At 63.5% G+C, this 52982-nt stretch carries 72 protein-coding genes, 1 tRNA gene and 1 pseudogene (1 of these 74 running past the window's edge); 14 read left to right on the top strand and 60 right to left on the bottom strand.

Features of this window, described 5'->3' with window-relative positions:
• The 4 genes in view from JWN03_RS37070 to JWN03_RS37055 are tightly spaced (at most 18 nt apart) and all read right to left on the bottom strand, a layout consistent with a single transcriptional unit that may run on beyond the window.
• Nucleotides 1-1029, bottom strand: the 5' portion of a protein-coding gene (locus JWN03_RS37070; RefSeq protein ID WP_297625342.1) for a phage minor capsid protein. 753 nt of this gene lie to the left of the window's left edge; 1029 of the gene's 1782 nt are visible here — the first part of the coding sequence; it begins with the start codon at nucleotides 1027-1029; the stop codon falls past the left edge of the window.
• Nucleotides 1030-1047: 18 nt separating this feature from the next.
• Nucleotides 1048-2694, bottom strand: coding sequence for a hypothetical protein (locus JWN03_RS37065; RefSeq protein WP_297625339.1), 1647 nt, complete (start codon nucleotides 2692-2694; stop codon nucleotides 1048-1050).
• Between the two features lie 2 nt (nucleotides 2695-2696).
• Complete coding sequence (locus JWN03_RS37060) at nucleotides 2697-4004, bottom strand: PBSX family phage terminase large subunit (protein ID WP_297625336.1); 1308 nt, start codon at nucleotides 4002-4004, stop codon at nucleotides 2697-2699.
• Entirely contained in the window at nucleotides 4001-4441 is a 441-nt protein-coding gene (locus JWN03_RS37055; RefSeq protein ID WP_297625333.1) for a helix-turn-helix domain-containing protein, read from the bottom strand. The genes JWN03_RS37060 and JWN03_RS37055 overlap by 4 nt, the downstream gene beginning before the upstream one ends.
• 431 nt (nucleotides 4442-4872) lie before the next feature.
• On the opposite strand from JWN03_RS37055, the gene JWN03_RS37050 reads away from it, so the two are divergent.
• From JWN03_RS37050 to JWN03_RS37020, 7 genes are all read left to right on the top strand, one after another.
• Nucleotides 4873-5172: a type VII secretion target gene (locus JWN03_RS37050; RefSeq protein WP_297625330.1), complete on the top strand. Its 300-nt coding sequence runs from the start codon at nucleotides 4873-4875 to the stop codon at nucleotides 5170-5172.
• A 38-nt stretch (nucleotides 5173-5210) separates the two neighbouring features.
• On the top strand, nucleotides 5211-6872 hold the full coding sequence (locus JWN03_RS37045; protein ID WP_297625327.1) for an alpha/beta hydrolase: 1662 nt from the start codon (nucleotides 5211-5213) through the stop codon (nucleotides 6870-6872).
• An 80-nt stretch (nucleotides 6873-6952) separates the two neighbouring features.
• A complete protein-coding gene (locus tag JWN03_RS37040) occupies nucleotides 6953-7486 on the top strand; it encodes an LppA family lipoprotein (RefSeq protein WP_297625324.1) in 534 nt (177 codons plus the stop codon).
• Nucleotides 7487-7566: 80 nt separating this feature from the next.
• The gene (locus JWN03_RS37035) at nucleotides 7567-9231 is read left to right on the top strand and encodes an alpha/beta hydrolase (RefSeq protein ID WP_297625321.1); all 1665 of its coding nucleotides are present in this window, start codon (nucleotides 7567-7569) and stop codon (nucleotides 9229-9231) included.
• Between the two features lie 26 nt (nucleotides 9232-9257).
• Nucleotides 9258-9839, top strand: a complete 582-nt coding sequence (locus tag JWN03_RS37030) for a hypothetical protein (protein ID WP_297625319.1) — start codon at nucleotides 9258-9260, stop codon at nucleotides 9837-9839.
• A 10-nt stretch (nucleotides 9840-9849) separates the two neighbouring features.
• Nucleotides 9850-10233, top strand: coding sequence for a YbaB/EbfC family nucleoid-associated protein (locus JWN03_RS37025; protein ID WP_297625316.1), 384 nt, complete (start codon nucleotides 9850-9852; stop codon nucleotides 10231-10233).
• A 119-nt stretch (nucleotides 10234-10352) separates the two neighbouring features.
• Nucleotides 10353-10751 carry a hypothetical protein gene (locus JWN03_RS37020; protein ID WP_297625314.1) on the top strand — a complete coding sequence of 133 codons (399 nt, stop codon included), beginning with the start codon at nucleotides 10353-10355 and terminating at the stop codon, nucleotides 10749-10751.
• A 592-nt stretch (nucleotides 10752-11343) separates the two neighbouring features.
• On the opposite strand, the gene JWN03_RS37015 is transcribed toward JWN03_RS37020, so the two are convergent.
• The 10 genes from JWN03_RS37015 to JWN03_RS36970 are packed head-to-tail and all read right to left on the bottom strand — an operon-like array spanning nucleotide 11344 to nucleotide 16858.
• Complete coding sequence (locus JWN03_RS37015) at nucleotides 11344-12114, bottom strand: hypothetical protein (RefSeq protein ID WP_297625311.1); 771 nt, start codon at nucleotides 12112-12114, stop codon at nucleotides 11344-11346.
• A 21-nt stretch (nucleotides 12115-12135) separates the two neighbouring features.
• The gene (locus JWN03_RS37010) at nucleotides 12136-12588 is read right to left on the bottom strand and encodes a hypothetical protein (RefSeq protein ID WP_297625308.1); all 453 of its coding nucleotides are present in this window, start codon (nucleotides 12586-12588) and stop codon (nucleotides 12136-12138) included.
• A 5-nt stretch (nucleotides 12589-12593) separates the two neighbouring features.
• Nucleotides 12594-13163 carry a hypothetical protein gene (locus JWN03_RS37005; protein ID WP_297625305.1) on the bottom strand — a complete coding sequence of 190 codons (570 nt, stop codon included), beginning with the start codon at nucleotides 13161-13163 and terminating at the stop codon, nucleotides 12594-12596.
• Complete coding sequence (locus JWN03_RS37000; RefSeq protein WP_297625302.1) at nucleotides 13160-13714, bottom strand: ParB N-terminal domain-containing protein; 555 nt, start codon at nucleotides 13712-13714, stop codon at nucleotides 13160-13162. The genes JWN03_RS37005 and JWN03_RS37000 overlap by 4 nt, the downstream gene beginning before the upstream one ends.
• The gene (locus JWN03_RS36995; RefSeq protein WP_297625300.1) at nucleotides 13711-14790 is read right to left on the bottom strand and encodes a phosphoadenosine phosphosulfate reductase domain-containing protein; all 1080 of its coding nucleotides are present in this window, start codon (nucleotides 14788-14790) and stop codon (nucleotides 13711-13713) included. The genes JWN03_RS37000 and JWN03_RS36995 overlap by 4 nt, the downstream gene beginning before the upstream one ends.
• Entirely contained in the window at nucleotides 14790-15368 is a 579-nt protein-coding gene (locus JWN03_RS36990; protein WP_297625297.1) for a ParB N-terminal domain-containing protein, read from the bottom strand. The genes JWN03_RS36995 and JWN03_RS36990 overlap by 1 nt, the downstream gene beginning before the upstream one ends.
• The gene (locus tag JWN03_RS36985; RefSeq protein WP_297625294.1) at nucleotides 15365-15949 is read right to left on the bottom strand and encodes a DUF6378 domain-containing protein; all 585 of its coding nucleotides are present in this window, start codon (nucleotides 15947-15949) and stop codon (nucleotides 15365-15367) included. The genes JWN03_RS36990 and JWN03_RS36985 overlap by 4 nt, the downstream gene beginning before the upstream one ends.
• Nucleotides 15950-15975: 26 nt before the next feature.
• The gene (locus JWN03_RS36980) at nucleotides 15976-16152 is read right to left on the bottom strand and encodes a hypothetical protein (RefSeq protein WP_297625291.1); all 177 of its coding nucleotides are present in this window, start codon (nucleotides 16150-16152) and stop codon (nucleotides 15976-15978) included.
• Complete coding sequence (locus JWN03_RS36975) at nucleotides 16149-16616, bottom strand: hypothetical protein (protein ID WP_297625288.1); 468 nt, start codon at nucleotides 16614-16616, stop codon at nucleotides 16149-16151. Before JWN03_RS36975 ends, JWN03_RS36980 begins: the two co-directional genes overlap by 4 nt.
• 41 nt (nucleotides 16617-16657) lie before the next feature.
• Entirely contained in the window at nucleotides 16658-16858 is a 201-nt protein-coding gene (locus JWN03_RS36970; protein WP_297625285.1) for a hypothetical protein, read from the bottom strand.
• Nucleotides 16859-16881: 23 nt separating this feature from the next.
• Here JWN03_RS36970 and JWN03_RS36965 point away from each other — a divergent pair, with 23 nt between their 5' ends.
• Entirely contained in the window at nucleotides 16882-17337 is a 456-nt protein-coding gene (locus tag JWN03_RS36965; RefSeq protein WP_297625283.1) for a hypothetical protein, read from the top strand.
• A gap of 317 nt (nucleotides 17338-17654) precedes the next feature.
• On the opposite strand, the gene JWN03_RS36960 is transcribed toward JWN03_RS36965, so the two are convergent.
• The 32 genes from JWN03_RS36960 to JWN03_RS36805 form a co-directional block, all read right to left on the bottom strand.
• Entirely contained in the window at nucleotides 17655-18314 is a 660-nt protein-coding gene (locus tag JWN03_RS36960; protein WP_297625280.1) for a hypothetical protein, read from the bottom strand.
• A 55-nt stretch (nucleotides 18315-18369) separates the two neighbouring features.
• The gene (locus JWN03_RS45630; RefSeq protein WP_366914526.1) at nucleotides 18370-18771 is read right to left on the bottom strand and encodes a tetratricopeptide repeat protein; all 402 of its coding nucleotides are present in this window, start codon (nucleotides 18769-18771) and stop codon (nucleotides 18370-18372) included.
• A gap of 347 nt (nucleotides 18772-19118) precedes the next feature.
• Nucleotides 19119-19283, bottom strand: a complete 165-nt coding sequence (locus JWN03_RS36950) for a hypothetical protein (protein WP_297625275.1) — start codon at nucleotides 19281-19283, stop codon at nucleotides 19119-19121.
• A 246-nt stretch (nucleotides 19284-19529) separates the two neighbouring features.
• Entirely contained in the window at nucleotides 19530-20666 is a 1137-nt protein-coding gene (locus tag JWN03_RS36945; protein WP_297625272.1) for a hypothetical protein, read from the bottom strand.
• 5 nt (nucleotides 20667-20671) lie between these two features.
• Entirely contained in the window at nucleotides 20672-20908 is a 237-nt protein-coding gene (locus tag JWN03_RS36940; RefSeq protein ID WP_297625269.1) for a hypothetical protein, read from the bottom strand.
• 7 nt (nucleotides 20909-20915) lie between these two features.
• On the bottom strand, nucleotides 20916-21326 hold the full coding sequence (locus tag JWN03_RS36935; RefSeq protein WP_297625266.1) for a hypothetical protein: 411 nt from the start codon (nucleotides 21324-21326) through the stop codon (nucleotides 20916-20918).
• Nucleotides 21327-21383: 57 nt separating this feature from the next.
• On the bottom strand, nucleotides 21384-21704 hold the full coding sequence (locus JWN03_RS36930) for a hypothetical protein (RefSeq protein ID WP_297625263.1): 321 nt from the start codon (nucleotides 21702-21704) through the stop codon (nucleotides 21384-21386).
• A complete protein-coding gene (locus JWN03_RS36925; RefSeq protein WP_297625260.1) occupies nucleotides 21704-22021 on the bottom strand; it encodes a hypothetical protein in 318 nt (105 codons plus the stop codon). The genes JWN03_RS36930 and JWN03_RS36925 overlap by 1 nt, the downstream gene beginning before the upstream one ends.
• Nucleotides 22022-22182: 161 nt before the next feature.
• A complete protein-coding gene (locus JWN03_RS36920) occupies nucleotides 22183-22629 on the bottom strand; it encodes a hypothetical protein (RefSeq protein WP_297625258.1) in 447 nt (148 codons plus the stop codon).
• Between the two features lie 71 nt (nucleotides 22630-22700).
• A complete protein-coding gene (locus JWN03_RS36915) occupies nucleotides 22701-22919 on the bottom strand; it encodes a hypothetical protein (RefSeq protein WP_297625255.1) in 219 nt (72 codons plus the stop codon).
• Entirely contained in the window at nucleotides 22916-23284 is a 369-nt protein-coding gene (locus JWN03_RS36910) for a hypothetical protein (RefSeq protein ID WP_297625252.1), read from the bottom strand. The genes JWN03_RS36915 and JWN03_RS36910 overlap by 4 nt, the downstream gene beginning before the upstream one ends.
• A complete protein-coding gene (locus tag JWN03_RS36905; RefSeq protein WP_297625250.1) occupies nucleotides 23285-23740 on the bottom strand; it encodes a hypothetical protein in 456 nt (151 codons plus the stop codon).
• 101 nt (nucleotides 23741-23841) lie between these two features.
• Nucleotides 23842-24291, bottom strand: coding sequence for a single-stranded DNA-binding protein (locus JWN03_RS36900; RefSeq protein WP_297625247.1), 450 nt, complete (start codon nucleotides 24289-24291; stop codon nucleotides 23842-23844).
• A gap of 58 nt (nucleotides 24292-24349) precedes the next feature.
• Nucleotides 24350-24649, bottom strand: a complete 300-nt coding sequence (locus tag JWN03_RS36895) for a hypothetical protein (RefSeq protein WP_297625245.1) — start codon at nucleotides 24647-24649, stop codon at nucleotides 24350-24352.
• Nucleotides 24646-24954, bottom strand: coding sequence for a hypothetical protein (locus tag JWN03_RS36890; protein ID WP_297625242.1), 309 nt, complete (start codon nucleotides 24952-24954; stop codon nucleotides 24646-24648). Before JWN03_RS36890 ends, JWN03_RS36895 begins: the two co-directional genes overlap by 4 nt.
• Complete coding sequence (locus JWN03_RS36885) at nucleotides 24951-25238, bottom strand: hypothetical protein (RefSeq protein ID WP_297625240.1); 288 nt, start codon at nucleotides 25236-25238, stop codon at nucleotides 24951-24953. The genes JWN03_RS36890 and JWN03_RS36885 overlap by 4 nt, the downstream gene beginning before the upstream one ends.
• 65 nt (nucleotides 25239-25303) lie before the next feature.
• On the bottom strand, nucleotides 25304-25819 hold the full coding sequence (locus JWN03_RS36880) for a hypothetical protein (protein WP_297625237.1): 516 nt from the start codon (nucleotides 25817-25819) through the stop codon (nucleotides 25304-25306).
• A gap of 61 nt (nucleotides 25820-25880) precedes the next feature.
• Nucleotides 25881-26177, bottom strand: a complete 297-nt coding sequence (locus tag JWN03_RS36875) for a hypothetical protein (protein WP_297625234.1) — start codon at nucleotides 26175-26177, stop codon at nucleotides 25881-25883.
• A 214-nt stretch (nucleotides 26178-26391) separates the two neighbouring features.
• The gene (locus JWN03_RS36870) at nucleotides 26392-26544 is read right to left on the bottom strand and encodes a hypothetical protein (protein ID WP_297625232.1); all 153 of its coding nucleotides are present in this window, start codon (nucleotides 26542-26544) and stop codon (nucleotides 26392-26394) included.
• A complete protein-coding gene (locus JWN03_RS36865) occupies nucleotides 26541-26849 on the bottom strand; it encodes a hypothetical protein (protein ID WP_297625229.1) in 309 nt (102 codons plus the stop codon). The genes JWN03_RS36870 and JWN03_RS36865 overlap by 4 nt, the downstream gene beginning before the upstream one ends.
• A 731-nt stretch (nucleotides 26850-27580) precedes the next feature.
• Nucleotides 27581-28150 carry a hypothetical protein gene (locus JWN03_RS36860; RefSeq protein WP_297625227.1) on the bottom strand — a complete coding sequence of 190 codons (570 nt, stop codon included), beginning with the start codon at nucleotides 28148-28150 and terminating at the stop codon, nucleotides 27581-27583.
• A gap of 25 nt (nucleotides 28151-28175) precedes the next feature.
• Nucleotides 28176-28652, bottom strand: a complete 477-nt coding sequence (locus JWN03_RS36855) for a hypothetical protein (protein ID WP_297625224.1) — start codon at nucleotides 28650-28652, stop codon at nucleotides 28176-28178.
• Nucleotides 28653-28668: 16 nt separating this feature from the next.
• A complete protein-coding gene (locus JWN03_RS36850) occupies nucleotides 28669-29682 on the bottom strand; it encodes a hypothetical protein (RefSeq protein ID WP_297625221.1) in 1014 nt (337 codons plus the stop codon).
• Entirely contained in the window at nucleotides 29675-29977 is a 303-nt protein-coding gene (locus JWN03_RS36845; protein WP_297625218.1) for a hypothetical protein, read from the bottom strand. Before JWN03_RS36845 ends, JWN03_RS36850 begins: the two co-directional genes overlap by 8 nt.
• A complete protein-coding gene (locus JWN03_RS36840; RefSeq protein WP_297625216.1) occupies nucleotides 29977-30222 on the bottom strand; it encodes a hypothetical protein in 246 nt (81 codons plus the stop codon). Before JWN03_RS36840 ends, JWN03_RS36845 begins: the two co-directional genes overlap by 1 nt.
• A 91-nt stretch (nucleotides 30223-30313) precedes the next feature.
• Entirely contained in the window at nucleotides 30314-30538 is a 225-nt protein-coding gene (locus tag JWN03_RS36835) for a hypothetical protein (protein WP_297625213.1), read from the bottom strand.
• Nucleotides 30535-30846 (bottom strand): hypothetical protein, encoded by a 312-nt coding sequence (locus JWN03_RS36830; RefSeq protein WP_297625210.1) that lies wholly within the window; start codon nucleotides 30844-30846, stop codon nucleotides 30535-30537. Before JWN03_RS36830 ends, JWN03_RS36835 begins: the two co-directional genes overlap by 4 nt.
• On the bottom strand, nucleotides 30843-31925 hold the full coding sequence (locus JWN03_RS36825; protein ID WP_297625207.1) for an AAA family ATPase: 1083 nt from the start codon (nucleotides 31923-31925) through the stop codon (nucleotides 30843-30845). Before JWN03_RS36825 ends, JWN03_RS36830 begins: the two co-directional genes overlap by 4 nt.
• A complete protein-coding gene (locus tag JWN03_RS36820; RefSeq protein ID WP_297625204.1) occupies nucleotides 31925-32857 on the bottom strand; it encodes a YqaJ viral recombinase family protein in 933 nt (310 codons plus the stop codon). The genes JWN03_RS36825 and JWN03_RS36820 overlap by 1 nt, the downstream gene beginning before the upstream one ends.
• Nucleotides 32854-32982 carry a hypothetical protein gene (locus tag JWN03_RS36815; RefSeq protein ID WP_297625201.1) on the bottom strand — a complete coding sequence of 43 codons (129 nt, stop codon included), beginning with the start codon at nucleotides 32980-32982 and terminating at the stop codon, nucleotides 32854-32856. The genes JWN03_RS36820 and JWN03_RS36815 overlap by 4 nt, the downstream gene beginning before the upstream one ends.
• Nucleotides 32979-33257: a hypothetical protein gene (locus JWN03_RS36810; RefSeq protein WP_297625198.1), complete on the bottom strand. Its 279-nt coding sequence runs from the start codon at nucleotides 33255-33257 to the stop codon at nucleotides 32979-32981. The genes JWN03_RS36815 and JWN03_RS36810 overlap by 4 nt, the downstream gene beginning before the upstream one ends.
• A gap of 103 nt (nucleotides 33258-33360) precedes the next feature.
• The gene (locus JWN03_RS36805; RefSeq protein WP_297625195.1) at nucleotides 33361-33591 is read right to left on the bottom strand and encodes a helix-turn-helix domain-containing protein; all 231 of its coding nucleotides are present in this window, start codon (nucleotides 33589-33591) and stop codon (nucleotides 33361-33363) included.
• 254 nt (nucleotides 33592-33845) lie between these two features.
• Between JWN03_RS36805 and JWN03_RS36800 the strand changes: the two genes are divergently transcribed.
• Nucleotides 33846-34223, top strand: coding sequence for a helix-turn-helix domain-containing protein (locus JWN03_RS36800; RefSeq protein WP_297625192.1), 378 nt, complete (start codon nucleotides 33846-33848; stop codon nucleotides 34221-34223).
• A gap of 55 nt (nucleotides 34224-34278) precedes the next feature.
• Here JWN03_RS36800 and JWN03_RS36795 read toward each other — a convergent pair whose 3' ends face one another.
• A complete protein-coding gene (locus JWN03_RS36795) occupies nucleotides 34279-35043 on the bottom strand; it encodes a helix-turn-helix domain-containing protein (protein WP_297625189.1) in 765 nt (254 codons plus the stop codon).
• A gap of 212 nt (nucleotides 35044-35255) precedes the next feature.
• On the opposite strand from JWN03_RS36795, the gene JWN03_RS45625 reads away from it, so the two are divergent.
• A complete protein-coding gene (locus tag JWN03_RS45625) occupies nucleotides 35256-36008 on the top strand; it encodes an ImmA/IrrE family metallo-endopeptidase (RefSeq protein ID WP_366914525.1) in 753 nt (250 codons plus the stop codon).
• Here the strand turns inward: JWN03_RS45625 and JWN03_RS36790 are convergent.
• Complete coding sequence (locus tag JWN03_RS36790; RefSeq protein WP_297625186.1) at nucleotides 35938-37407, bottom strand: tyrosine-type recombinase/integrase; 1470 nt, start codon at nucleotides 37405-37407, stop codon at nucleotides 35938-35940. The genes JWN03_RS45625 and JWN03_RS36790 overlap by 71 nt on opposite strands.
• Nucleotides 37408-37664: 257 nt before the next feature.
• Between JWN03_RS36790 and JWN03_RS36785 the strand changes: the two genes are divergently transcribed.
• Nucleotides 37665-37741 (top strand) — tRNA-Pro (locus JWN03_RS36785).
• 257 nt (nucleotides 37742-37998) lie between these two features.
• Here JWN03_RS36785 and JWN03_RS36780 read toward each other — a convergent pair.
• Together JWN03_RS36780 and JWN03_RS36775 are read right to left on the bottom strand one after the other, a co-directional pair.
• Nucleotides 37999-38310 (bottom strand): type II toxin-antitoxin system prevent-host-death family antitoxin, encoded by a 312-nt coding sequence (locus JWN03_RS36780; RefSeq protein WP_297625183.1) that lies wholly within the window; start codon nucleotides 38308-38310, stop codon nucleotides 37999-38001.
• A gap of 59 nt (nucleotides 38311-38369) precedes the next feature.
• Nucleotides 38370-38648, bottom strand: a complete 279-nt coding sequence (locus JWN03_RS36775; RefSeq protein WP_297625181.1) for a type II toxin-antitoxin system RelE family toxin — start codon at nucleotides 38646-38648, stop codon at nucleotides 38370-38372.
• A 166-nt stretch (nucleotides 38649-38814) separates the two neighbouring features.
• On the opposite strand from JWN03_RS36775, the gene JWN03_RS36770 reads away from it, so the two are divergent.
• A complete protein-coding gene (locus tag JWN03_RS36770) occupies nucleotides 38815-39603 on the top strand; it encodes an AsnC family protein (RefSeq protein WP_297625177.1) in 789 nt (262 codons plus the stop codon).
• Nucleotides 39604-40092: 489 nt separating this feature from the next.
• Nucleotides 40093-41289, top strand: coding sequence for a pentapeptide repeat-containing protein (locus JWN03_RS36765; protein ID WP_297625174.1), 1197 nt, complete (start codon nucleotides 40093-40095; stop codon nucleotides 41287-41289).
• Between the two features lie 99 nt (nucleotides 41290-41388).
• Here JWN03_RS36765 and JWN03_RS36760 read toward each other — a convergent pair whose 3' ends face one another.
• Entirely contained in the window at nucleotides 41389-41946 is a 558-nt protein-coding gene (locus JWN03_RS36760) for a flavoprotein (RefSeq protein WP_297625171.1), read from the bottom strand.
• 64 nt (nucleotides 41947-42010) lie between these two features.
• On the opposite strand from JWN03_RS36760, the gene JWN03_RS36755 reads away from it, so the two are divergent.
• Nucleotides 42011-43204 (top strand): helix-turn-helix domain-containing protein, encoded by a 1194-nt coding sequence (locus JWN03_RS36755; protein ID WP_297625376.1) that lies wholly within the window; start codon nucleotides 42011-42013, stop codon nucleotides 43202-43204.
• Nucleotides 43205-43685: 481 nt separating this feature from the next.
• On the opposite strand, the gene JWN03_RS36750 is transcribed toward JWN03_RS36755, so the two are convergent.
• The 9 genes and pseudogenes from JWN03_RS36750 to JWN03_RS36710 all read right to left on the bottom strand — a co-directional run.
• Nucleotides 43686-44435, bottom strand: a complete 750-nt coding sequence (locus JWN03_RS36750) for a hypothetical protein (RefSeq protein ID WP_297625168.1) — start codon at nucleotides 44433-44435, stop codon at nucleotides 43686-43688.
• A 3-nt stretch (nucleotides 44436-44438) separates the two neighbouring features.
• Nucleotides 44439-45869 (bottom strand): hypothetical protein, encoded by a 1431-nt coding sequence (locus tag JWN03_RS36745; RefSeq protein ID WP_297625165.1) that lies wholly within the window; start codon nucleotides 45867-45869, stop codon nucleotides 44439-44441.
• Between the two features lie 49 nt (nucleotides 45870-45918).
• The gene (locus tag JWN03_RS36740; RefSeq protein WP_297625163.1) at nucleotides 45919-47370 is read right to left on the bottom strand and encodes a hypothetical protein; all 1452 of its coding nucleotides are present in this window, start codon (nucleotides 47368-47370) and stop codon (nucleotides 45919-45921) included.
• Between the two features lie 3 nt (nucleotides 47371-47373).
• Nucleotides 47374-47769 (bottom strand): hypothetical protein, encoded by a 396-nt coding sequence (locus JWN03_RS36735; RefSeq protein ID WP_297625160.1) that lies wholly within the window; start codon nucleotides 47767-47769, stop codon nucleotides 47374-47376.
• An 85-nt stretch (nucleotides 47770-47854) separates the two neighbouring features.
• Nucleotides 47855-48112 (bottom strand): hypothetical protein, encoded by a 258-nt coding sequence (locus tag JWN03_RS36730; protein WP_297625154.1) that lies wholly within the window; start codon nucleotides 48110-48112, stop codon nucleotides 47855-47857.
• A 27-nt stretch (nucleotides 48113-48139) separates the two neighbouring features.
• Nucleotides 48140-48964: a peptidoglycan recognition protein family protein gene (locus JWN03_RS36725; RefSeq protein ID WP_297625151.1), complete on the bottom strand. Its 825-nt coding sequence runs from the start codon at nucleotides 48962-48964 to the stop codon at nucleotides 48140-48142.
• A gap of 29 nt (nucleotides 48965-48993) precedes the next feature.
• Entirely contained in the window at nucleotides 48994-50607 is a 1614-nt protein-coding gene (locus JWN03_RS36720; RefSeq protein WP_297625148.1) for a Gp37-like protein, read from the bottom strand.
• On the bottom strand, nucleotides 50571-51401 hold the full coding sequence (locus JWN03_RS36715) for a hypothetical protein (protein WP_297625145.1): 831 nt from the start codon (nucleotides 51399-51401) through the stop codon (nucleotides 50571-50573). Before JWN03_RS36715 ends, JWN03_RS36720 begins: the two co-directional genes overlap by 37 nt.
• Nucleotides 51402-51434: 33 nt before the next feature.
• A pseudogene (locus JWN03_RS36710) lies at nucleotides 51435-52982 on the bottom strand (hypothetical protein); the annotation flags it as partial.

Raw genomic sequence — 52982 nt, 5'->3', positions numbered from 1 at the left:
GGCGGTCTGGCGCGCACGGACCTTCGCCGTGGCGGCCTTCTTCGCATCCGGGGTGATAGCGGCGGCCTGCTGCCGTTTCGCCTCACGCACTTGGCGTTCCATGCGGCGAAGCTGCTGCTCGTCGGCGTAACCCTGCTCGTCGTACGGTTCGACCTTCGGGCGAGGTGCGCCCGGAACCCACAGGGTGTGAGTGTGTTTGCAGTTCGGGTGATGCAGGCCGGCGCTCTCCGCTTCCCGCATGGACGCGACCACCGTTTCGGTGACAGCGGCGCCAGTGAGCGGAGAGGTCGCGTCGACCTTGCCGTTGGGGGTGCGGCCGGTCAACGACACGATGCGGCCCTCGAACCGTCTGCACTGCGGGGCGGGGCGCGGGTGCGAGGAGATGACGACCAGGTCATAGCCGCGCTGCAACAACCGGTCCGTATGGCCCTGTTTCAGGGCGCGCAGAGCCGCTGTGCGGACAGCCATTTCGGCGTAGGTGTCGATGCGCCAGTTCCGTCCGGCCTTGTCGCGGAAGCTGCTGATCCCGCGAGCCGCGAACTGGTCGAGGGCGGCCTGGGTCGCTTCGCGCCGGGTGCCGACGCCTGTCACGACGCGGCCCGCCACATCGGCAACGACCTGCCGGTAGCTGTCCACTGTCGATCGCAAGATCTGCGAATGCGTCGATACGACAGCCGCGGTGGCTTCCGCCGCGAGGGCCGCGACCGCCTCTTGCGAGATAACTGGAGCGGGGCCGCTGGAGGGCGGACCCGGAATGTCGCTGTCGGCGGCGGCTACTCCCGTTGCGTGCGCAGCGAGTAGCGCGGCCTCGATCTGCTGTGCGACAAGCGGATCGAGGGACAACAGGAATCCGCGCGACTCCTTCGACAGGCGGGCCATCTCGCCGAGCTGCACGCTCACCCACTGCGGGGTGTCGATGCCCTTCTCGATCGCCTTGGCGACGCGGGCGAGCAGCTGCACTTCGGCATCGGCGTAGATCTGGGCGACTCCGTCTTGCAGTCCTGCAACGGCGGCGGGCTCGAATGCCATGCGCTGGCCCGCCTTCCGTTATGCAGCGGACGGCAGCTCGTCGCCGTCGTCTCCGATGTCGTCTGCCTGGTCCTCGGTATTGGGGTCAGGGTCCGGGAACGGCTGGTCCGCGCCCAGCGTCAATGGGTCGGCGACCGCGCCTTCGTCGAGGATGCGAGCAACCTCTTCGGCGACCTGGATGTCGTCGTACTCCGGATTCAGGTACCGGACCTTCCACTCGGTCGATGCCGCCTTCGCGGATTCGAGCGCTTGGAGGGTCTGGCCCTTGGACTGGACCGACTCGCGGGCGGAGGGCGGCCAGTGCACTTCGAGTTCCTGGCTCAGGACCGCGCCGGTCTCGAACACAGCGGCGTCCACCTCGATCAGCGTGCGGGCGGCCCGCGCGAGAACTGACTTCCAGATACCGGAGCGCGCTTTGAACGTCGCTGTGCTGGCGTCCTTCTTCGCGTCGACTTCGGTCGCGGTCATGGCAGCGGCTGAATCGTCGGCGAGCCCGAACGTGTACGGGGAGAACCCGACTCGACGCAGGATCGCGCGCAGGAATCCTTCACCGGTACGGAGGTGGTCGTCGACTCGAATCGCGAACTGGTGCGCCTCGATGACGGGGGTGCCGTTGGGGACGCCGCCGACCTTCTCGTACACCTCCTGCTCGACGTTGAAAGTCGAACCCTTGCCCGGCCCCTTCACCTCTAGCAGGTGCTCGGAGACCATGAGCCGGGCCTTGGCCAGGCGCACGTCCCGCGCCAGCGACGAATAGGTTTCGTCGATCTGGTCCATGAGTCCGATGACGGCAGGGTCGCCGATATCGGAGCGGCCGAAGTGCTGGAGGGTGCCCTTCCCTCGAAACATCGGGTTAGGCAGTGCGTTCGGGAAGTAGAAGGCGGTCAGGTCGGCGCTGCCGGTGTCGACGAAGCCCTCTTCGTTGACCGGAATGCCCTTGGTCTCAGGGTGTTCGGTCAAGTCGATCTGGCGGCCGAGCGTAATGGCGGTGCCTTCGTAGAGGCCGTGATAGATGCGGCCGTACACCTGCGTCTGGGTGCCGTCGGAGTAGAACTCGACGTATGCAGGCTCGTGCCGTTCCAGGTGGCGAAGCACGCGGTCTTCGGCTTCGTTCTGGTCGACGACCTCCCAGAAGGTCACTGCGGATAGTTCGCCGTAAATGAACTCGGGCACAGCCTGATCTGCGTCGACGAAATCGAGCCAGGCGTGATCCTTGAAAGACGCGTTCCAGACGATTCGCGCATAGACGCCACCGAGAGCCGAGCCGGCCTCGGCTCCCTGCAGCATCGCTGAATGCATCTGCGGCGAGTTGAGGATCTTGTCGACCCGTTCGCGGGCCTCGTCGTTGGCGTGTTCGTCGTCGGAGGCGATGCGGAAAGCGACCGGGTCGGGCAGCAGCAGCGACGCAGCGGTCTGCACGATGTCGGCGGCAACCGGGATATGGATCTGCCGAATTTGGTTCGACACATCGGGTTTGGTGCCCCAGAACAGGCGCTTGATCCGATCACGGAGGGTGCTGCTCAATCCCGTGCGGGCGGGCTCGCCATGGCTGGCGGACAGCTTCTCGGCGTCGCCCTCCCACCACACCTGACAGGTGGCGAACATCTGGAATGCGGGCGCGAGGTGGCGGGGCGGCCACGGTGTGTTGGCGTTAGGCAACGGCATGTCTACGCTGCCTCCTTGGCTGCGGGGATCGAGGTCCGTAGTTGTGAGAACCAGGCGAATTGCGAGGACGCGACCGAGTAGCGCAGCGCGTCGCAGAAGTGGTCGTCGAGCTTGACCGGCTTGTCGAGGCCCTTCTCCGATTGCCTGGAATCCCAGACGTAGCCGTGGATTTCGGTCAGCAACCGTTCGCAGCGCTCGGAGATGAGCAGCTGCCCGGTGGAGAACAGGGCGGCGACGGTGCGGATACCGTCGAGCACTTCGTTGGTGGCATCGGCGACGCGGGCTGTGTCGTCGCGGTACAGCTGGAGTTTGAAGCTCGCGGCTGCCGGGTCGACGAACACCCACTCGGGGTCGTGTTTGGTGTCGCGCAGCCATTCCGCCAGCGCCGCAGACAGTTCCGCGTCGGTGCCGCGCGGCGGTACCCATTCGTCGATGGCATAAAGCCGACCGTCCACACCGAGCCCGAGCAGGATTCCGGCGGTCGGGTTCGTCGTGCCGTAGTCGACGCCCATCGCCAGCACCCGCGACATCGGCGGAAGTTCCTTGTGCGGTAGGCGGTGCTTCGCTTCGTCGAACGCGGAGTAGATCGCGCCGTCGGCAACGACCCACTTGCCCAACACGAATCGGAGGTACCAGACGCCGGTGTAGCTGGACTTCAGGGATGCGACGAAGTCGGGGTCGAGGTTCGGGTTGTCGTCCAGGATGAACGTGAACCGGTGCAAGTCCAGCGGCCGGTCCGGGTCGCCGGGCTGGAGTCGCGCGTAGGCATCGCGCCGGTCGATGATGCTGCCGTTGTCCTGAATCCAGAACTTCGCGCGGTCGAGCCATTGGGTCTTGAACCAGTGGCGCGGGGACTCCGGGTTGCCGGTCGCGAACATTTGCGCGCCCGGTACCGATAGCCGCGAGAACAGCATGTTCCAGTACGACTCCGGCAAGGTCGGAGCCTCATCGACGTATGCCCCGGCCAGAGTGAGGCCCTGGATCTTCGTGCGGGCGGCTTCGTTGTTCGCGCCGACGAGAATCACGTTGCGACCGCAGATGTTGACCGTGCCGTTGCCTCGGTTGATCGAGACGCGGCCCGGTCCGAGCATGTCCTGAATAGGCAGGATCAGGTTGTTGATGATCGTGCGCTCGGTGCGCCCGGTCATGAGCAGCGTGCCCGGCGGGCCCTTGCGGCAGTAGCGGATCCAGTCGAGTAGCGAGCAGATCGTTTTCGACGAACGGACGCTGCCCTCGTACACATTCAGGCGGGCGGTCGAGTTCGCCACGGCGAGGCGCTGTTTGCCGACGAGCGGCCGGATCGCGCTCACGCCGCCTGCCCCAGCTCGTCGAGGTCGCTGGCGCCGCTGTCGAGCATCGCATCGAGCCAGGCGTCCACGGCGGGCAGATCCTTGCCGTCCTGCGCCATCTTCAGCGCGGCTAGTTGGTCGAGGCCGGTGTACTTGGTGCGCCGCTCCATGATCTTCAGCGCGCGGTCGATGGATTGCAGGTCGCCGCGTGATGCCTTCTTCCAGATGCCGAGCAGCATGGCGTCCAGGCGGGTCAGTTCCAGGGTGAGCAGGGACTCCGCGGGCTCGCGTGTGAGTTCCTTTATCGCCTCATCGACGTAGGCGTGGGCGGTAGATGTCGAGATGTCGAGCGCTTGGGCGATCTGCCGGTAATTGGCTCCGGTCTCGCGGAGCTGGAGTGCTTGTGCCATGCGCCTGCGCTTGTCGATGGATCCGGGGCTGGTTCGGTTGGCTGGCACCTGGGTGCCTCCTTGCGGTGCGCCGGGCGCACCTGGCGGCCGGATGGGGGAGGCCGGCCGTCTGGGCGGACCGTCCTCGCCCCTCCCACGGGAGGCCGGACCTCATCCGCGAATGAGCGCTGTGATGTGCGCGGGGGTGGGCTTGCCGGGGGAGAGGCGAGGAAAGCGAGACGCCCCCGCTGCGACCAGCGTGGGGCTGGGAGCGGGGGCGTCTGCGGAGGGCGCGCGGCTCGAACTGGCCGGACGGACGCCCTCGGATCTATCGGGCGTTTCGTGGAAAGGAATGCACTCGACGCCGACGGCTGGAGCTTATCGGAGGCGCTGCGACACTGCGGATTTGGAGTCGAATGGGCGCTCTCTAGCCCCTAGGGAATCTCGATCAACATGTTAAAGTTCGGGAAGTTTGTACCGCGCACTAACCAGGGGGTCCGGTGGCCGACATACTCGACGTTGACCTAGCAACGCTGCACAGTCTCGCGACTGAGCTGACCGGGCAGGCGGATGCTATCGGCAAAATCGCCCCCACCAAGGCCGTGTATATGCCGGGGTCACCGGTTGCAACGGTGTCTACACAGGTCAGTGACGCGGTGGTGAAGGCGTATGGCGTGATCGGCGGTCAGATTCAAACCCTGGGAGACCGCGCTAAATCCGCAGGTGGAACCTACGAAGGTGTAGACAAGGCCAACGCCGACCAACTCGACAAGTACGGGCGCGGTGAGGGTGTCAATTGACGACGATCAGTCACGTGCGAGGATGCGATCCGCAATCGATGATCGATTACGCCGCAGACCTGGTGATTCAGAACGATAAGTTCGTCACGCAGGTCGACGCTATGGAGCGGTCCGTCGATAACGCCATGACCAAATGGAAGGGCGAAGGAGCGGCGGCGGCCTCCGAGCGCGCCCTGGCACACAAACTGCAGGGCAACCACCTCGGGACTACCGTCGTCGGGATCGCCGACCACTACAACACCTATGGCGTTCAACTCGGCGATACGCGCACCGCACTGCTGAAGATTGTGAATCAGGAGGTCCCGGGCGCGGGGATGACCGTCGATGACGATGGCAACGTCACCGCCCCAAAAGTACCGTCTGGCACCGATCGGTCGAACTCCGCATCCGCTGCTTTGGCCCAGCAGGTGCTCGACGGTCAGGCGTCGGGATTGCAGACTCGGATCAAGGCCCTGCTGTTCCAGTTCGGCCTGTCGGAAGTCTCAGCATCCACAGCGCTCACCACCGATCTGCAGGAACTCGGCCTCTACGAGAAGAAGCCTGACGGCGCTCCTGTCAGCTCAGGGGTGCAAGCCATTCTGGACGGCAAATCGCAGTTGCCGACCGACCCGAAGCAGCTACACGACTATTGGGAGTCATTAACCCCAGCCGAGAAGGACGCGCTCTACGACCACGACAATTACATCGGCAACCGTGACGGTCTTCCAAGTGTCGATCGCGATCACTACAACCGGGAGAAGCTCGATGACGAGCTGACCCGCGCCCAGAACGGCGACAAAGCGGTAGCCGAGAAGCTGGGCGATCTGCAGGCTGTCCAGAAAACGCTAGGCGATCACCCGGATGCGATGCTCTTGCTGATGGACACCCAATCTGGGAAACAGGCTCACGCCGCTGTCTCACTCGGCAATCCCGATACTGCCTACAATGTGTCGGTGTCGGCAGCGGGGTTGAACGGCAACGTCCATGGCTCGCTCTCGGGCATGGTCAACGAAGGGAAGAACGTAAAGGACACGGCTCAAAGTCGATTGGGCGTTCTACCGGATGGTGATCCTCGCAAGAATCAGTCCGTGGTGCCGATTGCGTGGATTGGTTCGGATTTGCCACAAGCTGACTACAAGGACGTTCCTGCTGACCTGGACGGCAGGACCTGGGCTGGTTACAAGGAGGTCGTCTCCGACACCTTGGCGAAAGATGGTGCGCCGAAATTGGCATCGTTCTACGACGGTGTGCGAGCGTCTCACGACAGCGGATCTATGCATCTAACGGCGGTCGGGCACTCCTACGGATCGCTCATGACCGGACTTGCACTCCAGGAGCCCGGACACAAACCTGTCGACGATGTCCTCGTATACGGTTCCCCCGGACTGGATTTGCCCCAGAAACATTGGTGGCTGCCGGAGAAGGCGAACGATGTGGACGTGTCGAAGCTGAATGTTCCGGACGACCATCGGTACGAGATGACGGGCGGCAAGGATACGATCGCGAAACTTCCTGGGTACGGGCCTAATCCACAAGCGTTGCCCGGATTCACACATCTGGAGACCGGCCCTACCACCACCCAAGATGGGGTGAGTCGCGATGGGGCGTACTCGCACGCTGACTATCCACGCAACGGCAGCAACAACGAGTTGCGCACGTCCGGATGGAATATCGCCATGATCGTCGCAGGCCTCCCAGAAGAAGCGGTGGGTAAGCACTGATGACACTCGGCATATATCGGATGGGTATCGCAGCAGCTTTGGCCGCGGCTGTGATCGCGACAACAACAGGATGTGACGTCATGGACTCCGAGCCCCAGAATACCGGCCCTGCCGAAACATCCCAATTCGCAAAGGAACTCCAGACCCGACCCAGTCTCGAAGACACGCAAGCGCGCCTCAAACAGGCGTTTGAGGACCTTGCTGCTTACGCGAGCTCGCTGGTGCCTGGCATGACCTGGAAATGGGTCCATACCGATCAGTACCCTTCCGGCTGTGATGCTCCCTTCGATCAGACAACGGGACGGCGATACCACATGCCGGACTACACCACGCAAGGTGGCGATACGGCACATGGTGGCGGCATCCCTGATGACGTATGGCCCGCAGTCCGCGAAAAAGCCCGACAGCTCGCAGCCGGCTTGGGAGCCACCGAGAACGACCCGTTCCCGTTCAATGAAAAAGTCGGCGATCGACAGGCCCGCTTCTACGGATCGAACGGCACCGTGCTTTGGATAGCAACCCGAGGCATCAGCGGCGATACCGGTTGCCGACTGCCTGCCACTGAAAAAGAATCGGCGAATTCTGCCACATCGACAACTGCAACACCGAAATGACATTGGCATCTGATCCGTGTGCGCCTGACAGCCTCTACATGGACCAGGTCGACCATGGCTGGTCGCGGTGAGGGCGTGAATTGACCACGATCAGTCATGTGCGCGGGTGCAACCCGCAGTCCATGCTCGATTTCGCCGCCGACCTGGTGAAGCAGAACGACAGCTTCGTCACGCAGGTCGACGCGATGGAGGCATCGGTCGACAAGGCCATGAACAACTGGAAGGGCGACGCCGCAGCCGCAGCCTCCGAAAAGGCGATGGCACACAAGCTGCACGGCAATCACCTCGCGACCACCATCGTCGGCATCGCCGACCAGTACAACACCTATGGCGCTCAACTCGCCGACACTCAAACCGCGTTGTTGAAGATCGTCGACATGGACGTCCCTGGCGCGGGGATGACCGTGGACGACGACGGCAATGTGACTGCGCCGAAGGTTCCTTCCGGCCCCGATCGACCCTTGTCGGGGACAGCCGCGCTGGTTCAGCAGATGATCGATGGGCAGGCGTCAGGCTTCCAGACACGGATCAAGGCACTGCTGTTCCAGTTCGGTATGTCGGAAATATCGGCGGCACAAGCGATCACCGCTGACCTACAACTACTCACCGGCTACGAGAAGACGCCCGATAATGCGCCGATCCGTCCCAGTGTGCAGATAATTCTGGACGGTGATTCTGAGTTGCCTACGGATCCCAAGAAACTGCATGACTTCTGGGAGAGCCTGACACCGGCGGAGAAGGATGCGCTGTACGAAAAGGACAACTACATCGGTAACCGCGATGGTCTGCCCATCGTGGACCGCGACCACTACAACCGCGAGAAACTCGACGACGAACTGACCCGCGCCCAGAACGGCGACCCGGCAGTCAAAGACAAACTCGCTGATTTGCAGGGCATAGCCGCATCGCTCGACGGGTCTGACCGGTACTTGATGCTGATGGATACCCAATCCGGCAGCATTCCTCACGCCGCGGTCGCAGCCGGCAATCCAGACACAGCAGACCATGTGTGCACCTACGTACCGGGGACTACCTCGCGCCCGTCGATTATGAACGGTGATGGGACGAAGAGCGGCGATCCGACGGAGAACGACGATATGGCACGCGTCGACGCAATGCGACAGCAAGCCCAAAAGGATGGAGCCCCGAACACATCGGTGATCGCATGGTTCGGCTATGACGCACCGCAGGAACTGATCAATGCCACGCACGTCTCCTACGCAGACAAGGGAGCAGCCGCGCTGGACCGGTTCCAAGACGGTATCCGCGCCTCCCACGACGGCCAACCGTCATACAACACGGTGCTCGGCCACAGTTACGGCACCACCCTGGTCGGCGACGCCGCCAGCCATGGCCGCACTCTCAATGCCGACAGCCTCGTACTGGTGGCCAGCCCAGGCACCACGGTTGAGCATGCCAGCGACCTCAGTCTGACCGGCGTGTCAAACGCTGATACACCCAACCACGTCTATGTCACCAAGGCCGACAACGATCCAGTGGCGCTGTACGGCCAGAACAAATACGACCCGGTTCTCCGATGGTTCAAGCATCATGGTTTAGACGACCTCGGCGGCGACCCCACGTGGCGTTCCTACGGCGCTCAGAATTTTCCCTCAGACCATCAGGGCGCGTGGGGATACGACGGAAACACCCACAGCCAATACTGGTTGCCGAACTCGAAATCGATGCAAGGCATGGGCGAGATCATCGCAGGCGATGGAAATGAGGCGGTGAAAACCAAGTGATATTCAAGCGGCACAGTGCTGTTCCGGTGCTCGGTATCGCACTGCTCACCGCAGTAGCGCTGGTGAGCGGATGCGGGAACGACCATGGAAACACCCATGACTCACCACGCATCATCGACACGGGAAACAGCGGAGGAACCAAAGTGGATCCATCTCTCACCGAGTCGACAGCCCGCGACAGGCTCAACACCTATCTGCTCGACTCTCTCCAGGGACTTTCGCCGGGCTTGAGCTATTCGATTACGTCGGACAATCACTACCTCGGAGTCATGCATACACCGAGCCTCAGGGTGCCCTGCGATGACGACGGTCAGCATGGCAGCGGTTCGGTGCTGCAGGTCAGCTACTGGTTCGTCGGCGTTCCGAAAGGGCAGAACGCCCAATACTTCGAGCAGATCCGCAGTGCCTGGACTGCACGGGGCTGGACCCTCCAGAAAGACGCCGATGAACGCTGGGCACCGGTGCACACCCCCGACGGCTACGTACTCGTCCTCCAGTACGCACCATCGCAGGACCAATCCCTGAGCGTCACCGCCGGGTCTCCATGCTTTCCCAAGGCAGTCGGAGATACGACCGCTCCTCAACCGACAGAGATCAAGCGCCCGTAAGGATTCGTGAATGTTCCCTCCGCGCAATGATTCCGATGAACTCGGCCTCAAGGTGCAGCGTGCTCAACACGCTCTCGAACAGATCCGTGGCGTGGGTGTCGCGCAAGGCGTCCGCGTGATCGTCGACGCCGAAGATCGCCTGCTGTCAGTGACGGTGAACGAGGAAGCCGTCATCATGGCCGCGTACCACGCGGCGGTGGAAGACAAGCGCCCCAAGGTCGATGAGGCCCTGCGAGAGCTGCGAGCCGATACAACCTTCGAAGCGATATCGACGTACACGAACGGGAACTCAGCCCACCTGGAAGCCGAGCGTGTAGAACGACAGCGCAAGGTGGACGAAGAGTTCGACGACGACTATTACGAGCGCGGCTCGATCAAGGCCCCTGATTGGTAGCCATCGATGCAATCCAGCGTCGATGATTCAGGCCGGTAGTCTCAAGGCCGCGATGGCTTGAACCTCGTCGAGTAGTTCTACGGATTCGCCGGAGCTGTGAGGCAGCGAAGCTGGCATGCATGACGACGACGTGCGCCCTGGAACCGAGCTCACAGACCAGCCGTCGGCGAATTCCCGTGTGGGACAGGGTGATCACCGGCGTGTGTCTTGTTCTGGCCTTCGTGACCGCGATCTGGTTGACAATGCTCACCGGAATGCTTGCGATGGCAGGCGATCCATGTGCGCCTGACAGCCCCTGCACGGATCAGGTCGGCCATGGCATCACTGTCTCTCTGCTGGGGATGCTCGCAGTCCTCGTGATCGGACTGGGCTGCGTGATCATCGCCGCGATCACCCGCACCCGGCTGTTCATCTGGGCTCTGGCGACCCTGCTACTGCTACCGGTCCCCGTTGTCATCGGCAGCAATATCGCCGACCATGCCTCGCAGCTCAGCACGGTTGGACCTTCGCACCCCTGAACCCGGACGACCGAGCGAGCACGCCCGCGATCCGACCACCGGGTACGCCTGGGCTGCAACCAGAATGGCACGGTGGTGGTGCCGCAATTCGCGACCCAAGTGGCGCCCGAATTCGCGATCAAAGCCAATTGACGCGCCACAACGGGCCGTACACACCACACACACCGGTGTTACCTTGGTACCATGGTCCCGCGCAGTGACTGCGCAGTGGCTTTACACCACACTGACAGGCGGAGGTTGACCGCACGGCCAACCCCCGCCCCCGATTAGCGATGCAGCAGATCAATCAGCAACTGCGTCAACAATCGAATGCCGGAAGCAAAGAGAGCCTCGGGTACAGCTGGCAGGCCACCCGAGGTTCTCGCTTTCTTGCGACGCGGCTTTTTCCGCGCTTGCGGCATCATTCACCCCCTCTCCCAGAACACGACTTCAGATCGCGCATATGCGAGCTGAATTGACCGTGTCCCCGGCTAGGTAGTGAAGCTCAGCGCCCTCCTGCTAGCGGAAGGTTCTGAGCCGCAGATAGATTAACCGCCCACGAGGCAAGACGGGTAGCTGCCACACCCATTCTTCAGCGCCACTGGTGAGCAATTTACACTGCTACCAGTGGCTTTACGTCCCTGACGGCTCTGGCATGTTTGCCCCCAGGTGGACCGCTGGCCGAAGGTCGTAGCTGCGGCACTTGGTGGAGGCCAAGCACGTCGCCGAGCCTGAAGACGGTGCCGCGCTCTTCTACGCAGCCGATAAGTCTGCCGCGCTCATGCCATTTTCGGATGGTCGCAGCCTTGACTGGCGAGCCGTCGAAATGCGGTAGCAGCTGCGCCAACTCGGAGGCCGTGCCTGAAACCTGCTGCGACTCCTGCCACATCCAGGCGCGATGCTCGGCCGCTTGATGTTCGCCGCCGCACTTCCGGCACGACACCGCCCGCAGGTGCCCCGGTGCGGACACAGGAGCGCCGCAATCGAGGCAGTAGCCCGAGAACCGGAGGCCGGCGGGAGTATCCACCACGCCCCAGGCTTTCGTGATCTCGCGCAGGACCGAGCGAATCCAGAAATCGGCACCGGGTCCGCGGCTGGTGCGTGGCAGCTGTTCGAGGATGGCGAGTGCGGCAGCGCCGGGCTTGAGCGGGCGCGGCGCGTACGGCACCGGCGCGGCGGCGTAGCGCAGCGTCCGCAGCAGGGTCCGGCTCTGTTCGCTGGCGCGGTCGTTGAGGATCAGCGGCCGGTCGTGTCCGCTGCCCGGCGAGCCCTCACCGCGCGGGCGCGTGACGTCGGTCTTGGTGATCGTCACGTCGAGCTGCGCGAACAGCTCGGGGATGCGCCGCAGGTCCCTCACGAAAGTGGAGAGCATGGTATCAGACACGGCAGACAGCGGTATCACCTCTCAGAACAGTTGGTCGACTGGCGCATTCGGGTGGGCGAAGCGGATGGGAGCGAGTGCGTCGAGGTACGTGGCGCGGCGCGGCGGGTTGGCCTTGTAGCCGGGCCAGCGGTCGGAGCGGCCCGCGAGGTAGCCCTTCTTGATGGCGTAGAAGCCGCCGCGCTGGGTTTGCGGGTCGGGTCGGTGCCCGGCGCGAATCCAGGCGGTGAACTCCTCCCACAGGTCCGGCTGCCGGAACCGCATATGCAGGATCAGGTGACAGGTGATGCATAGCGGCACATAGGTTTCAGGCCGGGAGTAGTCCTCCAAGTGGCCGTGAATTGCGCCGTCGTCCTGCGCACAAACTGCGCACTCCGACGGCGGCTCCCACAGTCCGGATGTCCACATAGCGTTCAGTTCGTCCTGCACGCGTTGGCGGTATGCGCCGTCGAACCCGTTGTACGTGGACATTGCCATGGTGGCTACTCCTTCAGCGTCAGGTATGTGCGTTGCTTGCCATCGAAAGTGACTGCCTTCCAATGTGTTTCAAGTCCCGCAACTTCATCGCTAACTGAGCGTAGCCTGTGTTTCGCGTCCTGCCGAGGGGCGCGGCCCTCCAAAAACAGATGTCGCACACCAGCTTTCGCGAGCGTCTCCCCCAGTATCTCGGGTGTCACTCCGGCATTGTCCAGCTCTGGCAACACGCGGCGGGCCGCGACGATGGTCACGCCCGCCTCCCGCAGGAACTCCCCGAACTCCGGCATCTGGCCCGGAGTCAGCATCCAATGCCGCACCGGCACACTCGGGCCGTACGTGCCCGCTGTGCGCCCGGCGTCGATCGAGTTGGCGTCGGCCTCGACTGCGTGCACGGCGAACCGGGCGTGCTGGAGCCGCCGCGCCAGCAGGCCTGTCGAGGCACCGAGGTCCAGCACCGCGCCGTCCGAGGGCGACACCTCCGACCTGATCAGGTTGTAGATGTCGTCATGGATGCGCGGGAACCGGCCGGAGCGCTGCCAGTCATAGAGGTGCTCGGCGGCATCGAAACGGCTCATGCCGCAGCGTCCTTCGGGTACCAGGCGGGCGTGTACGCCCACTCGCTGATCTTGCGGGCGGAGAACACGCCGTCCTGGGCGAGTAGGTCCACCTCGGCGCGGGTGCCGCCGATCTCGGCCGCGATCTGGTCCGGGTCGAGGTGGTGGATGGTCAGCAGCTCGCGCACGATGGCCGACATCTCGACGGCGGCGTGAGAGCCCTTGGCGCGGTTGATGCGGATCGTCATCAGCATGGCCGTCGGCTTATCCACATCGAGCACTGCGACCGGCACACGGCCCTTCCACCGCTGCCGCACAGCCTTCGAGTCCTGCGAGAGCCGCCAACGGTGAAAGCCGTCGATGATGATGCGGTCCGGGTTCACCATGAGCGGCTGAATCCAGCCTGTGTGCAGTAGCGACCGCTCCAGCAGACGCAGCTCCGGCTTGTGGACCCTGTTGGGGTTCCAGACGTTCGGGTCCAGGGTGTCGGCCGGAATCCACTGGATATGGTCGATCGGGTTCGCGTCCGCCGGGGTCGGTGCCAGGCGCGGAAGCCCTTCAGTGTTGCTCACTTGGCGGCTCGTTTCTTCTGATCGGCCTTGGTCATCGGGGTGATGGTGCGCTTGTAGGCACCGGCCATGAATTGCTTGAGGATGTGGTCGGGCGGGTAGGCGGCCGGGTTGCGGGCAGCGGTGACGCGCATCCGCCGGAGCACGGTGAGCGCCTTCTTCTGCTGCGCCTCGTCGGTGATCGTCTCCTCGACGTACGCCTGCACGCCGTCGAGTGACTGCCCGTACCGCTGCATGAGCGCGTCGCGGTCCAGCTCTGCGTAATAGCGTTCCTGCACAGCCATTTCCGGTACGAGCGAGATCACCTGCTCGTAGAAGGTCGGCGCGTAGGCCCGCAGCCGGCCGAATGTCTTCGCCGATTCCGCGTGCAGCGGCGTCGAAACCCGTAGCGGCGTACCGGAAAGGACCTGCGAGTCGTAGATCGGGCAGTACAGGATGCTCTTGTCGTAGAAGTACCGGAAGATGTCGTTCTCTTGCCAGTCGAACAACGGCTTCACGGTCATCACGCGCGGGTCTTTGCTGGCGTTGATGTAGTTGTCGTGCAGCTTCGCTTTGAGCGCGTTGAAACGCATGATGGACTCCGCGGCTCGCACCCCGGTCACGATGGCGACCTTGCCTCGTTCCCCGCGTGAGACGACGGTGTCGGCGGTGTACTGGTCCAGCACCAGATCAGCGGGCAGGCCGAGCTTCTCGGGTGTGAGCGCCCACTCCGGGATTGGTCGCATGTGCTCGCGGGCGGGGTCCCATTGGATGTAGCGGGTGGACTGGCCGAGGATGTACTTCGTCGACTCCAGCGGCACGCAGTACCAGCGCAGGTCGATCCAATCGAGCTGCCGGTACTTGTTGACGAAGTCGACGACCTGATCGGGGATCAGTTCCTCGTCGCGGAACACGACTTTGATGGGCCGGGTGTCGCCGCGCTCCAGGGCTACTTCGCGCACCAGGTGCAGGGCGGCGAGGGAGTCCTTACCGCCGGAGAACGCGACCATGACCGTGTCGAACAGGTCGTAGACGCGGTGCATCCGTGTCTTGGCTTCCTCGTACACGTTGGCGTCGATGAAGCCTTTGACCCGCGCCATCAGGCGGCCCTGTCCCCGGCCGTGGCTGCCAGGTACTCGGTCAGCCGCTCGGCGACGGTGTCCTTGTCGCTGTAGGTGCGCTTGAGCCACTTCGTGAACCCGAACCAGACGTCTTGCTGCTGCTCGTCGTCGAAGATCAGGTTGTAGGAGATCACCGATTCGCCGAGGCTGGGCTTGTCGTCCGGGAGGTCGACGTCCTCCGGCTCGATATCGTCGAGCAGGGCGTTCAGCTCGTCATCGGTGTAGCCGGTGCCGTCGAGGTCGCTGACATCCTGCAGCAGGTTCGTCAGGTCGTCGACGTCATAGTGACCTTTGTCGGCGAGGCGGTTGTCTGCCAGCACGATCTTCTTCGCGCTGTCGTCGTCACAGATGACCCAGTGCACGTCGATCTTGTCCCAGCCCAACGAGATTGCCGCCTGCATGGTGTGGTTGCCCGCGAGCACGTGGCCGGTGGACTTCTGCACGACGATCGGACGGAACTGTCCGTTGGCCTTGAGGCTCGCGGCGATGCCCTCGACGTCGCCCCGGCGCGGGTTGCCGGGGAACGGGGTCAGCTTGGAGATGGCGACGAGGGTCATTCGGAGATCCGTTCGGCCAGAGCGGCATAGCCGCAGATGTCGGTGTAATCGTCGCGATGGAAGGCGCGCTTGGAGCGCGAGACCTTCAGCAGCACCATGAGATTGGCGACGTCGCGGGCGTAGACGGGGTGGCCCAGGTATGCGGACCACAGGCCGGCGATCCGCTCGAACGATTCGGCGGGGTTGCCGTAGGTGTCCATGCGGTCGCCGTCGATGATGGCGGCGGCCTCGTGCAGGACAGTCGGCGCGGTCGCGGTCGGGGCCGGAGTTGGAGCGGGGGCGGCGGGGGTCGAGAACTTCGCGCGGGCCGCCCAATCGGAGGCGTACTCGTCCAGTTCCTCGAAGTCGTCCTGCTCGGGCTCGGCGACAGCGGCGCCAGGAATCGGTCCGCTGGTGGCGAATTCGACCGGCTTGCCATTGGCGGCGGCGGTGCGCTCAGCCTCGGTCGGCATGAGCGGGTTCGCGCCAGCAGCAGCGGCGCTCGGGTCGATCGGCAACTCCTCGCCGTCGAAGCGGGTGAGCGCTTCCTCCAGCTTGGCGCGCAGCATCTCCTTGGTCACTCCGACCATCTGCGGGGGCACGGCGGATCTCCTTCGGTGTCAGGGGGTTACGGGCAGTCGCCGTCGCCGTCGCCGTCGGCGTCGGGAGCTTCTTCGTCGTCGTATGGCGGCTCGCGCCAGGCGTCGGACCATGCGGCGACGACGATGTCGGCGGGGTCGAAGCCGCGGTGGACTTGCAGGTGCAGGGCGATGCCGAACGGCAGGTGCAGGGCGATGCGAATCACGAGACACCCGCCAGTTCGGCCGGGTAGCGCCAGCTCAGTTCGAGCCACAGCGCGCCGGGCTCGCCCTTCACGGCTTCGTGGATGATCGGCTCCGGCTTGGCCATCCAGCGCGGCGAATCGTCCTGCACCATGCCGTATCCGATCTGGGCGGGTACGGGCCGTTTGGTGCGGCGCGAGATGCTGGCGGGCTTACCGACGGTGAGGGCGTCGCAGGCGGGTTTGAGTGTGGCCCACAGGTTGTCGGTGTCGCGGACCCTGTTGTCTCGGGGCCGGTAGTGCAGCTGCACGGTGACGTGGTCGACGCCCCTGGGCAGCCACGCGATAGTGGCGAGACGGCAGATGTCTTCGCGGATCTGTTTGCGGGCACGGGCTTTCGCGAACGCTGCTCCGCGTGATGCGCCGGAGTCGTTCATCGACAGCGGCGGCCGGGTGTAGGGCAGCGGCAAGAGGGCGGTGTTATTCATCGGGTGGTTCCTCGCGGGTGTCGATGGCGGTCGACGGGCAGTCAGAGTTCGACGGTCACTTCTGTGTCCGGCGGCAGAGTGAGCGGGCGTTCGCCGGAGTAGCCGGTCGTGACGTAGGCGACGACGTAGCTCGACTTGCGTTCGACGCCAGCGATTCTCACGCGGTAGGTGCGGCCCCGGTCGCGGTAGACGAGGGCCTTGCCGACGTCGTAGCTGTTGAGCGCACCGAATCGTTTGGTCATGCTGCCTTCCTGGTTGCGCGGCGATGCTTGGATTGGCAGCCGAGGCACCGGCCGTCGGAGTGGTAGCGGGCGTGGCCTTCTGGGATCGGGTCGCCTCGACCGACGAGGGGTCGGGTGCAGTCGGCGCAGTGGGACGGGCGCAGCTGGTAGACCTTGGCGAGTTGTCCGGATCGGCCGGTGGCGGAGTAGCAGCCTTTGCACAAGCCTCGGGCGGCGAGGCGGGCTTCGTTGACTCCCAACGGTTGCCCGGCGGGGATGAGGCGGCGTTCGCATCCGGGACAGACAGGAATGCGGTCTTCGGGGCGGCCGTACCGGTTGATCACTTCGCGCAGTGCGAGGGCGGTGTTGTTGTCGCCTCGGCACACGATTCCGGCAGCGATGACACCGTCTGCGGGGAGGGTGATATCGGGTTCGGTGGCAAGCTGTCCGGCCCCGAGTGCGTTACGTGCACATCCAACGAACCTGCTTATGGGACATGATGTCTCACACGTTGCGACAGCCTCGACGGTCTCGGGATACAGGTGCCAGTCGAGGTCGTCGCCAGGCTGGAGAAATCGAGGGTCGAGGTGGCATGGTGCCTGCTGTCCCCTCGCGCCCGTCATGCCCCGATCTTCAACTACTGCGCACACACTACGCAATCTCACTGCGCACGCGAATGTGTTGCGGCACCTCCAGGCCCGCGAGCTACGTCGACGTCAGGCGAGGTTCTTTGACCCGCGCGCAACACGCGCACGGCACGGAGGTCGAAGCCCACCCCTCCGAGCGGCAGAGGGGCCGATTCGGGCCATCGGGCCGCCTACTGGGCGGTACCGAAGTTCAACCCAGCGGGCCAGCGCGCAGCCTTGAGCATAGTCGCGGCGGCCATCGGCTCCAGTGCGCGCAGAATTATCCGACTACAGGCAACAATCGTAAGACGAAGATTTTGGTCTGCAGCCTCCTTAATTTCGAGGATAAGGTCGTTTGCGCTTCGTCCAACTGGGTCATAGTGCACCCCACCTTCACAGTTCGCGTAGTGCTTTATGAGGTCCAAAACAGATGCAGATTCTTGAGGAATACTAGGATCACCGCCGCTCATGCGGATTAGAACTTTATGAGAAAGAAACCTCTGAATGTTTCCCTCTACATGCTGAAACCCCATAAATTTGGTCATGAAGTCCCGCTTGTCCGGGCTGTAATTTACTGCGATCATCGCCTCCGCGATCACCGGATCGAGCATTAGCCCAGCGACGGCTACTTGGGACTCAACCGTCTCTTCGGTTAGGAAGCACATCCCAATCCAATGCAGTACTGGCTTGGTCTTAAAGGTTCGATTTACTTCAGTCCATAGCTGAGGCTGATCAATTAGTAGTCGGCGAATCAACCCGGAAGCCTGAACCATGTCGTATTCAGATGCACGGAGGTCGCTACGCCTCCGGAGATCTTCGATGGTCTCGATAAAGATCGAGTCAATGTGCATAAGTCCATCTTGGCTCATGGGCAGCATCGAGGCGAGGAACGCCCGCGCGCAGCGACTACGATTTCTGAGGCTGAGCTTCCTGAGATTGCTCTCGCCCAGCCAGCCGACGGGAAAGCGTCACCGACTCCTGCGCCAGATCTATGGCCTCGTCAACTCGTCCGATCTCACCCAGGGCAACAGCAAGGTTCCCAATGCTCCTGGCCAGTTCCGCACGGAATCCAGCTGGTTCGACGGCCGTGATCCGACGATAGATTCCCACTGCCTCCTCGGCGGCGGCATGCGCATCATGCCAATGCCCAGCCTTTCCGAGAAATCCGGCCAGGAGATCTAGTGACGCTGCAAGTTGCGGTAAGGCATCGGCAGCCTCCGAAATATTCCTACCGTCTAGGGTCGATACAGCTGCCTGCTCAGTCAATTCAGACCCAAAGTCAACTGCTGCAACAGAGTTAGCCTCCATGGGGGCATCCGGGTTGGTGATCACGGAAATAGGTTGACCTGTGGCCGACGTGACGAGGACCGTTTTGCCCTCAGCAATAGCTTCGTTGACCAGCCGAGTAATTAACGGGGACTTGCCTCTCCCGGGTGGCCCCCAAAAAACTATCTGTCCTTCGGTGCCGTCCGGAAGCCTTAATGTCAGGCGGTATTCGTCTGACGCCCCAGACTGGAAAGCGCGAGAGCTTCCGGCAAGCGCAGAGAGTAGGCGTCTCCCAGTACCCTCGTATTCCTTCGCTGACGCGATAGTGAACGAAGGCGTGGATCCGGCCAAAGCCGACAGCAAATTGCGATGGAAAGTGTTTGAGCGCATTACTTTCCCTTCGTGCTCACATTGTCTTCACCGGGCAGAAGAGACTCGGCGTATTGGGCGAGCTTCTTCACGATGACTGGCGCACCCGCGCCGACGCCAAAGGCGATGAGCGCGTTCGAGACAATCAGGGTCGTGGCCAGGGCCGCGGTGGTCGCTGTGGCCACTCCGAGGTGAATAAGAATCGACACCGCGTAGACGCCCCCGCCTGGTCCCCGAGGTCGTTGCCATGGCCACCCCTTGGCTCGACGGCTAGCCTCCAGGAAGATGACTCCGCAGTTTGAACCAGCCCCTGTCAGCCCCCAAAGGGCGTACTGCCATGACATTGCATGAACGATACGGTCACTTGATGTTCCTGGCCACCACAGATTCTGGGCGCACTGCTTGATGATTCCATGGCTTACCAACCACTCTCACACAAGCGAGAGATCGGTCACGTCGCCCGCTCGTGTGAGGTAGACGAGTGCGCCTCGTCGGGCTTCCGCGCCGTGCATCTCGCGGTAGTAGTTCGAGCCACCGTCCAGCGTTGAGGACTGGATGCGCGCCCGTTTGTCGGTCGTCTCCAGCTCCCACGTGTGGTAATGCCCGTGCACGAGAACGTCAGCGGCGCCAGGGTTTTGACCGTGGAACGTCTGGGCGGCCCACCAATCCATGGCCTTGCCGCGCCGCCATTGGTGCCCGTGCGCGATCGTGAAGACGGTGTCACCCGCTTCGACGGTCATGTACCCGCGCTCCGGGTCGGGGGTTCGAATCTGGATGTGCCCGAATGCATCCGGGTTCCGGGCCAGACCCTTGCTCACACTGTTCGCGGCATGGGTGGCCCATCCGTCGCCGGGGCGCGTGGTCTGGAATCTCTGCGCCTCGTCATGATTCCCGTTCACCACATCCACGAGCACCTGTTCGGTGTCATCGGAGAACGCCTCGATCGTGGTGTACAGCAGCTGCTCGAACACGGCGATCTGATCCGTCAGCGTGAGATCGGTACGCCACCAGTTCCGGCCGTTCTGCGACTGGTTGCCCTCGACGCAGTCGCCCGGAAACATCAGGTGCACAGGGCCAACAGTGTTGAAGCGGCGCAGCACCCGGTACTTCTCAACCGCCCGTTCCAGCGACCCGAGATAGCGGGTGACGATGCCGTCGGTTCCACCGTTGTCCGACTTGCCGATCTGCAAATCAGAGGCTTGGAAGTTGAACACCGCAGGGCCAGCGAGGGCAGGCCGGCGGGCTGGTGGATGGTCGATCATCTGCGCAATCAGCCGATCCGCGGTGACTCCGCCCGGCCGCTCGGCCACGACGTAGAAGCGATCGGCCTGGAGCCATTCGCCCGCGAAGTTCTGCCAGCGTGAGATCCGTACGGGCCGATCGGGATCGAGTCGCACACCTTGTCCGGCCAGGCCGTGCTTCTCCAGCAGTTCATCGAACGCGACCGTCTCCGCTGCGGAGTGCAGGTCGGAGTCGATGAAGCCGGTGCGGCCGTCGAACTCGATGCGCGGCTTGTACTGCTGCTCTTTGGCGGAGGGCTGGGCAGCGAGTTCGGCGGCGATTCCCATGCGGCTCAGTCCTTTCGGGGGCAAGGGCAGTTGCCGAGGGTGTGGGAGTAGAACATCGAGGGGCTGCCGGTGTAGCCGTGGTTCCGGGCGACGCGCAGCAGCGCGGACTTGGGACGGCCCTCTGCCAGCCACGTGAGCGCGTCGGCGCGGTCGGCGGCGGGCAGGGAGTCGAACCAGCGGCCAGAGACACACGAACCCTTGGCGGTGTCGACGTCGGCGGCCAGCTCAGCAAGGAGGCTCATGTCCGGCCTACTTGGGTTCGGCCAGAACGGCGAACGGACCCTGTGCCGCGAGATCGAGACTGTCGAGCGCGACCTCCGATCCGGTGGTGTACCACCAGTCGTCGACCTTGTGCCAGATCGTGTCGAACGGTTCGGACTTCAGCACGGTGTTGTTGCGGCGCGCGTCGAGCCATGAGGCAGGGAACGCAGGGTGCGCGGCAATGACGGCCGAACGGTCCTGAGCGGCGAGACTGAATCCGGCACTGAATCCAGTTTTCGGCTCGTCGAAGAACTCGATTTCCTTGGCGCAGTTGGTAAGTGCGTCGAGGGCGCGAGACAGCGCCAGCAGGCGGCCTTGCCCATACGGGCTGAGGTCGGCGACCACTTCGGCGATTGCTTCCAGGACGTTTTCGATGGTGTCGTCGACAAGGTCGGACACGGGCAGACGTCTCCTCGGGTTGGTGGTTCTTTCGGGTGCGGTCTGGCGGGACCTCAGTTAGTCGGCGATGACGTCGTACGTGGCGGCGACGGCGTCTGCCGGGGCGGGCGAGAACTCACCCGATGTTCCTTGGAGCACCCAGTCTCCGACCTTGAGCGGAAGCCACTGTGCGTGAACGGAATTCCACACTTCGGCAGTCACACTCGAGTCGTGGTAGATGGCGGGGTACGCCTGATCGCCTGGGTAGGCGCGAGTGCACGCAGTGTTGCCGTATGCCCTGCGGCCCAGCATTTCTGCGTTGATGTCGTGAAGGTTATCCCCGGTGTACTGGACGGCCTTGATGCGGACCGGTTTGGTCTTGAGCGTTACGGCGGGCATCAGGCGGTCACCTCGATGAGTCGGGCGTCGGCGGGGGCTTCGACGGTCAGAGTGGCGGAGAGCTCCCCGTTCGCTGCACCGAGTGTGATCGGCCAGGCGGGTACTGGGTTGGCTCCGTTGACGGGGCCGAGTGCGATGTTCCAGCAGCCGGTGTCGTCGTCGTCTCCGATGCAGATGCGGAGTTGTCCAGCGGTGGAGACGATGTGGAACTGTGCGCCGTTGTAGGCGTCGTAAGTCTCTGTGAGGCAGTTGAAGTCGTCTGTGGTTTCGACGAATGCGATGTCGTCGTCTTGTCCGTAGAAGGTGAACCGGGGCACGGCGTAGACGCTATGGGCGTGCGGGGCCGGTTGCAGAGTTGGAGTCGGAGCCGCAAGCGCCCGGTGCATCTTCGATTGTTTGCGTCGTTGTTGCTGCGGCTCATGCCCGCAGCATACAACGAACTCGAACACCTGTGCGAAAAAGTTGGGCCTGTGTTCGACTACGGGCAGTGCGCACCGGCAAGAACACCCGCGAACTTCCCGAGGCCACCGATCTGCGCCTTGCCCAGCTGGCCGACAGCGAGCGTGCCGTTGGCAAGCCGGTTGTCCGCCTTTCCTGTCCCGCCGCTCGTGCAGTTGATCCGCACCCAGTAGCCGCCCTCGCTCAGCGACGACTGCAATGTGCGAGCCACCTTGTTGTAGGTGTTGACCAGGTCCGTCGGATCAGCGCTACCCGTCGCGACGCGAATCTCCTTGCCCTGGACCTCATACGTGAACGGCGGGGGCTCCGGAAAACCGGTCGCAGTCGCCGCGGCCTTCGTGGTGCCCGCCGGCCTAGACGCTGGCGTGCCTTTGCTGTCGTCGTCAGACGAGCACCCGGCGAGGGCGGCAGTTGCGGCAGCGGCAGCAGTGGCAGCCAATACGACAATTTGGGCGCGGCGTTTCATGTCCCGCATCCTGCCAGCCACCCCCGGCAGCGGCAGAACCCCGCCACCGGGACGGGGTCTGATCGGGCAGGCTACTGCTCCCAACCAACCTCTCGACGGAACGCCTCACGCCGCTGATCCTGCAACTCCTGGAGCTTCAGCAAACCCCGCCGGTGCTCTTCGAGCCGGATCGACGATCCGCCCATCGACAGCTTCTCGGTGAGGGTCCGAATCTGCTGATCGAGGGACACCCTCTCGGCGTGCGCGGCCTCGTCCACCACCGGCGGCTGATCAATCATCGGGTTGCTCACTTCGGGACTCCTTCGATGGTAAGGGTTGCGACGGTGAGCTTTTCGGCGGCGACGCGGGCGATGGTCGAGCACTGCCGGGCCTGCGCGCCGGAGTGCGCAGTCGGGTGGTCGAGGGTCGACCGAATCCGATGGAACGACTCGACGGCGTCGGTAGCGGCAGCCTGCAGCTGGTTCGCTCGGTGATCGGTCACGCGGTGCACGTGGTTGAGGTCGCGGTACCGGCGGTGCACGGTCGCGATGTGGTTGAGCAGGTCGGCTACCTCGCCTGTGGTCAGGGTGAGGGTCGGGTGCTTCTCGCCGCTGAGGATCGCGTCTCCGGCGACCTCTGCGCAGCGGGCGTGCAGGACGTCGAGAATATCGAGCATTCAGATCACTTCCCAGATGGCGGAGGAACGGGTACCGGACTTCTTCGGCGGCTCTGCCATTCGGATGCGGCCGAGGCGGTGGGCCGCCTGGATGACCAGGGACACCGTGCTGGTGAGGGCATCGGGCATATCGACGGCGAGCGTGGAGAACTGGAAGCCGGGACCGTTGGCGATCAGGACATCTATGCGCTGCTCGACCGCGACCCGCTCGGGGGTGCGGTAGAGGAATCCGGCGCGGCGGAGCGCGGCCTCCAGGCTGTCGGCGGTGTGGCCGAGGCGTTTGGCGATGGTGTCGAACGAGAGGCCGTCGTCGGCCAACCAGCAGAAGTCGCCGACGAGGTTGACGTTGGAGATCTCGGTCTCGATCGTGGTGGCCTTCGTGCCGACGGGGCGGCGGCGGGCCATGATCTCGCGGTGGGACAGGTCTTCTTCTACCTCGAACATGGTGGCAGGCATGAGGTTCGGTCCTTTCGGGGCGCTGGCGGGCGCGACGGTGGGATGATCAGGGGCACTGGGCGGACCGACTTCAGGTCGGCCCGCCCAGACCATTCACGCTGTTAGAACGGTGCTTCCTCGTCGCGGGGCTTCGAGCCCCACGGGTCGTCACCCCCACGCTGCTGCGGTCGGCTGGCGCCGTTGCCGCGTGTGGTCTTGTTGACCTTCGCTGTCGCCGACTTCAGCGACGGGCCGACCTCCTCCACCTCAAGCTCGACGACCGTGCGCTTTTCGCCTTCCTTGGTCTCGTAGCTGCGCTGCTTCAGACGACCCTCCACGATGACGCGCGTTCCTCTGGTCAGCGACTCGGCAACGTTTTCGGCGGCTTCGCGCCAGATGTTGCATCGCAGGAACAGGGTCTCGTCGTCTTCCCACTCCTGCGTGGTCTTGTTGAACTTGCGCGGCGTGCTCGCAACGGTGAAGTTGGCGACGGCCGCGCCTGCGGGCGTGAATCGGAGTTCGGGGTCGGCGGTCAAGTTGCCGATGACGGTGATCACGGTGTCGTTAGACATGGGTGGTTCCTTTCGGGTTGGCGAAGAAGGGGTTACAGGTCGAGGGCTCATGTCACGGCTAGTTCCTCCCTCGGTAGATGGCGTGGTCGGTGTTCTGGGCTCGCGAGCACGCGGTGCATCGGCAGCCCCAGTTCTGGTACGTGTACGGCGTGCCGTGAGTGAGCGGATCGCCGTTTGTATCGACAGCGGCGAAAGGGCGGCCATTGACCGTCAGCCGCTGTGCGCGGCGGCGGGCTCGTACTTGGGCGGTGTAGACGCGCACCGCTTCTCGGCACTCATCGCATCGGCAGCCTTCGACGGTGTAGCTGGCGACCTTGCCGTGAGTGAGGTCCGAACGGACCTCGAACATGACGGTCACCGGTCGCCCTCGATGTCGAATAGGTGCACTTCGTCGACAACAACGGCTTGCGCGGCAATGCCCTTCGCGGCGGGCCGGAAGTCGCTGGTGCCGAATCGGTCTGCGGCCATATCCGTCAGGCGCATCGGCTCGGTAACCTCGCCGTCGTACTCCTGGCGGATCACCGTGCAGAACGCGCGGACCGTGCCGTAGTCCTCCATCTGGAGGCGGTCGATGCGCAGGGTGCGGATGTTGGACTCGCGGGTGTCGCGGAACTCGTCGCCGACACGGATGACCAGGCCCTTGCGGGTCTTGTACTCGTTCACAGCAGGTCCCATTCGTAGTCGCGGTCGGCGTCGGTGAAGTGGTCGCTGGTGTCCACGCCGTAGCTGACTTCGAGGGCGGCGATCCACTCGGCGGATGGCTCGGCGTCGATGCAGTCGGAGCATTCGCAAGCCGCGGGCTCGTTGTCCGGATTCGTGCACCATGCGCAGTCGCATCCGGGACCGCCGGTGAGCTGGTTGGGGTGGCATGTGGGGCAATCGCCGGTGTCGTCGCAGAAGTGATGCGCGTCGATATCGGTTGCGGGGTCGACGAATTCGACTCGCATTGGTGGTTCCTTTCGGCGGGCCGGGGCGCGGGCTGGCGGACCTGTGCGCCCCGGTGCGGTGTGACTTAGGCCGGGTTGTCCATGTGGAAGGAGAGGCGGCGGGCTGCGGAGTCGATCAGGGCGTCGTTCTCGGTGAGGAACTTGGTGCGCGCATCCTGAAGTTCGATGATCTGGTCTTGGGCACGCTGAATCTTGGCTTCCCACAACGCATGCGGTATGTGGAGCACGGCGTATACGTCGGCGAAGAGGGCCTCGAGCTTTTCACGGGCTGAGGGGGTGGCGTAGTCGTCCCACTTGCCGTCGGCCTTCCGCACCCACCAGGCCGCCTCGCTGCCGGGCTCCTTTGTGCAGTCGATTGCGGGCTCGACCATGAGATCGACGTTGACGTGGTAGTCGACACGGTTGGCGCTCAACCTGGGGCCACTGATCCGGAGGACCCACCCGGCGGCGCTGCTGTTGTGCTGCTTCTTGCGCCATGCGTAGGAGACCTCGAATCGGCCGGACACCGGTCCGTCGGCGAGGTAGATGGCGTGTCCCTCGGAGGTGGTTTCGCCTGTGTGAGTGAATGTCTGGGTGGTCATGACTTGGTTCCTTTCGCGCCCGGTGGCGGCCGGGCGGGTGGGTGGGTGACCGTGGCGGCGGTCAGATCTGTGCGGCGCTGCTCCGCGCAATCCGGGCAGCCTCGCCCGTGCTTACGAAACGTTGACCGGTGACGGCGGCTACTGACTGGGCGGAGAGTTCTTCCTGCATCAAACGCACTGCCTCCGCAATTCGCCATGGAAGTCTTGACAGAACCTGTCCCGAAAACCTGTCCATTGATGCCCGGGACGTGATGGTTTGGCCGGGCAGGTATTCGACCATGCAATCCGGGAAACTGGGGTACAGCAACAACATTGGTGAAATGTTGAGCGCATGGGCGAGGACTACAAGTTCGGTCACCTCGATTCGCGTTCGACGTCCGACCTCCAGATCCGCGATGGTCGACCGCGTAACTCGATGTCCAAGATCGGCAGTCTGATCCGAGAGCCATTGCGCAGACCGCCTACCGCGACGGCGGCGAATCTCCTCGGCTATCCGCTGGGTGGTTGCATGCTGCCATATTTGTGGTTGCGTCATCTGATTGAAAGCCTCTGTCAATTGGCCGTGGCGGCGGTCAGGCTGCTTCGTCGGCCAGGTCGAGTAGGTCGTGCTCGTACTCGTGGCCTTCGTCGTCGATGTTGAACAGGAGTCCGAGGGGCTGCTGTGACTGGTCGGTGGGGCGGAGCGCCGCCTTGGTTCGGCGGCTCTTCCGGTCGTCGAGGGTCACAGGCCGGCAGGCTGCCAGAGGTTGTGGTCGTAGAGGGCGTTCAGATCCCACGCCCAGTCCTCGTTCATGTATCGGGCGAAGGATTCGCGCACCTCGGCGAACTGCTGCCCGTACAGGTGGCGGTCGGTGACCTTGATTGTGTGGAAGTCGCCGTCGTTGTCGGTGGCAGCGACGGGCAATGCGCCTTCGAGCCATCCGGCGACTCGTTCGGACGGGACGAACAGGAGGTCGCCGTCGTTAATGTCGTCCCGGACCTGGCTCTGGTCGTATGCCTCGCCGCTGGAGGCGAATACGTGAATGGGCATGGCGTTTCTCCTGGTGGGTCGTTGAAACCTTCCCCGGCCGATGGCAATCGACCGGGGAAGACGGTTCCTTTCGGGTATCCCGTTGGCGGACGGGACGTGTTGCACCACTTGCACTTTCAATTTCGTGGTGCTCGGCGCAACGGGGATGACATTAACCTGGCTGTCGCGCAGCTGTCAATTCACTGCGCACTCACCTGCGCAAACCTGGAGGTTGTGCACAAACAAGCGAACATGGCACCTAACTAGGCGTTTTGTTTGACATTGGGCTAGTTCTGGCACTCTGACCCATCGCATCCCGATCCCATAAACTACGCATCCACTACGCATTCCGATCCCATCTCGATCCCATCCAGATCGCATCCACTGTGTGCGCCGGACGACGTGTTGATGGCGACGTCTGCTGGTTCGCCTCGGGGCCCGGCGGAGGTCGGGAGTTATTGCACCACTGGATATTTGGGGTTTACTCCCTACTTCGGCGCAACGGGGGATGACATTAACCTGCCGATTGCGCGTATGTCAACTTACTGCGCATTTACTGCGCACCACCTGCGCCGATGGCTTCTAGGTCATATATTACCCGGTTAGCGCGTTGACATAGGGGCCATAGTGCCCATATGGAACCCGATTGTGCGCAATCACTGCGCAATCGCTGCGCGCGAACGAACGAACGTTCGGGCGAACGTTCGGGCGAACGAACGCCCGCTCATGCACGCGCCCGCACGAGGCGGCGGTCACTCCGCGGAGAGGGTTTGCTTACGCGCCGAGCGACTGATCGCCCTTGCCGCTTCGGCGATTTGCTGCATAACTCCGAAGGTCGCGAGTCCGACGATTAGCCCAGCAGAGATCCACAGCATTGGAGACGAGGAGAGGAATGCGGGCATGGCCCCCGCCAAAACCACTCCGAGAAAGCCAGCCGACTTCCAGAATTCAGCCTGGGCGCGCTCAAGTTCACGCTGCGCGACGAGGTCGTCGATCTCCTGCTCCGCCTTCGAAACTGCAGCACTTCGCGGATCAGCGGGGCTCGTACTGGGTACTTCGTCCAACTTGTCCGCGCGTCGAATCTCGCCAAGTGTCAGCTCAATCGACCGAGTTACGCTGTCGCGTCCGGGCACGTCGTCCGGCCAGTCTTTGAGCACTCCGACGAGTTGTTCGAGCTTGTCATGCGGTGTTTTGCGGTTTGTCCAGAAGGAGACCAATCCGGCGATGGTCGCGCCGATGATGACGCCAGTCGGAACGGCGAATGCTAGCCACCACCGATCGGTATTCCCCTGAGCTGCTTGCTGAGCGAGCAATTCGATCACATGTGAATCGTGCTGGAGTCGCTTCCTATTCGCCACCGTTCGATCGCGACCAGCCCAACAACCCACCCAAATTGCTTGAGAACGCACGAACAGGGTCCGGCCCGGACTCGGGCCCATCCGACCCGTCCGAAACCCGCCTGCGGCGAGGCAGAGGCTTCCGGGGCTCGTGTGTTCGGGTAGCCGACTCGAACAACGCCCGCGCAGCAGCCCGCCCCTCCTCCGACGCGGGCGGTGCCGCAGGGAGTTCCGGCCGATATTCTGGTGCGTATCCCGGCCCCTTGGTCGCGGCTTTGACGCGGGCGGTGATGTGGCCCGGCATGATCCGGTCCGTCGACTCGGCGTAGTGCGAGCGGATGGCATCGGCGGAGGTCTCGGCTGTCCAGTGTGCGCGGCGGGCGGAGTCCAGCCACGCGTCCACCATGAGTCCGTCGATGTTGCGGGAGTCGTACGCCTGGGCCAGCTGGAGCAGGGCGATGACGGTGTCTCGCGGGTCTTGAGTCATCTCGGTCCCTTCTCGATTACGCGGTGATGGCGCGCGTCGCCGCGCTCAGACTCGTTGGTAGGTGCGACATTTCGCCGGGAATAGGCAATCCTGCGGCCCGCAGGATGTCAGGGTTGGGGTTGGACTTGAGGGCCTCTGCCTGCGCGAACTTGATTTGCGCCGGGGTGAGCTGGCGGCCGTCTGGCAACGAGGGGCGGCCCGGCTGGATGCGGGACGGCAGCGCCTCATCGGTCCAGCGCTCGCCGTTGAGCCACGTCGCCGGGTGCGGGACGAACTGCGGTTCGGGCAGGTTCGGGTCTGCGGCGAATCGGTGGGCACCGGCCAGGACATCGTCTGGCGCCGCTCTGGTGATCGCTTTGGCGTAGGCCCGTCGTGCTCCGCCCTTGTCGGTGCGGCGCGGGTAGGCCGCCCAGAACTCGGCGAACCCTGGGGCCTCGGTCGGCGTCGGACGCGGAGCGGTCGATGGAGTCTTTTCAGTAACTACGTAAGTAGTTACTTCTTCTTCTACTTCTTTAGATGCCACGTTTTTGCTAGGCGTTGGGTAGGCATTTGCTGTAGCACTTGCTAGGAACGTGCTAGCCGGTTTGGTAGCGTTCCGAGCCTTCGCCTGACCACCCTTTCGACCTGCTGACCTGCGCTTTTCACGATTTTCCTCGACTTCGGCGCGGCTCGTCTGGTGGTCCAAGTAGTCCAAAAACAGCACGCAATCTGTCGGCAAGGTTCTGCCCGAGGTGAGTTCAAATTCTGCGTGAATCTCGTCGCAATCCGGACGGAATCCGGATGAAATTTGGACGATTTCGCCCTTCCGGAACTCCACGGCGATGCCCGTGGACATGACCGCCTCACGGTCGCGCTTGGTCGCCAGACCGCGCCACGTAGCGAGGTCGACAACGCCATCGGTGAGGTATTCGCCGCAGTGGCACCACGCTTCGACCACAAGGAACTTCTGGCCCTTGGTGAGCCCTGCGAACTTCGGGTTCCTGGGCATATCCACAGTGATGGTGATGAACGGGCGGGAGTCCTTACGCATTGGTCATCACGACCTTGCCGCGTAGGTCTTCCACGTCGACGCCGAATTCTGCCGCGACGTTCGCGACGATCGTTGCAGCGTCGAAACCGGCCAGGGCCCACGCCGATTCGGGGGTTCCGGTCAGGTCGTCCAAGACCCCCGCGAAGCCTCGCCAGAACGCGGTCCGGCACGGATCGATCAGCCCGTGGATATGGCTGCGCGACATGGCCGCGCTATACAGATCGGCGACAACGGCTTCCGTGGCGTTGGTGAGGCGCGCACCGTAGAAGGCGTCGAAGCGGGCAAGCTCAGTCATCAGGCGGCTTCACTCTCGGTGCGGATGTTCGCGGGCAGCATCAGGGCATCGCGGATGCGGGCGGTGGTGTAGAGCGTCCAGCCGGTCCGGGCGGCAATTTCGCGGTCGGTGTGCCCATCGGCGACTAGCTGGCGGACCAGTAGGCGACGGTCACGTGGCGTAAGGACTTCGGCGGGCAGCTCGCCGGCCTCGACTCTGGCGTAGGTGAACTGCTGCTCTGCTTTGTAACGGGCTGGCATGGTCATGTTGTGTGCCTGAAGGGTTTTCGGCGCTCTGCGGCGCGTGTGGCGGACCGTATGCCGCCCCGGTGACATGGCCGGGGCGGCATACGGGTGGTTATGCCGCTGAGCTGTAGTGCTCGTGGCGGGTGACATCACCGGCGCGAACCACCTGGGGCAGATGCCCGACGTGGAACATGCCGTCGACCCGTGTGCACGGGTATGCGTTCATGCGGCGGCCGGGGACCTGCCCGCACACCTTCCGCGCAGCCTTGCGGCTGGGGTATCCCCGCTTCTCGCAGTTGGGGCACCACGTCCATGCGCGATAGTCGTTGCCGCTCATGACACGAACTTCTCGGCGATCCGTCGGTCGAACCGTTCGACCAGCCGGTCGATGGCTTCGCGGCCCAGGGCTGCCTCTACCTCGACCTGCCGGTCCGGGGTGGTGTCGAGGTACATGCCGGTGAATAGGTGGGCGTCGACCACGACGACCTTGCCGCGCCCGAACAACGGCGGCTGGTTCTGGCGCCGCTTTCGCGCGGACGCGCTGTGGGCCTCGCGGCACCATTCGCACGGCCGTTCTTCGCGGCGGTAGTGCCGGTGGTATCCGGCGTCGGTGCCGCAATTCATGTGCACGGTGGGCGTTTTCATGCCGCTACCCCGAGGGTTGCCACTCTCGCCTGAGCGCTCGCGCGGATCTCGTCGCACAGGATCTTGGGCAGGTCTCCGGCAGACTTCCACACCGCTTGCAGGTCTTCGCGGCTCACGGACTCAGCCTCGATGGTCGCGCGCATGGTGGCGGCGCGCTGCCCGTCTTCCTCGGTGACCGGGCGGACCGCTTTGCGGTTCACGGCGGCCCGTGCCCGGTCTGCCACCGACGGCGGGGCAGCCGCGGAAGTCTGCGGGACGGAATTGGTCTCGACCGGGTCGGGGGTGAGCTGCACGTAGTCGCGGGCCTGGGCGGTGGCCGGGTTGCACTTCAGTACTTCGAAGATCAACCATTCGAGGGTGAATGACGGTGCAGGGACGGGCTTGTCGACGCCGGGCCGGACACCGGCGTGCACCGACCGGACACCGATCACGCGGGGTGCGGTATCGCGGGACAGGCGCACCCACGCCGAGGCGTCGAACGCGAGATTCTTATGTCCCTCGACCTTGTACTCCTTCGTGTTCGGGATCGGCTTGCCCTGGTTATCCAGCGCCGCAACCTCTTTGCCGCGTGCGGTCGCGACGACGACGCCGGGGAACGTCATGAGCAACCGCATCAGGCGACCGTGCCGTTCGGCTGCGTCGTTCCACAGGTTCATTGCCGGTTTGATCTCCGCGTCCGGGTCATCCTTGAGGAGCTTCTGTGCGTACTTGGAGCGGCGGGCACGGTCGGAAACCATGTCCTTCAACAGCTCCCACTCGGCGGTCATGGAATCGATGAGCAGGGCTACCGGGAGCTCGCCGGCCTGGGCTGCCTTGGCGGCGACGGCGTGTACTTCGGTGAGCTGGTCGTAGATGTCGCGGAAGGTGCCGTTGTGCTCGATCACCTCGTAGTCCGCTCCGGGGATGGCGGCGTACTCGTCTGCCGCACCTTCGGCGAGGTCGAGCCAGAATGCTCGTCCGATGCGTTCGCTGGCGGTGAGTTCGGCCATGGCCCAGGACTTTCCGGTCTTCTCGCCACCCTCCATGAGGATGAACGGCCATGGGGTCTTGCCGGTGGGCTTACGGGTCTTGAGGGTCATTACTTGGTTCCTTTCGAGGTGGGCGGCAACGTGGCGGCGTGCCAATCGATGGGTTTGCGGAACTTGTAAAGGGCCACACCGGTTTTCGTGGTCTGGCGGGTGGCGATGGTCTGGGCGTTCTTGCCGTGACCGACTACGGCGCGACGGGCGTTGCCCATGACGCGCAGCAGCCTGGATCGGGCCAGGTTCAGGGCTTCGTCGGCGGCGTCCGCTCCGTGAACGGCGGCCTCGAATTCGCGGGCCAGCTCGACCGATACCTCCCAATCCGAGGCGCGCTCGATGTCGCGGTGAGCGCGCCGGATGGCGTTGTAGGTTTCGCCGTGCCCGTCGACCTCGGGCGGTTGCCCGTTCGGATCCATTGCTGCGCGGTAGAACTCGGCGCACTGAGCCTCGATCGCTGCCGCGAGATTAGGGTCGTAGGTGATGAGGTATTCGGTCTCGTCGTAGAACGGGCCGAGGCACACCACGTAGGTTCTCCGCAGGCCTGACATGTGCATCTGCCACTGGACTTGCAGGAAGTACCCGAGGGGGATTTCTGCGGACCCTGCAGGCCCCCACTGGTAGTCGCCGCGCCCGTCGGTCTTGGCCTCGACGCCGAACGTCTCGCCGGTGCGGTCGTTGGCGGCGATGTCGTCGGGGTTGGCGGCGGCCCACTCTTCAAGACCGGCGCGAGTGAATGTTTTTGTCCCGCAACGTCGCAGCTCGGGGTGGCGGCGGAAGAACCGGAGGAGAATGACCTCCTCGAAGTCCTGGCCACGCTCGGTCGCGTCGTTCGCACCGTCCGGTTCGATCTCGGCGCGGAGTAGGTGAAACTCCTTGGTAGGGGAGCTGAACTTGCTGGCGTTGAAGATGCCGGGGATCTTGGAGGCGGTGATCTTGCGCGACCACCTGGCGCTACCGGGCTCCAGTGCCGCGACCTCGAGGCCGGTCATCCGAGCAGTCCCACGCGGGCCAGCCACACCATGCCGATGCATGTCACGGCCAGCGCGGTGATGAGCGCGACAACGATCAGGTGGGCAATGCTGGCGGACAACGCTTCCCGGCTGCGGTCGCTCATGCGGCGACCATCAGCAGCGTCTTCATTGCGGCGAGCTGATCGAGTGCCTTGTTGATGACGTCGACCGCTTCGCGGGCTTCGAGGATCATCCAGGTGACGTCACCTGCGGTGGATGTTCCGGGGAGTCCGACGTACTCATCCGGGAGGTGGACGGTGACCTCGAATCCGAAGGATCTGCTGGTGAGGCACCACAACGGAATACTGCCGATGACATGCGGTGCTCGGTCGTTCAGCTCGGCGATGGCGTCGGTGAGGATGATATGGTTGGTACGCATCTGGTGGGTGGTTCCTTTCGGGTGCATAGGCCGACGCGTTTTTCTCTCTGGCGGGAGAGCGTCGGCCGCTCCCATATCTGGAGCGTTTTGAAGTGGGCGCTGGTCAGGCGCTCAGCGGTTCCCATGGGCTCGCCTGGAGCCATGAATCGACATCTGCGACACGGATCCGCTTGGAGCGGCCGTCGCCACCGGGCGCGCACGCGGCGAGGTTGCCTGCGGCGATCTGCCGGTCGATGAACGGGTAACTGAATCCGGTGATGTCTGCGACTTCCTGGACGGTCAGAGCCAGGCGCTGATTCAGCGGGATGATGTCGCGTTCAGCCTTCTTGGACACGGGTGGTTCCCTTTCGGTCGTGCGTGGCGGCGCACGGTGTGGCGTATTCGTCATCTCGAATGTTTCGACGACATGAAGATCATATGCGCAGTGACTGCGCAGAGCAAGCCCGTAGAATCAGGGAGGATGGGAATAATGGCCGCTCAGTGCCCTGTAATGGCTCGGACCTGGCGCGTACTGCGCGCGCAGTAAGGGCAGATTTACTGATTTCTGCCTTTACTTCGCACCACTACGCAGGCCAGACTGTAGAAACTATGAAGCAATGGGAGTTCGGCCGACGCGTAGAGGCGGCGCGAGAAACCGCCGGCCTGTCCAAGCGTGAAGCGGCCAAACGGGCGGGCATCAGCGAAAGCAGGTGGCGGCAGCTCGAGGCTGGGCACGAGACGGTCCGTGGGCAGACCTACCCCGTGAAGACCACACCCGAGACAGTCGCCCACATCGCGGACGCTGTCGGCGCATCCAGGGAAGAACTGCTGGAGGCGGCCGGATTCGACCCGGCCATGGCCGATATCCCCGACGCCATTACACCTCAAACCGTAAAGGTCGACGGCCTGCCCGCCGAAGATATCGACAAGGTCCGCGAGTTCATTGCGTTCCTCAAGTTCCAGCGCGCAGCCGAGGCGGAGGCGTAAGCCGCGGAACCCGACGCCCCTCCAAGCGCCGGGTTCCACCGAAGTGCGGTACCGGTCAGGCTGCAGCCGACCCCTGATCGACGTCAGGGACCAGGGTGTAGATCATCCAGTCGCGACGCCCTGGGTAGGAATGCTGTCCAACTTGGATCGAGTAGGCGAGTATGCCGCCGCCGATGAGGGGCCGCACCCGCAGTTGCGAGATCGGCTTCCCCGGCTTGGAGACATTCGTCGACCACATCTTGTCGAAGTATGGGTTCGCTGCCGAGCACTTCGCACGTAGCTCCTCGATCCGCGACGCCGAGATCGCACTGGGGGCCAGCCAGCGCAGCGCGAACGCGAAGGCGTGCGCGATATCTTCCCAGTCCACGAGCGCTCTTTGCGATATCGGGTTGATGAACAGCCACTCAATGAGGTTCGTGCCGGGTCCTGCTCCGGGGAGGATGCGTGCCCACTGTTCGGTCGTGCCGACGACGTCGCCGGAGGGGAAGTACATATACGCCGCAGGGGCGTTGATCGCCCTCAGGTACTCCCGGTCCAGGCCGGTAAGGGGGCGTTTCGACGGCCCGTAGAGACGGCCTAATAGTCCTGGGTAAAGCCCGTTGATCAGCAGTTCGCGGTAGCTGTGCGCGACGCCGAGGGAGTCGAGAAGCTCTGTGAGGTAGTCGAGGCCCGGAGCTCTGGTGCCGTTCTCGACCTTCTCCAGTGCTGACACTGTCTTGGTGGTCCGCTCGGCGAGGTCGGGGCGGCTCAGGCCTCGGTTCTCTCTGGCGCTTCTGATGTACTGCCCCAATCTGGCAGCACTGCTCTGTTCAGGTTTCATTCGTTTCCATCCCGGGTATTCCAAGCCCCGCACATTTGGTGCGGGGTTGATTGACGAATGCCCTGGCCTGCCGGAACCTATGACATACGGCTTTTGCGCGTGGAGCTACGGCAGAGCAACACGCAGGAGCCGCAGATCATGCGAACTCGGTAGACCCCGTCGGGGAGGTCCACCAGGGCGCGACACGGGCCTATGGCTCGCGTGGTCGAAACATGTCGCATCCGAATCGACGCCATAGCGCTTGGTCGCATGACCAGTGTGAAGCAATGGAGGATTTCCCCGTGCATATGGGGGCTTTACTTGCGGATTACCATCACCTTGTTCGCCTATATCTACCTGGACTGATAGTGGCTAAACATGACCTTCCGGTCGGGCGATCCTGGTACATCAAGGAAGACCACACGGTCCTCATCGACTCCAAATTGCCGCCCCAACAACAGGAGTTTCAGGCCGTACACATGCTCGCGCACCTCCACCTCGGGCACGGCGCGACGGGCGGAGACGCGGAGCGCGCGGCGCAGCAAGAGGCCGAAGCCACACAGTTGTGGACGGAGTGGATCATCCCACCCCGGAAACTCGCTCGCCTGCTAAACACGGTCTCAACCAATGCATCGCAAATCGCAAGCTACCTCGGATTCAATGTCTGGTTTCTGGCCGCCGCACTGTCCTCGGTCCCGCGCGAATACTGGCAACAGGTGCGATCCCTGACCGGCCGCCAACTCGATTGGCCGCAACTCTCGCCCCTCGCAGTCCCGCAATGCGTGCTGCTCGACGCCTTGCCCAGCGGAGTCCCCACGCTCGCGGATCCGCTGGAACCCTCCACAGGTTCCAGTCCGCCGCCGAGGCCGGGCCAGCTCACGAGAACGCTCGCGAGCGGCCCAACCTCGATGGCGATCAGGCGGACTGGAACACGGCGTACCGCCAGTCATCCGGAGCAGGGTCCGGCCGCACCTGCATTGGCGTGACGTCCGTCTCCTCGTCGAATTCGGCATCGACGATGTCGCCCCCGCCGGCCTCCAGGGCCAGCAGCGGCGGCTCGTCGGGTTCGACGACGAACTCCGCGTCGATCAGGTCGTCGAGCGCGGCCAGGCCTGCGCGCTTCACGCCGAGGTCGGCGTGCGCGTACATCCGCTGAACTGCGGCGGAGCTGTGGCCCATGATCGCCATGCGCACATCTTCGGGCACCTTCGCTTCTAGCAGCAGAGTCGCCGTGGTGTGCCGGGCGGCGTGGAGAACGACGTCCGGTGCGTCCGCACGCTTCAGTGCCTCCGCCCACAACTGTTCGTCGAGCTTCGGGCGCATCGGCGTACCCGGCTTCACCTTCTTCTGTCCGGGAGGTGCGACGAACAGCAACCCCCAGGGGTTCGGCGTCATGGCCTTGACGTGAGCGCGGATCAGCACCAGCAGCGGCCCGGGGATCGGGGTCATGCGGACGGACTTGTTCGTCTTCGGCCGCATCAGGCACATCGCCTTGTAAAGGGGCTGGATCTCGAATCCCTCCTCCACGTCGTATGCCTCCAGCGGGTAGACGTCGCCCGTCCAGCGCTTTCCGTCCTCCTTGCGCCTGAGCGGCACCGTGTGCAGTGCCCATGACAGGTCGAAGGTGCCTTCGTCGAGGTCGATTGCGTCCAGGGTGAGCCCGAGGCATTCGCCCTGGCGGACGCCGGTCAAAAGTGCCATGGCCCACCGCACTGCCAGCATGTCGTTCGCCTCTATCGAGGTGCGTATCACTGCGCGCGCAGTGGGGGAGGTGAGGGCCTTTCGGGACCTTTGCTGGCGGCCCAATCCCGAGGGCAGTGACTTCTGCGTGCCCGCATCCTGACTATTCGATTTTGGCCGGGGCTTGGGGACCAGCTCGACGACGTTATGCCGTAGGCCGAGGTTCGGTTCCTTCTTGGCGTCCTTCAGAGCGATGTGCAGCACGTTGTAGGCAATCTCGGCGGTACGCAGCGATTTTCCGGTATTCAGGATCTCTTTGATCATGAAGCGGATGTGCTGCGGCTCCAGCTCTTGCAGCTTGCGCTGACCGATGTACGGCACGATGTTGCACTTGATGGCCGACTGGTAGCCGCGCCAGACGCGCGGGCGTAGTCGAGGCTTGGCGATCTCGAACAGCCAGTATTCGAGCCAGGCTTGAACGGTCGTCGTGTCCTTGCGCAGCGGCTCACCCTGCGCCAGCTTGACCAGGATGTCGCGTCGAGCCGTGATGACGTCATTGCGATTCTTGCGGCGGATGGCAATCCGGTCGGGCTTACCGTCTGGCTTGGTCCCGATCTCCATGTACCACGCCCAGAGGACGTACGGCTTCCCGTTGCGCATGGTGGTCTCTTTGAGGATCTTGCCCTCGCCACGTTGGCTCGGCATGTGGGTGGCTCCTAGGTGTTCCCAGCCCGTGAGGTGGCGGCCTCAGTGGACTGGTTTTGGTGTGATGGTTGGTGTGAGGGTTGCGGGATAACCCCAAATAACGAGGTACGACGAGGAACGTGTCTACCTCGGGTTTTCCAACAAAACCGCAGGTCCGACCTTACGCACCATCAGCCTTCCAAGCTGATAGCGCGGGTTCGATTCCCGTCACCCGCTCTTCTCCCTGCTGGGAGCCTCGGCCTCGGCCGAACAGGTCACGGGGTGTAGCGCAGCTTGGTAGCGCATCCGCTTTGGGAGCGGAGGGTCGCAGGTTCAAATCCTGTCACCCCGACCACATTTCATCATCTACCAGCCTTTACAGGCACGCCGTGACCTTAGTGTCGAAGCCTCGGTCCCACGGTCAGAATCCCTCTCGGAAACCCTGTGTCAAACAGGGTCTCAGTGGCGCTCACACCCCGTTCCGCCAAACCTTGGTGTGATGCCAGGTGTGATGGTTGGGCACCCTCCCAAATTCGGTGTGATGGAGCGCCTTCCGCCCCGCCCTAAACGTACCCAGTTGCGGCACAGGGGCGGAGCGGACGGCGTTGGCGGTCAGCTGTCGCTGTCGAGGTCGCCGAGCGCCTCCGAGAACGACACGGTGTCGTCCTCGCGCTCGACGATCGAGAGACGGTCCTCCAGATCCTCGATGTGATCCAGCAGAGCCTCGTACCGCTCGTAGGAGATGAGCACTGCGGCGGGCTGCGAGTTGCGCAGGATGATCACATCCCTTTCGCTCGACACCTCGATCTGCTGGGTCAGGGACGACCGCGCCTCGCCGAACGGAACCATGGAGGGCCGCGCGTGCGCACGCACCCGGCGGGCCTTGGTCGCTGCCAGCGGCTCGCGCTTCTTCTTGACGCTCATGACTTTTCCCTTCCCCCCGCCGGCCTGGACGGCGGGGGCTGTTTCGGCGGCCGGGGCCGTCACTTCTTGTAGACGGCCCCTCGGGTGCCGACCTTGGTCACGGTGACGATGCGGACACCATCGTCGATCAGGTAAACCACGCGGTAGCCCCCGACTCGGATGCGGTATCCGGACACGCCGCTGAGCTTGGTGCAACCGCTCGGCCGGGGGTCGAATCCGAGGTCCATGATCGCCACCGAGAGGGCCGCCCGCTGCGGGCGGGGCTCGACTGCGGCGAGTTCCTTGAGGGCCTGGCGCTCGATGGTCACTTCATACTCGGGCTGCTGCGGCTGGGTCATGGGTGGTTCCTTTCGTGGTGGGGTGGCGGCCCCGGTGATCCGTACACCAGTGAATGTACCCTGTGATGTACTGAATTACGTACCAAATTATGTACAGTCCTATGTTATCGTCACCACGTCAACAACTAGAGCTGGCCGCCACCAGTGCCCCGGAAGGAACCACCCGATGCTTTCCCCTGCCCGCACCGCAGCCGCAGGAACGATCCTGATCGCAGCCCTGTCCTCGGTCCTGTCGTTCGCCGCACTCAGCGACGTAGCCCGCCGATCCGGCGTCGCGATCCCAGTCCTCTGGCCGCTGATCGTCGACGGCCTGATCCTCGTTGCCACCTTCGCCGTCGTCGCCGTCCAAGGCTCGCGGTACGCGTGGACAATGCTCGGTTCGGGCGCGGCCGTCTCGATCGCTGGCAACATCCTCGACGCGGTCATGGCTGAAGGCCCGATGCCCGGCCAGATCGCCGCTGCCGTCGCAGCCGTCCCACCGGTCGCCCTGGTCGCCGTGACGCACCTGACCGTCCACCTTGCGCGTCATGCGTCAGCGACGCGTCATGCCACGACACCGACCGAGAGTGCCACGCAATGGGAGCCTGTCGAACCGCTGACGCAGTTGGATTTCGAGCCCGCGGAGCCGAGGCCGGCGGAACCCTGGAGCGTGCCGAGCGACGCACATGACGCATGGAGTGACGCACCCGTGTACGCGGATGACGCCGACGAATTCGAGGGTGACGCATGGCAGTACGAGTACGACGCGACAGACGACGAGGATGCGTCACCGGCTGTGAAGCCTGCTGCGCCGCCGGTTGCCGAGGATGCTCAGCGCGACATCGCCGATCAGTTGATGCGCGACACCGAACTGTCCAACTACGCCATTGCGGAACGCGTCGGCAAGTCGGAGGCGACTATTCGCCGGTGGCGCAAGGCCATCGACGCCATGCAGGGCGAACAACGCACGGCCTGAGGGGAATCGATTCCGGTGTGGGCAGCTAGGGCTGCTCTGCCCAACATCCCGGCCGCATGGCGCGAGGCCAGCGATCTGCTGGTGAGCAAATCTACGCCTTGATTTGAGACCTCTCACAAAGCGGATTCCAGAAATCGATCTGGAGGTCACCTGATCACCTGTTCCGTTGCGGTGGCGACACTCAACCGTGAAAATGATCAAATGGTGACACGGATTGCCGAAATGTTGGACTGGTTGCGGGAGCCTCTGGAACGAAAGCAGGTCCTCCGTAGGGTAGTCGACAAGATCCTCTCGTTCGTCAGATTCACTATTCGATCAGTGGTGTGGTTTGCTCTCGCTCTGCTTGCGGTCGCATTCGAGTTACTATTAGCGAAGTATACCCATAGGGGTGCGAGCTTCCTATTTGCGCTCTTCATTTATGTTGGAATAATCGTTCTCAGATTGCGCTGGCCGCGAGTAATAATATTCATACAAAACCGCCTCCGTAGCATGACGCTTCTCCCGGCCGTGCTTATAGCGGCAGCGAGTGGAAGTGCCATCGCCTGGTTCTCCTGGTGGGGCCTTGTGAAAGCCTTGCATCCCACAGCGAAATCGCCGGATCCGATCGACATAACTAAACTTGCATTCACTCTCGCTGGCGGCATTGGTGCAGTGGTTGCCCTGGTGGTGGCTTACCGAAGGCAGCGAGACGTTGAGCAAGGGCGATTTGTGGAGCGATTTGGAGCTGCGGCGGCGCAGCTCGGCGCGAGCCAGATCGCTGTAAGAATAGCCGGTGTGTATGCAATGGCGGGAGTTGCAAATGAATCAAAAGGGCCACAACGCCAACAGTGCATCGATGTCCTTTGCGGCTACCTGCGACTGCCATATTCCCCTGAACGCGGCTCCAACTACCAGACCAAGCACATAGAGAAACGAAAAAGCTCGGGAAATGAGGACCTAGAAGTCGAGAATCATTTTGAGTACCTGCAAAATGACCGTGAAGTGAGACAGACCATCCTGCGTGTGATCGCCGACCATCTCCGGAGCCGTCAGTTCAATTGGTCTTCTGCCAGCTTCGACTTTCGAGACGCATACCTCGAAAATGTCAACTTCTCATCAACCTCATTCAAAGGGGAAGCGCGCTTCGAGGGTTCAACCTTAGTCGGTGCCGCGAATTTTGACTATTCCGAACTCATGGGATGGGTCCAATTCGATAATTGCACTTTTTCGAATGACGCTTCTTTTAACTACGTCAAGTTCGGCGATGTAAACTTCGAGGGCGTCACCTTTGGTGGGAAGGCTGAGTTCTGGGACGTGGAGTTCAGTTCCTCAATAGACTTCTCAAAAGCATCCTTTCGCCAGGTCGAATTTATGGATGCTGCGTTTCTGGGGGTCAGAAGCGACTTCCGAGATGCGGTCTTCGAGGGAAGTGTGACGTTCGCCGGTTCAACTTTCTCCGGCCGCTGCGACTTCGGCAAGGCGAAGTTTAAGGACGAGGCTAGGTTCAGTGCCTCATTTCGAGGCGGCGCCACGTTCGATGAGACTGATTTCGGTTTACAGCTGATCGACTTCCAGCACGTTCGGCGATGGGGAAGTTCTCCCGGATGGAGCCACGGATGGAGGCAGTCAAAATTCGACTGGAGTGAAGACAGATCCCTCAAGCCCCCGAACGTTCAGCCGACCATCTGGCCACCCGAATTCCCGTAGACCAATTATCTATTACAGCGGCGATACGACGAACACCCCAGCCCGAGGAACCGGACTGGGGTGTTTGTTTCCTATCGAGTCTTTGCGTGGTCCGCCGCTCTAGGTCTTATCGCGAAGAGCGTTGAGTGTGCGCATTGTTAGCTCCCAGGGAAACTCGACGTCGAGCGTCGATGCTGACCGTGGTTCAAGGTTGGTTATCTTGTTGAGGATTAGATGGACGCCGCCGTCTGCGAGATAACCAAGGCTGCGTCGGAAAGCTCCGTGATTTGCAAGAGCTTCGTTAACCGAAGGTACTACCAGGACAGGGACTCCGAGACCTATGTATTCGCAGATCAAGCCCGTTGCGAGGGTGTCGGTGATCCCATTTGCAATTTTATTCACGGTGTTGAATGTTGCGGGCGCGACCACAACGGCATTCGCGAGAGGGAGAACATCAGGGTCATCAGGGTTCTTGTAAACGCTGCGAACGGGATATCCGGTCAGTTGCTCGAGTTCCTCTAAGTCGAAAAAACGCGATCCCATAGGTGTGGTGACCACGCACGGTCGCCACCCATCACGTTTCGTTTGCCTAACAAATTCTGGCAAACCATCTGCTGCCGGACTTCCGCAAGAGACAACATAAAGCACCGGATCGTCCATTTTCTCACTTCCCTCCATCAACACAGTCTATGGTGTCCGCATCGGGGGGCACCCCTGATTGCTCGATCACTGGGGGTGGGCCGTGCATGGTCCAGGTATCGGAAGCACGATCAGACGCCAGCGTCGTCTGCGGGGGTTGAGCCTTGAGGCTACAGCTGGACTGGCTGGCATCAGCAAGTCATACCTGTCTCGCCTTGAACGTGGAGAAAGGGAGCTTGACTCCTTGCAGTTGCTCACGCAACTGGCAGGTGCCCTCGGTGCATCGATCACCGATCTTATTGGGAAACCCTATGCGCCGCACGACTGGGAACATGCCGAGGCGCAGCGTGCAGTCATGGCTGTGCGGCTCGCGCTCCTAGCTCCCGATGGCCCAGACCCGACTTGGTGCAATGCTGAAGATTCGCTCGAAGAGCAAGTAACTGCATCGTGGCTCTTCTCGCGAAACTGCGACATGGTCGGACAGGCGCGATTGATTCCTTACCTTCTACGCGGCCTTCACCAGAAAGTAACTACCGACCCCACCCCTATCGTTCAGAAGGCATTCTCGTTAATTGCCTACGATGCAGCGTTTCTGATGCGCAACCTAGGAGAAATGGATCTCGCCTGGATTGCTGCCACGCGCATGGAGCAGGTGAGCGCAGAGCTCGATGACCCACGATGGCGTGCGATGGCCGCGTACACACAGGCCCATTCCCTCTACCCGGTCGGGGCATGGGCGAAGGCTCACGAAATCGCCGCATCGGCCGCAGAAACAACTCCAGTCAAACTAGGCCAGATCGAATCGGCTGCTGCGCGCGGATCGTGCCTGCTGGTCGGATCCTTTGCCGCAGCCTGCGCTGGCGACCTGACTTCGGCTCAGGCTCAGCTGCATGATGCCGAGGAGATGGCCACGTTCATGACCGACCGGAGCGCGGTCGCGGATCGGACCTCCTTCAGCGACTGGAACGTCCTCATGCACAGAGTTGCCGTTGAAGTCGAAGCTGGCGACCCGGCCGCCGCGCTGGCCGCAGCTGACCGAATCAATCCAGCCCAGGTCCCGAATCGGGAGCGGTTGTCGTATCTCTGGGTAGATGTAGCTCGAGCGTTCACGCGACTGGATCGGGATCGAGATGCTATCGGCGCTTTCCAGAAGGCCGAGCGTGCCGCCCCATTGCGTGTGCACTTGAGCCCCGTTGTGCGCGAGAGCGTGCGCCAGTTGCTGGACGATACCCACAGCCGGGCTACAGAAGTCGCGCTTAGAGGTCTGGCTGAGCGATGCGATGTGTTGTCCGCCTAAGCACGTTACGTGGGCATGGGAGTGACCGGGGAGCAAGTCGTCGGCCGCTGCGATGAGAGGACCGTTCGCCAGACCCAGACCGCAAATCCCGATGAGCCAACCAGCAAAGAACTCGTGGCGGTGGCCACCGTGGCGTCGGAAAAGTTGTTGTGATGAAAGACAATCCAGACGCACGTCACGTTCATCGTAGGCAACCAAACGAGCGCGATGCATGCCATGGCCAGCCTCACGCGGTTCCAACACCGGTCCATGAGCCTGTTGTACTCGAACGTTTCGCGTTGCTGTCGCAGGGCCTCGTCGGCCTGAGCAAGACGTGTTGCGTGTGTCGCCTGCATGACTTTTACGGTAAGAAGCCGCAAGCTCCGCGAGTTGCCTGCGTGGCAACAACGTCTGAACCGAGACCTCGATCGGCAGCGAAACTGGCCTTGAAACGACGAATCACCCCCAGCCCGAGGTGAACCGGGCTGAGGGTGTGTTCGTGTCAGGTCTTCTTCTGCTCCTTGCCAGGGGACGCGTCCGGCAGCCGGGCCTCGAATCGGTCGAGGGCCGGAGAGTTGTACTGCTGCTGGAACAACGGGAAGTTGCCAGTCAGCGCGATCTTGAACGCGCGGTGCGAGGCGTCCATCTTGGATTCGTTGCCCGAGTCCAGCCACGAGGTGAGAACCGCTTGGGTATCAACACGAACGATCGAGAACGAGCGGCCCACTGCCCGGAATTCAAGGTCGACATCGACCGGGTACACCGCGTCGGGACTGCGTACGGCCTGCGTCCCGCCGATGATGCTCATGATCCGGACCTTGCCTCCCATGAAGACCGCCCACACGGCGTCGTTGGTCGCGGCGTCATCCGTGCAGTGCAACGCAACGATCGTTTCATTGTCGTTGGCCAGAAGGTACGGAGTGGGCGCAGTGATCCGGAGCCGGACTGCAACGTCGTCCTGCGGAACGACAACGCCTGTCGGGCGGTACCAGTACGAAACCTTGCCCGTCGTTCCCATCCCGGCAAGTACCGCATGGCCGTTGACCACTCGGCCCTTCACGCCGGAGAGGTACGTCCAGGCCGGGCCGAGCGAATCCGGATATGCGGTGTTGAACTCGTCGACGAACCCGAAGGGCGGGACGGTGCTGAAGACCTTCTTCCAGGCCGTGCCGTTCCATTGCCACCCTTCCTTCACCTTCTGCCCGCCGGGGCTCAGCGTCTTGATCTTTTGCGAGCCGACATAGAGGGGCATGGGCTACTCCGGGATGCAGTACAGGACACCGGCAATCGGTGTGCTGGGAAGTGACGCGACAACCTGGATGGCGTCGCCGCGTAGCGCCGTCGTGGACGTCGTGCCGATCGTCAGCAAGGCCGCTTGTAGACCGGTCACGTCGGAGATGGTGTGCGCGTGTGCCTTCGGTGCGCGGGCATCCGACAGGCGCGGATCGTTGCCCTGCGTCACCGAACCGGCGGTCGAACCGAACAGTGACGCGACGGCCGACGCGACGCGTGCGTCAGTGAAGTAGCGGTTCGTCGAGCCCTCGGGCACTGCGTCAGTGGATCCGGGAGACGGCGAGATCTCGGTGTAGGACGAGCCGCCCCACCGGTACACCTTGTTCGAGTCGATGGCGATGTAGATCTTGCCGGGCTCGCCCGTGCCGGGGAATGCTGCCGTGCTGGCGAATTCGAGTACGTCATCGACGTACGACGGCAGCTGCGTCGCGGGGACCTTGCCGGTTGGGTCGAGCGAGGCGTACCCGTTCGCGGCACCCTTCTTCACGGTCAGCTCGCGAGCGTTGATCGCATCGCTGATCGCGCCCGATGCCGCAAACTTGGCCTGCGACAGTGCGCCATCGGCGATGTGGGAGTTGGTGACGCCGTTCGCTGCGATGGACACGGTGCGGTCGACACTGAGGTCACCCCCGCCGGTCAATCCGCCGGCTGCGGTCACGGTGCGGCTGGAAGGCACGCCGCCAGCGTTCGCCGCGTCCTGCGCCGACTTCGCTGCGTCGACCGCAGACTTCGCCGCGTCGTTCGCCTTCGCCGACGCGACATCGCGCGCGTTCACTGCGACATCACGCGCGGCCACAGCATCGGTCTTGGCGGTTTCCGCGGCTGCCCGATCGCCAGCGGCGCCAGCGGCATTCGTCGCTGCCGCACCTGCCTTCTGCGTCGCGGTGTCGCGTGACGCGTCAGCTGCGACGCGTGCCGCGACCGCAGCGTCACGCGCCGTGACAGTCACATCACGCGCTGCGACAGTGGTCGCCTTGTCTGCGGCGACTTGGGCGGCGTCCTTGGAGATGTCGCGCACGCCATCGGCCGCGAGCACTGCCTCATCACGGGCGACGCGGGCAGCGGTCGCGGCGCGCCACGCCTCGGACACGACGGCGGGCGGCTGCTCCTCGAACTGACCGAACAGCGGCGACAGACGGACCGGAGTCGCCGACGGCGGAATGATGATGTCCTGCGGGCGAGTCCAGCCACCGAGCCGCAGCATCACCTTGGCAGGGCCAGGGTCGAGGTCGGGGGTGGTGAGGCTTCCGGCAACGATGGCGACGCTGACTCGGTTCGGTGTGGTTACGCCTTCCTGGTCTACGTCCTGGCTCAGGGCGGGCCGCCATATCTCGCAGATGCCTTCGACAGGCCCGTCCCCCAGGTCACTGAAATGGTCGAACAGGACGGTCACCGGGACCTCCTTCTTGCTTCGGGGGTGAACGTGGAATGCACTTGAGGCGCTACCCGAGGACGAACCACGGAATCCATATGCCCTGTTGGATATCGGAGGCTCTGATGAAGTCCGGGATGGTGTCCAGGTCCTTGACGTAGCCGTAGATGTTGCGGGGGAACACGCCCGCTGGCTGGGCTGGCTGACTCTGGTGCACGCAGGCGAGCGGACGATTCGACGTGCCGGGCATCGGCGAGATCTGGAGCACGCCGACAACGAAGACGTCGCCTTGCTTCGCCTTGATCGTTGGCATCGTCAGCCGGAATTGCGTTCCCGAGGTGGTGATTTGGCTCTTGACGTCACCGCTGTCCCAGATCTTCGACAGGTTCCCGTTTCCCGGGTCCATCTTGAACACGGCGACAGTGAACGACTGCGGGTCGAATCCCCAGCCGCCACGGCCCGTGATCATGCCGACCGTGCTGTAGCTGCGGTCTCGGGTAGCTCGGATGAATCCCAGTTCCAGGAATCGGGTCCGGGGTGTGTAGTCCGGTTCCCTGGCCTCGTCGCCGGTGGCGGGCGCGTTGTAGCCTCCTGACACCGAGGTCCACATCACCAGCTGCGACATGGGGAAGGTGGGGTCATCGACCGCGTTAATGTTTTGCCACAGCGGGATATTGGTAGGGATGTCGCTGAAGTTCGGTTTGCCGTTCGCGGTCGTCTGCGCGTATGTCGCGACGGTCTGGGCGCTGCGAGCAGTCACCTGCGCCTCGCTGGCGGCGGCCTGGGCGGTGGACAGATGGCCCATGCCCGAGCGGGCTACGAAGCTGGCCAGGCCCCATGAGTAGTTGGGGATGATGCCCTGGAAACGGGTCTCCGAGGAGAAGCCGACGGTGCGGTGTGTGGCATCGATCGGGTAGCCGGTGGTGTCGGTGTGCTCAATCACGCTGGTGCGGTTGACGATCACCCGATAGGTCGTGCCTTCGGCGACCAGCTCGACTGTGTCGGATTCCTGCACACCCTTGGCGTAGGTCTTCCAGTCGTTGAACTTCCAGGTGTCGCCACTGCGTGTACCGCGCCCGAGCTGGATCGAACGCTTCCAGATATTGACGTACACGAACTCGGTGAGATCGGCGTTGGCGCGCACGAAAAGCGCTGTGGGGCACCCGTCCATCACTCCGGCGGGATTGACGATCGAGGCAACTGAGTGGTTGTCCTCGCTCATCAGCTGCGGGCAGATGGCGTAGCGGATACCGGGCGAGATGCCGTGGTTGTCGAGGCGAGCGGCGAAGTCGATGACGCCGAGGCCCTGGCCGCTGCCGCCCTGAATCCAGCCGTTGCCCAGCATGTTCGACTCTTTGCGGTTGAAGTTGTCCACGTAGGACGCACCGGTGGCGAGGCGAGATTCGAGCTGGGCGATGGCTGAGCCGTGCGCGGAGGTGATGCCGAACAGGCTCTTGAGGAACGTGTCGACGAAGCCACCAAAGATCGGCATGACCTCGGGCGGCGGGATGAGTCGCTTCATTGGCTACACCTCGTCGGCGATGAGCTGCGGTGGGATGGGTGCTGTTTCGGCGGCGGGCTGGCGGCGTGCCCAAGAGAGGAGCTCGCGGACGTAGTCGACGGCCAGGCGGTAGCGGGCGCGCAGTGCGTCGATGACGTCGTGCAGCTCACGCACTTCCCGGCGCAGGCTGTCGACGTCGTCGCGGAGCGGCTTGACGATGGATTCGAAGTCGGCGCGCTGCGCGTCGAGCAGCATCTTCAGCCGTTCGCCGTCGAGTCGTTCACGCTCGATGTCGTCGTCGGCCTTCGCATTTCGGGCCTCGACCCTGGTCTTATGCCGCGTGGCGTGCCATAGGCCGAATGCGCCCGCCAGCACGCCGAGGAGGGTCAGCATGTCGTTGATGTAGGGGGTGAGGGACACCGTTGACTCCGTGGAGGGGCGAACACGGCGGAGGCCGCCTCCCGAAAAATCAGGGGGCGGCCTCCGCGGCTGGGTCGGTTGTGGATCAGGCCGGCGGCTCTGCGAGCAGCCACGGAGCGAAGCGGGCCAGCAGCTCGTTAACAGCGGGGAGCGCCATTACGCGGGTGATGCCCGCGCACGCGGCCAAGACGACCGCTATCGCGCCGGTGGCGGGGATACCGCCGGTGAGCACGACGATGGGGAGCAGCGTGGCCAGGGCGAGAACGACCTGGAATACGGTGCGCACGGTGGCGCGCCACGGGTACGCGGTCTGTGACGGTGCGGGCAGGGAGTGGTCACCCATGTGGGGCCTCCTTCGTGGATGGGTAGATCAGGCGGCGAGCTTGGCGAGAATGGCGTCGAGCTTGGCGTCGAGGGCCTTGTCTCGTTCGTCCTTCTCGCGCCGCCAGCGGTCGAAAGACTCGACCTTCCTGTCGGTTTCGAGGACAAAGCCGACCAGCGAATCGCGGTAGTCGGACTGGCGGCCCAGCTCGTCCTTGTAGCGGGACTGGAAGCGGTAGCCCAGTTCCTTGGTGACGAGGTTGTACAGCTGGTTTTGCTTCTCCTCGGACAGTGCCATGAGGAAGCCTCCCTTTCGGTTCTCGATTTGCGCCTGGACGTCGGCGCGGAAGCGGTCCATATCCATGCGGCCGGGGTCCGGCTTGCCCTGCTTGTTGATGCCAAGCGGGTTCTCGATGCCAGCCCATTCCTTGTGCGCGATAACATGATTCGCGCCGTAGCCGAGCTTTCGGCAGATCGCGGCACACACCTTCACGTAAGCCCAGTACTGGGCGTCACCCCAGCCCTCTTGCCCGCTGTTGGCGGCCTCGATGCCGATCGTGTACCAATTCGCGTTGTCCTCCGGCAGACCCGGATACACGCCATAACCGGCGTGCCAGGCGACGCCGACCGCACACACAGTCGCGGTACCGTCCTGCGCCAGATGGATTTGCGACAGCGGACCTTCCAGAGCCGCTGTCCCGTACATGATTTCGCTCGCTGGGGTGCGGGAGCCGCCGGTGTGATGGCAGACGATTCCCCAGATTTCCCGGAAGTCGCCGTGTCCCCTGTCTCGCCACCCCGGCGCTTCAACAACATTCAGACCCTCGTCCCGCAGAACGTCTGCGAGCCAGACAGGGTCGCCCTTCCAGCCCATATCGGGCCTCCCTTGGTTGGTAGTCGGAATTAGCCCGTGCCGTTGGCGATGGCGCGCGAGAGACCGGCGAAGCCCTTCATGCGGTCGATGAGCTTTTCCCAGGCGTCTTTGACTTCGCCGTCGTCGCCGATGGTGATGAACTCGGTGCACTTGTCGTCTCGGGAGTCCTCGACCTCGACAGCGGAGATGTAGTCCTCGATGACCGTGCCCCGGTCGTAGAAGGTCATGATGTCGCCGACCTTGAAGCGGCGGCCGGAGCCGTCGTCCTCGCCGAATGAGAAGCTGCGCCCGTCGATTCCGCCGGCCTGGACTTCCAGCTTCAGCGACTCGCCGCCGCCTGCCGCCTTCAGTCCGGCCATGCCGACAGCGAGGCCGTCGAGCGAGTAGGCGGAGGTGTTGTCCACGAAGATCTCACCGAAAGCGTGCGGGCCGAGATCGGCCTTCAGCTGGTGGTCATCGAACTTTTGGTAGGCAAAGAAGATGTCGTCGAAGAGGTCTCCGACGAGGATGTCTCCGAGCGATGCGCCGGGCAGCAGCCAGTTCAGCAGTGCCTTGATCGCCGCGTTGGCGGCCCACTCGACCACCTGGTTCACGAACTCCGGTGCCTTGCCACCGACGATCGCGGAGTGCGCCTTGGGGTGGCTGACACCGCGCGTGTAGTTGGTGATGTGGCCGGAGTCGGTGCGCCACTGCATCCAGCGGCGGTCACGCTTCTTGTGGGTATCGAAGACGTATCCGGCCTTCTGCGCCTTGCCCCACTGGTCCGGGTCCGCCAGACCGAGGATGTTGCCGGGGTTCAAGAACCAGAAGAAGTTGTCGCCGGACAGGTCCAAGACGTTCTGCAGCCGGGCCAGGGTGTCGGTGTTGAACACCCACGGCGAGGGGCCGTCCTTCGGCGTCCACAGGGTGCACGACAGACCCAGATCCGCGGAATCGACTGTGGTCTTGTACAGCTCGTCGAGCTGGGTAAACCGGGCCGAGATGATGACCAGTTCGGCGGTCAGGTCGTCGATTGCCTTAAGGATGTCATCGAGGGACTTGAGGTCTTTGAGCTGCGGCAACTCGGGGATGTCATACCGGATCGGCAGCTTCATGTAGACCGGCTTCTGCAACCGGATGACGTTCTTCGCGAGGAAGTACTTGAACACGAAGTCGGCCGGGCCGAACATGATGTCCTGCTTGCCGGTCAAACCGACCTGGACCTCTGGCGGGAACAGGGGATTAACCCACGCGAGGATCGTGAGCAGCCAGTACAGGTTGGAAACGCAAGTTGCAGTGACGATCTCTTCGCCAGGCTTGCCCGCGATGGTCGCGGACATCACGCGGCCGTCCCAGGGGATCCCGTTGTAGTAGGTGCGGATCGGCACGACGTCGCGCTTGCACTGCATCAGCCGGGCCGCGAGCGGGTGATCCGCGCGGACCTGAATTGTGCCGGTGCCAGGCACATTCCAGAACCAGCCGAACCGGGCCTTGACGTACGGGCCGAGCGGGCGGGACTGGGTGTAGTCCTGATTGAAGACGGTGATGTCGAATGCGGGTGGCGTCTTGGTGTTGGGCCGCCAGAGCGGATTGGGCGGGGCGTAGGTCGGGGCGTACGCGGGGGCGCTCATGCGGCGGCCCGCTGATACTTCTGCGGAAGCCACACCTCTACGCGGCTATCGGCCGTGGTGGCGATGCCCTCGATGTTCAGTGGCACAGTCGTTTTCGGTGATGCGCTGTGGTACCAGGCGACGTTGCCTGCCTTGCTCCACACGTCCTTGCCGGTCCAGTCTTTGATGTGCGGGAACTCCGGATTGGTCTCGACCGTCCACACCTCGTTGGGCTGAAGCTTGGGCAGCAGAACCTTTTCGGTGCCGAGGCCGATCGAGAACGCGCCGGGGCCGGTGAGCCGCCAGAACGGCCACGTGGGAACGTCGCCGTCGTTGCGGATACTGCGACCTGCGAATTGGTCGGGAGCGAAGGCCGGTGGGTTGACTGGCGCTGCGTTCCACCAGGATTCGTCGGAGACCAGGACTGCGTCCTCGGTGCACCAGCCGACGGTGTCGAGCAATTCGTACGGCGGATCGGACATGGCCGTCTCCAGCCGCACGTACTGCCAGCGGAGTCCGCCGCCGGGTGTGATCACGTGCCATTCGGCGAGATTGGTTCCGTCGCCCAGGCTTTCGCGCCATGTGCTCCACAGGTCGAACGCTTCTTCGCCGGGCTTCACAGGGCCGACGCGAACGGTGATGCTGATCGGGTTGATTTCTCGGTTGGTGCCTCGGTAGGTGGCACCGGCTTGGCGGGCGTTGGCCTGCCGGACATGAGCCATCGGCGCTCCGCCCACGCCCAGGGGAGCCTGGGCGAGGCGGAGCGGGCATTCGGGGTCGCCGAATCGCCAGATGGTTCGGGGATGTCCGGGATACTCGACGCCGCGCAGCTCGTAGCGAACTGCCATTGCAGCTTCCCGTCTAACGAAGAAGCTGGAGCCCTAGAGCCCCAGCTTGGTGATGTTGATGTTCGCGGTACGCGCCCCGGAGTCGATATCGACCGAAACCTCTACGGGGGTGGGCTTTTGGGCCGCTGCGACGATCTCGTCAAGCTTCGAGCCCAGCTCTTCCAGCTGGCCATCCAATCCGGGGATGGACGTGTTGCTGGTGTCGAAGCCCTGGAACTTGCCGTCTTCATCCCAGCCGGACCGCAGCGCGAGCGCGCCACCGACCAGGACGCTGATCGCCCGATACGCGTCCTGGGCAGTGCCGTTGAGGCCGCCGGACTTGCCGGGCGTCGACAGCGGGATATCGCCCTGATCGCCCTGCGTGATGACGCTCCACGAGCCGGTGTGCACGCCCCCGTCTCCTGAGCTACCCACGCCACCGAATCCGCCGTTCGCGTACGGGCTCAGGGACAACCCGAACCGGTCGGCGACCTTGCGCAGGATGTCGGTGGAGCGTGCCCGCTTGGCGGCCGACAGCGGGATGTATGCCTCGCCGCCGGTCTCGGGTTCGGCCCAAACCCGCATGTCGCCGCCCTTGGCGATCTGCGCGACATGGTTTTCCGAGCCGTCGGCGAAGAACCGCGCGGAGAGACTGGCCAGCGGTGTCCGCTCGACTGTCTTGCCGCCCAACGAATCCGGCCAGTTGGTGACGTACACGCGGGTGCCGTCGGTAGCAGTCGTGCCGCTGTCGGTCGGGCTGGAGGAGGGCGATGTACTGCCGTCCTTGCCGGTCAGCTTCGACGGAGTGCCCTGCGCGGTGCCCGCATCGCCGCCCAGCGCGAAGAACGCATGGTCAGTGAACATTGGGTCGTCCGCGCCGACCTTGCCGCCGATAACGACGCCGTCAGTGCCGTTGGACTCGAAATTCGTTCCGTCGGGGAAGGTTCCGGCCGTATGGCCGCCAGCGGGCCCCTTGTTGGTCCAGCCGAGCCGCAGCGTTCCAGCTGCGCCCTTGCCGAGCTGTGCACCCAGGCCGGCGAGCCATTCGCCCTCGTTCGCCGTCGACATCCGCGAGTTGTAGGCGTCCAAGCCCATGGCCTTGTTGACGACAGCCGAGGCGAAGGCCGAGCAATCGATCCCCTTCGGGCTGAAACCCCCTAGCTCGTAGGGTGTTCCGCTCATGCCCTTGGCGTACTTGGTTGCCTCGTCCAGCCCGTCCTTACCGATCGCACCGACGGTCATGCCGCCATCTGCGAAGCGGAACAGGTCGTAGCCGAATCGCTTCGCCACGTCGGACAGGATCGCGGTCGAGCGGGACCGCTTCGATTGCGACAGCGGGATGAACGCCTCGCCGCCGGTCTCCGGCTCCGCCCACTGCACCAAACGCTCAGTGGCGGGCTTGATTTCAGCGGTATCGGGCAGCTTGCCGTCGGCGTACCGATCCAGGTCGAGCCCGCCGCCCGCACGTGCTGTGCCGTCGGGCATGTACACAGGGCCTTGCACGAGACCCTGATTCGGGTCCAGACCAGCGTTCTTTGTCGCCTGCACTCGAACGTCTTGGATCTCGTTCGTGGTGTAGGTGGTGATCTTGCGGCCGTTGTT

The sequence above is a fragment of the Nocardia sp. genome (assembly GCF_025465275.1).
GTDB lineage: Bacteria > Actinomycetota > Actinomycetes > Mycobacteriales > Mycobacteriaceae > Nocardia.
Note: the sequence above shows the minus strand (reverse complement) of the source record. Positions and strands in the feature narration are given on the sequence as shown.

Bases quoted from the DNA above. Each gene is read 5' to 3' on its own strand.
- JWN03_RS36830 (WP_297625210.1), bottom strand. From the start codon at position 30,846: ATGAAAACGCCCACCGTGCACATGAATTGCGGCACCGACGCCGGATAC.
- JWN03_RS36855 (WP_297625224.1), bottom strand. From the start codon at position 28,652: ATGACTCAAGACCCGCGAGACACCGTCATCGCCCTGCTCCAGCTGGCC.
- JWN03_RS36880 (WP_297625237.1), bottom strand. From the start codon at position 25,819: ATGACCACCCAGACATTCACTCACACAGGCGAAACCACCTCCGAGGGA.
- JWN03_RS36715 (WP_297625145.1), bottom strand. From the start codon at position 51,401: ATGGCAGTTCGCTACGAGCTGCGCGGCGTCGAGTATCCCGGACATCCC.
- JWN03_RS36965 (WP_297625283.1), top strand. From the start codon at position 16,882: ATGCTTGGATTGGCAGCCGAGGCACCGGCCGTCGGAGTGGTAGCGGGC.
- JWN03_RS36990 (WP_297625297.1), bottom strand. From the start codon at position 15,368: ATGACCCTCGTCGCCATCTCCAAGCTGACCCCGTTCCCCGGCAACCCG.
- JWN03_RS36845 (WP_297625218.1), bottom strand. From the start codon at position 29,977: ATGACTGAGCTTGCCCGCTTCGACGCCTTCTACGGTGCGCGCCTCACC.
- JWN03_RS36800 (WP_297625192.1), top strand. From the start codon at position 33,846: ATGAAGCAATGGGAGTTCGGCCGACGCGTAGAGGCGGCGCGAGAAACC.
- JWN03_RS36920 (WP_297625258.1), bottom strand. From the start codon at position 22,629: ATGAAACGCCGCGCCCAAATTGTCGTATTGGCTGCCACTGCTGCCGCT.
- JWN03_RS36790 (WP_297625186.1), bottom strand. From the start codon at position 37,407: ATGCCGAGCCAACGTGGCGAGGGCAAGATCCTCAAAGAGACCACCATG.
- JWN03_RS36770 (WP_297625177.1), top strand. From the start codon at position 38,815: ATGCTTTCCCCTGCCCGCACCGCAGCCGCAGGAACGATCCTGATCGCA.
- JWN03_RS36810 (WP_297625198.1), bottom strand. From the start codon at position 33,257: ATGCGTACCAACCATATCATCCTCACCGACGCCATCGCCGAGCTGAAC.
- JWN03_RS36795 (WP_297625189.1), bottom strand. From the start codon at position 35,043: ATGAAACCTGAACAGAGCAGTGCTGCCAGATTGGGGCAGTACATCAGA.
- JWN03_RS36815 (WP_297625201.1), bottom strand. From the start codon at position 32,982: ATGAGCGACCGCAGCCGGGAAGCGTTGTCCGCCAGCATTGCCCACCTG.
- JWN03_RS37020 (WP_297625314.1), top strand. From the start codon at position 10,353: ATGACGACGACGTGCGCCCTGGAACCGAGCTCACAGACCAGCCGTCGG.
- JWN03_RS36775 (WP_297625181.1), bottom strand. From the start codon at position 38,648: ATGACCCAGCCGCAGCAGCCCGAGTATGAAGTGACCATCGAGCGCCAG.
- JWN03_RS36740 (WP_297625163.1), bottom strand. From the start codon at position 47,370: ATGAAGCGACTCATCCCGCCGCCCGAGGTCATGCCGATCTTTGGTGGC.
- JWN03_RS36970 (WP_297625285.1), bottom strand. From the start codon at position 16,858: ATGACCAAACGATTCGGTGCGCTCAACAGCTACGACGTCGGCAAGGCC.
- JWN03_RS36730 (WP_297625154.1), bottom strand. From the start codon at position 48,112: ATGGGTGACCACTCCCTGCCCGCACCGTCACAGACCGCGTACCCGTGG.
- JWN03_RS36780 (WP_297625183.1), bottom strand. From the start codon at position 38,310: ATGAGCGTCAAGAAGAAGCGCGAGCCGCTGGCAGCGACCAAGGCCCGC.
- JWN03_RS37045 (WP_297625327.1), top strand. From the start codon at position 5,211: ATGATCGATTACGCCGCAGACCTGGTGATTCAGAACGATAAGTTCGTC.
- JWN03_RS36910 (WP_297625252.1), bottom strand. From the start codon at position 23,284: ATGCTCGATATTCTCGACGTCCTGCACGCCCGCTGCGCAGAGGTCGCC.
- JWN03_RS36820 (WP_297625204.1), bottom strand. From the start codon at position 32,857: ATGACCGGCCTCGAGGTCGCGGCACTGGAGCCCGGTAGCGCCAGGTGG.
- JWN03_RS36930 (WP_297625263.1), bottom strand. From the start codon at position 21,704: ATGCCCGCCGTAACGCTCAAGACCAAACCGGTCCGCATCAAGGCCGTC.
- JWN03_RS36940 (WP_297625269.1), bottom strand. From the start codon at position 20,908: ATGAGCCTCCTTGCTGAGCTGGCCGCCGACGTCGACACCGCCAAGGGT.
- JWN03_RS36725 (WP_297625151.1), bottom strand. From the start codon at position 48,964: ATGGGCTGGAAGGGCGACCCTGTCTGGCTCGCAGACGTTCTGCGGGAC.
- JWN03_RS36750 (WP_297625168.1), bottom strand. From the start codon at position 44,435: ATGCCCCTCTATGTCGGCTCGCAAAAGATCAAGACGCTGAGCCCCGGC.
- JWN03_RS36960 (WP_297625280.1), bottom strand. From the start codon at position 18,314: ATGCACATTGACTCGATCTTTATCGAGACCATCGAAGATCTCCGGAGG.
- JWN03_RS36835 (WP_297625213.1), bottom strand. From the start codon at position 30,538: ATGAGCGGCAACGACTATCGCGCATGGACGTGGTGCCCCAACTGCGAG.
- JWN03_RS36865 (WP_297625229.1), bottom strand. From the start codon at position 26,849: ATGCCCATTCACGTATTCGCCTCCAGCGGCGAGGCATACGACCAGAGC.
- JWN03_RS37040 (WP_297625324.1), top strand. From the start codon at position 6,953: ATGGACTCCGAGCCCCAGAATACCGGCCCTGCCGAAACATCCCAATTC.
- JWN03_RS45625 (WP_366914525.1), top strand. From the start codon at position 35,256: ATGTCGCATCCGAATCGACGCCATAGCGCTTGGTCGCATGACCAGTGT.
- JWN03_RS36760 (WP_297625171.1), bottom strand. From the start codon at position 41,946: ATGGAGGGAAGTGAGAAAATGGACGATCCGGTGCTTTATGTTGTCTCT.
- JWN03_RS45630 (WP_366914526.1), bottom strand. From the start codon at position 18,771: ATGGAGGCTAACTCTGTTGCAGCAGTTGACTTTGGGTCTGAATTGACT.
- JWN03_RS37065 (WP_297625339.1), bottom strand. From the start codon at position 2,694: ATGCCGTTGCCTAACGCCAACACACCGTGGCCGCCCCGCCACCTCGCG.
- JWN03_RS36885 (WP_297625240.1), bottom strand. From the start codon at position 25,238: ATGCGAGTCGAATTCGTCGACCCCGCAACCGATATCGACGCGCATCAC.
- JWN03_RS36905 (WP_297625250.1), bottom strand. From the start codon at position 23,740: ATGCCTGCCACCATGTTCGAGGTAGAAGAAGACCTGTCCCACCGCGAG.
- JWN03_RS37005 (WP_297625305.1), bottom strand. From the start codon at position 13,163: ATGAGCCGTTTCGATGCCGCCGAGCACCTCTATGACTGGCAGCGCTCC.
- JWN03_RS37025 (WP_297625316.1), top strand. From the start codon at position 9,850: ATGTTCCCTCCGCGCAATGATTCCGATGAACTCGGCCTCAAGGTGCAG.
- JWN03_RS36825 (WP_297625207.1), bottom strand. From the start codon at position 31,925: ATGACCCTCAAGACCCGTAAGCCCACCGGCAAGACCCCATGGCCGTTC.
- JWN03_RS36945 (WP_297625272.1), bottom strand. From the start codon at position 20,666: ATGGGAATCGCCGCCGAACTCGCTGCCCAGCCCTCCGCCAAAGAGCAG.
- JWN03_RS36840 (WP_297625216.1), bottom strand. From the start codon at position 30,222: ATGACCATGCCAGCCCGTTACAAAGCAGAGCAGCAGTTCACCTACGCC.
- JWN03_RS37010 (WP_297625308.1), bottom strand. From the start codon at position 12,588: ATGGCAATGTCCACGTACAACGGGTTCGACGGCGCATACCGCCAACGC.
- JWN03_RS36975 (WP_297625288.1), bottom strand. From the start codon at position 16,616: ATGAATAACACCGCCCTCTTGCCGCTGCCCTACACCCGGCCGCCGCTG.
- JWN03_RS36850 (WP_297625221.1), bottom strand. From the start codon at position 29,682: ATGCGTAAGGACTCCCGCCCGTTCATCACCATCACTGTGGATATGCCC.
- JWN03_RS36900 (WP_297625247.1), bottom strand. From the start codon at position 24,291: ATGTCTAACGACACCGTGATCACCGTCATCGGCAACTTGACCGCCGAC.
- JWN03_RS36765 (WP_297625174.1), top strand. From the start codon at position 40,093: ATGACGCTTCTCCCGGCCGTGCTTATAGCGGCAGCGAGTGGAAGTGCC.
- JWN03_RS36995 (WP_297625300.1), bottom strand. From the start codon at position 14,790: ATGGCGCGGGTCAAAGGCTTCATCGACGCCAACGTGTACGAGGAAGCC.